The organism is Xenococcus sp. PCC 7305, assembly GCF_000332055.1.
Taxonomy (GTDB): Bacteria; Cyanobacteriota; Cyanobacteriia; order Cyanobacteriales; family Xenococcaceae; genus Xenococcus.
On record NZ_ALVZ01000212.1, the window covers coordinates 1 to 57,671 of the forward strand.

The window sequence follows — 57,671 nt, forward strand, 5'->3', positions numbered from 1 at the left end:
AAAGTTGGGGGAAGGCAGAGGGCAGAGGGCAGAGGGCAGAAGGGTTTGAGTCCATTGAGATTTTCTCATCTAAACATGTGTTTTCAAAATCGGATTTAGTATAAGTAATCAGAATCGAGAGTTTCAGAGAGAGAAAAAGGAGACTTAATCGGAAAAGTATCGATCGCTAATCCCGTTTCATCAGCAGCTTGTTCTCTGCCATCTTGATAGCATTCGTCAAAAACCTCTGCAAAATATCTTTTCAAACTAGGACTAACTTTAAAATCATCCCTTAATCGACGTCGATGTTCTCTAATACTAGCCTTGCAACTATTAGTTCTTTTTTCTGGCTGATATTTATACTTGAGTAAATGTAACAGCAAAATAACTAAATTACTTTTTATTGCTCGCTTCTCACTCCTACCCATATCTTCGATTTCTTCAATTAGATTAGCTGCGTCTAGTTCAGAAAATTTACCTTCCCTGATTAGTTGAGCAGTCTGTTGCAACCAAAGATAATAATCGCGACCATAGAGATTCTTTATTTTGATATTTGATGACAATTGAGTAGTTATATTAATGTTCTATGTCCCTTATGAGTTTAATTTTAAGCTAGACTAATTGATTTTCTTGCCGTAGATAAGCTTCAATAAAAGGATTCAAATTTCCATCCATTACATCGTTAATATCTCCTGTATCTAATTCTGTTCGTAAATCTTTCACCATTTGGTAAGGATGAAAAACATAATTGCGGATTTGATTGCCCCAAGCTGCCTCCACCATATCACCGCGAATCTCGGCAACTTGCTGCGCCCTTTGTTCCTCGACAACTACTAATAACTTAGCTTTAAGTAATGCCAAAGCTTTTTCCTTATTTTGCAGTTGAGAACGTTCTTGAGTACAACGAACTGCTAACCCAGTAGGAAGATGGACGATACGAACCGCAGTTTCTACTTTGTTAACATTTTGTCCGCCCTTGCCTCCGGCGCGAGAAGTCGTAATTTCTAAATCCTTTTCTGGAATCTCTAATTCAATAGATTCATCTCCCAAATTCGGCATAACTTCGATTCCAGCAAAACTAGTTTGCCTTTTGCCATTAGCATTGAAGGGCGAAATTCTTACCAAGCGATGGGTTCCCTTTTCCGCTTTGAGATAGCCATAGGCATAACGACCTTCAATTTCTAGGGTGGCTGATTTGATTCCTGCTTCATCCCCAGCCGATTCTTCAACTAAGCGAACTTTATAGCCTTGTTTTTCCCCCCAACGAGTATACATTCTTAACAGCATTTCAGCCCAATCTTGAGCATCTGTTCCTCCAGCTCCAGCGTTAATAGTCAAAATGGCTCCTCTAGAGTCATAGGTACCAGAAAGCAGTTGTTGAAGCTCCCAAAGATCTAACTCCTGTTTCAGTTGAATAAGGCTGGTCTGCGCTTCCTCAGCCAAAGCTTGATCTGTTTCTAATTCCAAGAGTTCTGCGATCGCTTGTGCATCGTCTAAAACATCATGCCATTGTTGGTATTGGGCCAAATTAGATTTGAGATCGTTAAGCTCCTGCAAAGTTTTTTGGGCTGTTGATTGTTGTGACCAAAATTCTGGTTGGGCAGCTACTTGTTCTAAATCGTGGATTTTAGCTTTTAAAACAGGAATGTCAAAGATATTCCTGGGTCTTACCCAGGCGCAAGGACAAGGTTTCTATTTCTCGTTTCAATTCAGTGATTTCCATACGATCCAAGTTATTGAGTAATCTAAATAGATCAACATTTTAATACTTATTACTTATTACCTATCACTTATTACTTGAGTTAACCAAGTTGTACCTCTTTCCTATAAGATGTAGATTGCCGATCTTAAAATTATTTGTATTGCGGGAAACGGTAACAACCGCCCCGTTTCCTAATGTTCGGAGTCTCTAGCGGGAAAATATCAATGGATCAAGAAATATTTGAAAAAGTCAAAGGAATTGTCGTAAATCAACTTGAAGTTGACGAGGAGAAAGTTACTGAGGAAGCTAGCTTTGCTAACGATCTTGGGGCAGATTCTTTAGATACTGTAGAGTTAGTGATGGCATTTGAAGAAGAATTTAATATTGAAATTCCTGATGAGGTCGCAGAAAAGATCGATACTGTGGGAAAAGCAGCGACTCATATAAGTTCTGCTACCTAAAAGTTACGTAGCCTTATCAATTAAAATTAAGTAGCGACATTCTGGCATTAAAGAAGATATAGAAGCAAAAATGACAAATCGGCAAATGAAACGGGTAGTCGTAACGGGTTTAGGCTCAATTACGCCTTTAGGCAATAACCTCCAAGAATATTGGGAGGGTCTTTTGCAAGGTCGTAATGGTATTGGCAAAATCACTCTGTTCGATGCTTCGAACCATGCCTGTCAAATTGCTGGGGAAGTTAAAGGATTTGATCCAGCAGACTATATGGCGAGAAAAGAAGCTAAGCGAATGGATCGTTTTTCTCAATTTGCTGTTGCTGCGAGTAAGCAAACCCTGGAAAATGCCAATTTTGTTATTGATGAGCTGAATGCGGATCGCATAGGTGTTCTGATCGGTACTGGGGTCGGAGGGATTCAAGTGATTGAGACTCAAAATGAGGTTCTGTTAACCAAAGGGCCCAGAAAAGTGAGTCCGTTCACCGTCCCCACTATGATTGCCAATATGGCTGCTGGTTTGACAGCAATTCATACGGGAGCAAAAGGCCCGAACTCCTGTACTGTGACAGCTTGTGCTGCTGGATCTCATGCAATTGGAGATGCCTTCCGTCTGATCCAAAGAGGTTATGCAGATGCCATGATTTGTGGAGGAACAGAAGCAGCTATTACGCCTTTATCCTATGCTGGTTTTTGTTCAGCCAAAGCTTTGTCTATGTCTCGTAATGATGATCCTGCCCATGCGAGTCGTCCTTTCGACAAGGATCGTGATGGTTTTGTCATGGGAGAAGGAGCAGGTATTTTATTCCTCGAAGAATTGGAACATGCCCTAGGGCGAGATGCCAGAATCTATGGTGAGATTATTGGTTATGGAATGACCTGTGATGCCTATCATATGACAGCTCCTGTGCCCGAAGGTCTAGGCGCAACTAGAGCTATTGATTTGGCTTTACAGGACGGTCAAATTACCGCTGAAGAGATAGATTACATCAATGCTCACGGGACTAGTACTCTAGCTAATGACTCTACAGAAACCAAAGCTATCAAGAAAGCTCTAGGGAAAACAGCCTACAAGGTTGCGATTAGTTCTACAAAATCGATGACGGGTCATTTGTTAGGTGGTTCAGGAGGGATTGAAGCGGTAGCTACGATGATGGCGATCGCAAATAATCAAGTTCCGCCCACGATCAACCTAGAAAATCCTGACCCAGAATGCGACCTAGATTATATAGCGAATAAGAGTCGGGAACTAGAAGTAGAAGTTGCCCTCTCAAATTCTTTTGGATTTGGTGGTCATAATGTAACTTTGGCATTTAGAAAATATCACTAAATTGGTCATGGGGATTTGGGCATTAGGAGTTAGGTTAATGTCTGATTAGAATCTTGTTTTATTGAATAAGTGACAATGTTTTCACCTAAAACCTAAAACCTAAAACCCCAAACCTAAAAATATCTTGAACCTTGCTCGTCGATCCCAACAATGGGATGATGAGGTATGAGCCTTGGGGCAACCCACAGACATCAAGTTTGAGATCGCTCAAATTATTTTTTTATCGTAGTTTTAGAATTTAGATAACGATTATGGTAGTTGCCACCCAGTCACTTGAACAACTTTGCGTCAATTCAATTCGCTTTTTAGCTATTGATGCAGTAGAAAAAGCTAATTCTGGACATCCAGGACTGCCAATGGGAGCTGCCCCAATGGCTTTTGTCCTCTGGGATCGCTTAATGCGCTACAATCCCAAAAACCCTACCTGGTTAAATCGCGATCGCTTTGTGCTTTCTGCGGGTCATGGTTGTATGCTGCAATATGCTCTGCTATATTTGGCGGGTTATGACAGCGTTAGCCTTGATGATATTAAACAGTTTCGTCAGTGGGAGTCTAAAACTCCTGGACATCCTGAAAACTTCGTTACTGCAGGGGTAGAGGTTACAACTGGACCTTTAGGGCAGGGGATTGCTAATGGTGTTGGTTTGGCAATGGCAGAAGCTCATCTCGCGGCTAAATTCAATAAGCCAGATTCAGAAATCATCGATCACTACACCTACGTAATTGTGGGCGATGGTTGTAATATGGAAGGCATTTCGGGAGAAGCAGCGTCTCTCGCCGGACATCTTGGTCTAGGAAAATTAATTGTCCTTTACGATGATAATAGTATTTCCATTGAAGGAAACACCGACATTGCCTTCACAGAAGATGTCAACAAACGCTTTGAAGCCTATAACTGGCATGTCCAGCATGTAGAACAGGGCAATGGAGAAGATAATGGCAGTCTTAACTCCATCGAGAAAGCGATCACGGCAGCGAAAGCAGTTACTGACAAACCATCTTTTATTAAAATCACGACTCTTATTGGTTATGGTTCTCCTAATAAGGTTAATACCTACGGAGTTCATGGTGCAGCATTAGGGAAAGAAGAAGTTAAACTAACTCGTGAAAACTTAGGTTGGGACTATCCTGAATTTGTCGTTCCTGACGATGCCCTCGCGCATTTTCGTAAGGCAGTAGATCGCGGTGCCGCAGCAGAAACTGAGTGGAATAAAACTTTTGCTGGCTATAAAGCTAAATACGCCGAGGACGCTGCTCTATTAGAGCGCATGGTTAGTGGTGAACTACCTGAAAATTGGGCTGATTGTTTGCCCAGCTACACCGCAGCAGATAAGGGAGATGCGACGCGTAACCATTCTGGTAAGGTTCTTAATGCGATCGCCGAAACTCTTCCTGAATTTATTGGTGGCTCTGCCGACCTCGCACCTTCTAACAAAACAGCTCTTAAATGCACTGGAGACTTCCAGAAGGGTTCCTATGGAGAACGTAATTTGCACTTTGGTGTCAGAGAACATGCCATGGGAGCAATTTGTAATGCGATCGCTCTTCACGGTAGCGGTTTAATTCCCTATGGCGCAACCTTCCTAGTCTTTACTGACTATATGCGGAATGCAATTCGCTTATCTGCTTTATCCGAAGCTAGGGTTATCTGGGTTATGACCCATGATTCGATCGCAGTGGGAGAGGATGGCCCAACTCACCAACCAGTAGAACATGTTGCTTCCTTGCGAATGATTCCCCAACTTAACGTTTTCCGTCCTGCTGATGGAAATGAAACTTCTGCTGCTTATAAAGTTGCGGTAGAAAGCAGAACTACTCCTACTTTGTTGGCCTTATCTCGTCAAGGTTTACCAAATCTAGAAGGTTCTTCGATCGAGAAAGCAGAAAAAGGTGGTTATGTTCTATCCTGCGGTTTTGCGCCCGAAGAGTTGGATCTTATTTTGATTGGAACTGGTAGTGAAGTTGAACTTTGCGTTAAAGCAGCAGACATTCTCAAAGCAGAAGGCAAAAAAGTCCGCGTAGTTTCTTTACCTTGTTGGGAACTGTTTGAGGCTCAAAGCGATGAGTACAAAGATTCTGTACTACCTAAAGTAGCGAAAAAACGTTTAGCGGTAGAAGCTGGTACTACTTTTGGTTGGCAGCGCTATACAGGCGATAACGGGGCAATTATTGGTATTGACACCTTTGGTGCTTCGGCTCCTGGTGGTGTTGCCCTAGATAAATTTGGCTTTAATGTGGACAATGTTGTTGCTGTAGGCAAAAAAGTTATTGGCTAAATAAAACAAAATTATTGAATAATTGAGTAAAAGAACCCGCCGCCTCTCAAATGGCAGACAGTGGGTTCTTTTTTCTATTTAAAAACAGAAGGTTTGCGTTCTGAACTGCTGGGGGTTGAGGGAGTATAGTTACTATTGTTATTAAGTTGAGCGCCTGTTCCACCGTCGGAGGGATCGAGGAAGGGTCGTAAATCGATGTTATCGGGGGATCGAGAATTATTCCTCTGGCCACTGATAATATTGCCGATATCATTTAATAGATCCGTACCATTACCATTTCCTGAATAGGTATAGACCCCTCTAGTTTGTGATCCGTCATCCGCAATCAGCAAATTTTCAAAGACAAGATCACGAGTTATTTGGGGATCTTGGCCAGGAGGAACTGTTAGCACAATACGACAGGCTGTAGGGTCTATTTGAGTGGTGACACAGATGGTATCATACCCGTTTTCAATGCCTGTAGTCATTTCTAGTAATCCATCTTCTCGATATGTTTCGAGACGACGACTTATTTCATCACAGCGTCTTTGAGGTGTCCAGCCTCCGCCTAATTGACTGGGTACAGCCCAAGGAAAAGAGCTATTTCTGGTTTCAGGGCGATACATCACTGTATATTCGCCGTTGATATATTCACAGGTAAATCTAGTATCAGCATTTGTTGTGGTCGTTCTTGTGGGAGTCGTTGAGCCGTTAGATCCTGGATTGGTATCAATAATAACTTCAGGAGGAGTTTGACTCAGCAAATTGCCTAGTAGCCCTAAGTTGACATTCTCCAATTCCTGAATTTGAGAAATGGTTGCTGCATTAAGACCTCCTCCACTCAATATCAGAGCAATACTGAGATATTGGCTTGTTTGCTTAATGTAAGATTGTAGCGACATAGTTATCCTCCAGGAAAATCACAAAAAATCTTGAATAGAAATAGATTCAATTACTTGGTTGTTGATTGATATTTAACGGATAATAAATATTAAAATATCCGCCATAAAGTCGAGCTAGTTTCAACCATTATGACGGAGAGTTCGGGTAAATGTTTCTCACAAATTATCAACGTGAGTGCGATGAGTACAAAATTTACTAGTTCTGAATAAGGATTTGGGGATTTAGGGATTTGGGGAAAAGCCTATTACTTCATTAGTTCAACTTGGTAAATTTAATCAATAAGAAAATTCGCTGAACTGACATAGGTCATTACCCATGACCCATTACCCATTACCCATGACAAATTCTAGTTTCCAAATATTGACCAATGGTAATTTCTTCACCTGCTCGGGAAATAATGGTTTGTCTGGTGCGATAGTTATGACCAATTAGTCTTATTTCTTCTTCAAATACTGAACCGCTATATTCGGTACGCAAACAGAGAATATCGGGATTGGTAAAAGAACAAATTGCTAATACGGGTTTAGTTGTGGCGAATCCGCGATCGCGATAAAGTTTATTGCCGAGAAATCCGAAACTGGTGGAGCCACGAGAATCTTTACGATTTTTGTTGGTATAGCTACTATTCCAAGTTACTTTAGTTCCACAGAGTAAAGCATCTTGATCTGCTAGTTGATGTAAATGGGCTAGATCTCGTAATTCTGGGGTTCCCTGTTCCAAGAAACTAATCTCCAGTAAACTTTCCACCTCTTGGGGCTCTGTTTCTTGGTTGAGCATATAATAACGGCGTTGTGATTTCCATTGACCTTGCGATCGCTTAAAAAAATCGACAACCAAAGATTCTAAAGTAGCGTTTGTCATTCCGACAGATCCCATAGAGACATAACCTCACATATTTTTTTGTTCATAGCACAAACTTTGTATCCGATCCCTAAGTGGGTTCTCTAGTCAAGTTACAATCTGCTTTTGTTACTTTTCTTAAAGTATTGTACAAATATTATAGTACTAATCCTGAAGTGCTAGCTGTGTGCCTTTGAATACAGATGAACGTAATTCAGAGATTAATTAATATTTTGCTAAGGATTTAACAATTTGGGCAATTTTTTGACTTGCGCCAGGGTTGCCCCGCACAGCAATTAGGCGATCGCGTATTTGCGCCAATTGTTGAGGATGTTCTAAATAATTAAAAATTCTTTCGGCGATTTCTTGGGGGTCTAGATTACCAACTAGTTCCGGGACAATTTCTTCCTGGGCCCAGATATTTGGCCAGGCAAATAATCTTTTTTTTCTTAAGACCAACCAATTGATCAATTTAGCAAAACTCGAACCAAGCAAAGGCAAGTTAGCCAAAATTCCGGGAAGACCATCCCACGATCGCATAGCATCCAATTGTTGGGTGGGCAGTAGTACTATCATGGGGATTGCTAAAGAGCCCAACTCTGCGGTATTTGCTCCCACTGTGGTGACACATAACTGGCATTTTAGTAAATGATTGTAAGCTGGAAATTCTGTGAGTAGCTCAATTTGTGTGCCAACTGAAGTAATTAAATAGCTAGAGCCGTCTTCTGCACGAGGAGATACTAATTTGCCGCTTGACCAGCCTAATTCCTTAATTAAAGAATTCTGGTCGGAGTCCGCATAATTTGCCAGAGTATCCAATTCTAAAGTGGGAGCCACAGGAATGATAAATTTAATTTTTGGTTGTAAATCTCTCAAATAATCTGCGATCGCTAAGCATAAAGGAACACCCTGCATCAATTTTGCCGACTTCGATCCTGGAAGCAAACCCACAGTCACATTGCCTTGCGCTTCTTTATCTTCGCTTGCACTCGCATGGGGGATTGGGGGATTGGGGGATTGGGGGATCTTTGCTTTTCCTTCCTCAATTACTTCTGCCATCAAATCACCTACCACCGTAAACTTGTGATGATATTGCTGCGGCACTTTAGCGATCGCTTCAGAGTTCATAACGGCAAAATGATCTAGCCAACGATACCAACGAGCGTCCCATTCGGCATAAACCACCGTCTGATAACCCAAACGCTCACCAACTAATAAAGTAAAAAACTGATCACCACCCAGAAAAATTACGATTCCTTGATCCTGCCAATCCCAATTATCCTGAGTCTTTCCCGAGAAGAGAAACTGATTAAAATATTTAGCATCTTGAACCCGATCCACTTCTGGATAACTTAAAGCGATCGCCGCTTCTTTTCCTGTGCTATGGGGACAGGGAGACAAGATCACAGAAATTCTCATTTGCTGGCTCTCTTCTCCTAGCTCTCGTCGCAAAGCCTTCACAACAGGACGCACCCAAGTAGTCACTTCCCCAGGGCCATTACTTAAAATAACAATATCATTTAACATTGACTATTGATAAGTTCTTCCTCATCCCTCATCCTTCATCCTTTATCCTTTTTACCCTTTATCCTTTTTTCGTTTGATAAGTAAATTTCAAGCCAGCCCAAGATTGAGTATCCAAAGCATAAACATCGCTATTGGGATCGACAATGTCTGGAGAAACAGCACTGGCATCGTTTAAATCTTCTAGAATCTTTCTGACAATTGCTAAGGGCTCGGTAATATTTAAAATATGGGGGCGAATTAATTTCGCAGTGGGTATTTGCGAAATCAAATTAAGAGTTTTGCTAAAGGGTTTCGTGGAGAAAATTACGTACATTTTGGTTATTCCTTGAGACAGAGAGATATCCCATTCCCAAGAATCTACCAGGTGAGGAATAATTGCTTGAGAGTTAGCCGCGATCGCAATGTCCTTAAGATGAACTAATTTGCCTTCCTCATCGATCTCCTTAGGAATATAAGGCGCCACCAAATGATTTTTGGTATTAACTTCTAGGATCATGCAATAAAGAGTGCGATCGCTATTGTTTTTAAGCTGTAATTTAATTTCTGATCCCGCAATAAACATCGGAATGTCCATTGCTGCTGTCACAGAAGAATTTGCCGACTTAGATACTCTAGAAGTCTGACGAAACAATTTGCTTGAGCTTTCTAATGTTACTGACAAAGGCAACAGTGAAGAAGCCTCATTTACAGTTAATTCTAGTAATTTTTCAGCTAATAAATTGGCAAATTGAGACTCTAAACGACTAACTGCTGACTTGACCGCTTCATTCTTCTCTCCTAATGTTTTAGGGATAATTGTTCCCGCAACGCTCAACAAACCATAACCCACATCAGTATCAGTTTTTTGCACCTTACTAAAAAGACAATCCACCGTTTTCCCTTCTGCTACAATTGCTGAAGTAACTGTATTCACAGCAGATAATGCACTAGTAACATCAACTCTTTCGATTCTTTCTAAATCATCCAAACCAACAATTAAACCTAAATTCTGAGGGAAAACTCGAATAACTTCTTGAACTTCTTGCCCGACCTTGATTGCTGGAGTTGAGTCTGTAGCTTGAACCAGCTGAGTTTTAGCTTTGAGTCCATTACGAGATGATATTTGTAGCAAATTTTGCCGTGTCAAATCTTGAGATTCACTATTGACATTTAGTGCAAAACAGGAATTATCCCCGTAACTATCAATGATTCCGAGCGGAATTCCTGTAAGTTGCAGTTGAACAGTTTTTCCATCAATGGCAGATACAAATCCCTCTGCACCATCTAAACTTTCTGAGACAGCATAGTAATTTAGAACAGCTTCTTGAGTTGAATTACCTTGAAAAGTTGGTTGTTGTAAATTATCGGTGATGGTCGCAACTGTTTCTCCTGCATGCTGCAAGACATTTATGATCTTCGTTCTTGGAGTGGTTTGCCACAAATGTTGCGTCAAAGCATAGGTAAATAAGCCGGCATTAAAACCGTCCCAAGCTTTTTCTACCGCGATCTGATCCTGAGTCGCAGCAGCTAATACAAGCTCAGAACTGGGTAGTGCTTTCAACCCACCTTGTAACCCCCCTGTCGCCAATCTTATTTTGAGAAATTCTTGAAAAGCTAATCCTTCTGGATTGGGATTATCTCCCATTAATTCACAAGTTCTTATTTTAAAATTTCCCTGCAAAAAGCTTTCTTGAGGACTAAAACTAGCATCTAATACTAACGTGACATTTTCTGTTGCCAGAGACCGCCCTAAATAAATTAAAGTATCTTTCAGCAGCTCATTACTAGCAGGATCTCCCTTCGTCGGCAAAATACCATCAACAGGAACTAAACTATCTACTAATTGATAGGATTCTCCTGCTGATAATGGGTTAATGGTTGCAGCTTGAGCTGTAGCCGGAATTTTAACCTGACCTCCATAACCACTAAAATGAAAAACCACTACATCACCGGGTTTTGCCTGGGCAGCCAAATGCTCCAAGAAAGCAGATTCAATATTCTCTCTGGTGGCTTGCAAATCAGTCAACTTCAGAATATCTTCTGTGTTAAATCCAAAACGATTAATTAATAGTTCCTGCTGCAATTCGATATCAGTTAAACAACCAGCTAGATTTTCACATTGTGGATATTCATTAACCCCAACCAACAGAGCTAGTTTGCGATTAGTCGGGGCAGCTAGAGTTTGCACATAGGGTTGGAGCCATGGTGCTAGTTTCTCACTGTTGCCCAATAGAGAAATTCCTGTTTCAGATACTCCTACAGAAAATAAGGCCAATCCAGCCTTTTGCAAAAAAGTTCGACGATTAAGTCCCATGTTGTGACAATGACATTGAGATGTTAGCTATCAGATTATCAGGAATAGAGTCTTGTTTGTTGATCTCAAAGAAAAAGTTATTCAATTAAAAACCCCTCCTTAAGTTAACTTAAGAAGGGATAGGACAGACTCAAGAAAAGAACTGCTGTCTTGATTAAAGTCTAGGATTCAATTTTCATCGCTTTTGCCAATTCTGCTGCAACTTTGGGACGAGAGAATTGTGCAGGAGGAATTTCACCCTTCCGCAACATAGCTCTGACTTTAGTCCCAGATAAGTGAATACGATCTTCTTTGGTTGCGGGGCTAGTTTTGGAAGTAGCCATTTGTTCAGTTACTTTACAGTAAAAAGCATGCTCGAATTTCAAAGGAATAATCCCCAATTCCCCAGGCTTAAACTCTTCAAAAATATGCTGAGCATCATAGGTTCCATAGTAATCTCCAACTCCCGCATGGTCACGGCCAACGATAAAGTGAGTACAACCGTAGTTTCTGCGAATCAAGGCGTGGAAAATAGCTTCTCTAGGCCCGGCATAGCGCATTGCTGAAGGGTTAATTGCGAGCACAACACGATCTTTAGGAAAATAATTTTCCATCATGATTTCATAACAACGCATTCTTACATCAGCAGGAATATCATCGCTTTTCGTGGCACCAACTAGAGGATGTAAGAATAAGCCATCAACAATTTCTAAAGCACATTTGATAATGTATTCATGGGCACGATGGATGGGATTACGAGTTTGAAATCCGACTACAGAGTTCCAACCTCTTTCTCTAAAGGCAGCTCTAGATGCCGCAGGATCGATTTGATAGTTAGGGAATAGAGGATGAGCAGCTCTTTCTAATAACCAAACGGGGCCAGCTAAATTAACTTCGCCTTGTTCGTAAATTACTTTTACTCCAGGATGGGCTTCTTCCTCTGTCCGATAAACATTTTTGGCTTCATGTTTTTTGTCGTAGGTATATTTTTCGGTTAGTTCTAATACCCCAACAAAGTTGCCACTAGGATCATCCAACCGCACCAACGAACCTTCTTTTAGAGGTGCTGCCACTTCCTGGCTCACAGAAAGAGTGACGGGAATTGCCCAGGCAGCACCGCTGGCCATATGCATTTCATTAACTACGCCTTGGTAGTCATTTTGACTCATGAACCCACTGATCGGGCTGAAGCCTCCAATGGCAATCATTACCAAATCAGAAGTCGCTCTTTTGTCTAGTTGAACTCTAGGTAAAGAGTCTGCTTGAGCTAAAAATTCTGCTTTTTGTTCTGGGGTCGCAATACGGTTGATCAAAGTACCACCGTGAGGTGTGATCGTATCTTTATTTTGACTCATATGTATTTATTTTAATCTTAACTTTTGAGCATCGATTCTAACAAACTACTTCAAAAAATGATGTTCTGCTGTAATTTTCAATGTAATTTTTTTCTTACAATTGAGTATTGCAAAACTAAGTGTTAACTTATGTTAAGTAAAGCATATTTATGTACTAATGAAACGTAGAACTTGCATTAAATTTCTTCTAACTATTTGTTTATCTTTGCTAACTTTTGGGAGCTTTTCCCCAACAGCTTTAGCCTTAGGTGGGCCTCAGCCTTCTTTGGATGAACTAGCCCCCGAATTCACTTTGCCGACAAATGTTGGAGATGGCATGATTTCTCTTAGTGACTATCGAGGTCAATGGGTTGTTTTATATTTTTATCCCCAGGATTTCACCTCTGGTTGCACCATCGAAGCTCGTCGTTTTCAACAAGATTTCCCCAAATATCAAGAAAAAAATATTCAGATTCTTGGGGTAAGTGTTGACGATGTAGATTCTCATAGAGAATTTTGTGATGCTGAAGGGTTGAAGTTTCCTCTATTAGCTGATACTGATGGTTCAGTGAGTAAAGCCTACGGCTCATGGCTAGGAATTTCTTCGCTGCGTCATACTTATTTGATAGATCCTGATGGTGTTTTGCGGAAGATATTTTTAGGTGTTAATCCTAATCGTCATAGTCAGGAAGTATTGACCAGTTTGGAGAAGTTGAAAATTAAAACTTGAAAATTGCTTACCTAAGCATTAGCAATGAACTGAAGAGTATTTTTATTAAACAGTAATTGACTATGACAATCTGCAAAGTGTCACAACAGATTGACAAATACAGGAGAGAATCCCTATTATATTAATTGTGTGTGAGGAGTAAGTGTAAAAGAGAAAGGTTTTGGGGTCGAAACACGGAAAGACTCCCAGAACCTTTTTCTTTTGTTTTTATCGTTGCAAACTCTGCTATTCCTCATAAACTCTAAATGCATAAATAAGCTAGTCAAGGCCAAAATCTTGCCGAACTTTGCTACCCTTAATTAGTTTCTGGTTTTTTTGGTACAATTGAACTTAGTAATTTGGAGTACCCAATTATATGAATAGTTGTGTTTTGATGGCTCAAATCGTTAGTGATCCCGAATTACGTCAGACTCAAGACGGAACTAATGTTGCTAATATGCTGGTTGAATTTGCAGGCTCACGACCAGAAGATCCTCCATCAAAGCTTCGAGTTGTCGGTTGGGGAGGTTTGGCAGAGGAAATTAGTCAGCAATATAAGACTGGCGATCGCGTCATCATTGATGGTCGTTTGTCGATGAATTTGATAGATATGCCTGAAGGATATAAGGAAAAGCGGGCTGAATTGGTGATTTCGCGAATTTTTCCCATGGATGCCAATGCTCAAAGTTTCTCCACCACGACAGCCTCGAATGTTTCGCAACAAGCTGCTTCCAATTCCCAGTCCAAGATAGTTAATCCAGAACCTGTGCGTGTTGCCCAACCTAAACCAACCAGCACTAATGTTGCCCGCCCGACTAAAGTCGCAGCAACGCCCCCTGCCGAATCTGCTCCTGGAAATTATACCGACGAGCAACTGGATGATATTCCTTTCTAAGAAGAAGGTGTTAGGTGTTAGGTTTTAGGCAAATCATCTTCTTTAGTGGCAACGTGTTTTTAACGCTTCCCTAGCTTGTTCGCGATCGTCGAAATGAATTTTTTCTGTGCCTAAAATCTGATAGTCCTCATGTCCTTTTCCCGCAATTAAAACTCCATCTCCCGAGACAGCTTGACTAATCGCTGTTGCAATAGCTGCTGCTCGATCGCCAATTACCAAAGGTTCAATGGTTTCCGGAATCCCTGCTACCACATCCTCAAGGATCTTTTGGGGATTTTCTGTTCGCGGATTATCTGAGGTGACCACCACCATATCCGCAAGTTCAGCGGCAATTTGACCCATCAAGGGGCGTTTTGTGCGATCGCGATCGCCACCGCAACCAAAGACACAAATAGTTTTTCCCGAGACAAAAGGACGAGCTGCTTTCAGTAAATTCTCCAAACTATCAGGAGTATGGGCATAATCAACAATCACACTAATATCTTGGGTGTCTTGGATTTGAACTCTTTCCATTCTGCCAGGAACCCCCGAAAATTGAGGCAGAGTTGCTGCCACCACTGATAGCTTAACTTCTAAATGGAGCACTGCACCCACCGCAGCTAACAGATTAGCCAAATTAAATTGACCTACCAAAGGAGAAGTAAAAGGAATTTCGCCAGCAGGACTATGCAAAATGCCACTAACTCCATTAGCTTGATAATTTAAATCACTAGTGTATAAATCCGCCTCAGGATTACTAATGCTATAACTCCAAACTTTTTCAGGAGCTAATTGCTCAATTAATCTTTGACCATAGGGATCGTCGAGATTGATAATTGCTTTTCCCTGTAAATATTCGGGACTAAATAACAAAGCTTTAGCTTGGAAATAATCCTCCATATTCTCGTGATAATCTAAATGATCTTGAGTCAGATTAGTAAATACAGCAATTTCAAAACCACAGTTTTTCACTCTACCTTGAGCCAAAGCATGGGAGCTGACTTCCATTGCTGCATATTGACTTCCTGCGGCTACGGCCGATGCTAATTGTGCCTGTAAATCTGCGGCAAAAGGAGTTGTATGAATTGCGGTTTCTTGATAACCTTGCCAGCGAGTATACAGAGTTCCAAGTAGGGCCGTCGGTAATTGAGACTGTACCAAGAAATATTCAATCAAATGAGAAGTAGTGGTTTTGCCGTTAGTACCCGTAACACCCACCATTTTGAGTTTTTGAGCCGGATAATCATAAAAAGCAGCCGCAATTGCAGCGCAAGTGTCTATCATATTCTCAGTGGTGAGCAGACAATCATTAGCTGTTGGCGGTTTTTTCGTTGCAGCACTGGTTGTTACTAAGGCCGCGATCGCGCCAGATGCGATCGCACTTTGCCAAAATTCTCCACCATCAACTCTAGTTCCAGGCATACCAATAAATAAATCTCCCTGCTTACAGGCATGGGAATTGGTACATAATCCAGTAACTTCTTGATCTAATGTGGAATTGTTAATAGATGGTTGAATATTGGCTACCTTGGCTAATAATTCTCGAAGTTTCATAGTAGTTACAGTTGTCAGAAGCAAGCGACTTTCGACTCTATTTTGCCTCTAGTTTTATTAGATATTAATTAAATATTTCTGTAACATTTGCTCTAATTTTTTAATGGTTGCTCGGGGCGGAAGACGGGGCAACGGTTTTTCTCCCTGAGATAATTGCTGGCAAAGCACGGGAACTTCGTATTCATAGGCAGCAAACCAATCATCACGGGTGGTAATATCACGAATTTCTAGGTCAAAATCGATATTTGTCACTTGCTCTAATTTTTCCTGTAATCCTTCGCAAAGATGGCAGCCAGGTTTGCTGTACAAAATTAAATTCATGATATTTTCCTCTGGAAGTAGACATAAAAAAAGAGGGGTTTAACCCTCATTATATTTTTAATGGCGAACTAAAAGTTCTACGCTGAGAATATCAAATTGAGCTTAAAATAAAATCCCGAATTTAATCTTCCACTGCACCCGCTAGTTCCACTTCTGGCTCTGACTCGGCAACAGTTTCCTCAGCCGTCGCTGCAATTTCAGCAGTCGCTGCAATTTCTTCGGTTACGACTTCTTCTTCTTCTTCTGTGGCAGGAGGAATCTCATCTGCGGCAGTCGGAGCACTAGCATCCATTTCCTCAAGAGTTAGACCTTGAGCTTCTGCTAATAATTTTCTGCGGTATCTCTCGGCCATTTCCTCGGCCTTCTCAAATACTAGCTCCCGATTTTTGAGCATATCTCCTGATTCGGGCTCTAATTGTTTTGTAGATAGAGAAATACGACCTCTTTCCGCATCCAAGTCGATGATCATTACTTTCAACTCATCGTTAACGTTGAATACACTATGAGGAGTGTCAATATGATCATGGGATATTTCTGAAATATGAAGTAGTCCGCTAACTCCACCAATATCGATGAAAGCACCATAAGGTTTGATTCCTCTGACAGAACCAACCACAACTTGACCCACTTCCAAGCCATTCATCTTACGCTCTACCAAAGCACGACGATGACTCAATACCAGACGATTACGCTCCTCATCTACTTCCAAAAACTTCAGAGGCAAATCTTCTCCAACCAAATCTTCTTTAGCTTCTCTAGCACTAATATGAGAGCCAGGAATAAAGCCGCGCAGACCTTCAATTCTGACGAGTGCTCCACCGCGATTGGTCGCAAAAACATTAGAGCGAACAGTTGCATCTTCCTGTTGTAGCTGTCTAACTCGTTCCCAAGCACGCATATATTCAATGCGACGAATAGAAAGAGTTAATTGACCATCTTCATTCTCATCAGTGAGAATAAAAAACTCTCTGGTTTCATTGGCTTGTAATACTTCTACTGGGTCATCAACTCGATTGATAGACATTTCCTGGATGGGGATGTAGGCTGCTGTTTTGGCACCGATGTCAATCAGAGCCCCCCTTGGTTCCATGCTAAATACTGTTCCTGCCACCACATCACCAGGACTGAAATGGTAGTCGTATTTATCGAGTAATGCGGCGAAATCTTCGTGAGTGAAACCAATATCTTTTGTACTATTTACTTGCTGATTGACCATGTGCTTTAGTTTTCCTTGTTTTTTTATATCTCCTTGGTTAACGTGCCTCCTAAATTGATGTACACTCTCAACGAAGTATTGTGTAGTCTACACCCGCATCCATTGAGCTGCGATCTCACAAAGTCAAAGGAAGCATCGTCGTATTTTAAAGCTCACACCTTGGCAGACAAATTATCTCCAAATTTAGATTGCTTTTACGACGTGTTTTCTCTGACCGAAGGCGAGGCGCTGCGCGAGCGCGCTAGCGATTCTAAATGCTATGTAAACATAATAGCTACTAGAATTACCACGCTTTTAGGGTCGTTTTGCTTTAGAGCAATAATCCATTAGAATATTGTAGCTTCTTCTGGAGGCTACATAGATTAAATTTTGCAATTTTTCTCAGTAATTCTCGGAGTTATATTTATATATAGTAACTACAAATAATCGGAAAAATAGTAAAAGTTATTGAGGGAGATAGTCTGAGATGACGGCAGAAGAACCTGAAGATTGTTTCTGTTGCCAAAGATCTAGTTCTTGGTCGCCGGAGATTTCCCAAGTTGTTTTCTGAAGATGGTCAAGAGTTTCGATAAAATCCTTGATTCCCTGAAATTTACGGTACACTGAGGCGAAACGAACATAAGCCACTTCATTCTCGTGGCGTAAATACTTGAGCACAAGTTCTCCCACTTCATCGGTAGAGAATTCCCGGGCAATACTGTTTTGTAACTGGGTTTCTATCTCGTCAACTATCGTCTCGACTCTTTGGGGGCCCACTTCTGTTTTTTCACAAGCACGCATAATTCCCCTTAATAACTTGGAACGTTCAAAAGACTCTTGACGACCATCTCTTTTGGTAATGGTAATCGGGACAAATTCAATGCGCTCATAGGTGGTAAAACGGCGTTTACATTTCAAACATTCTCTTCGGCGACGGATACTTTGCTTCCCTTCGGTGGATCTCGATTCTAAAACTCGACTTTCTTTATGCTGACAAGTAGGACATAGCATGATGATATATCAAAAACAGAATAAAATCAAATATAATAACTTTTTAAAATAAATTAAAACAATTAATTATAAAAACTACAAAACTGAGTCATTTGTTATATCCTAATCTGTTATATACAGAAAAGATCTAAAAACGACCCAGAATTGCAAAGAAACTTAAAATATTCAACTGCTATTGAGTTATCTATTCGTCAATGCGAGGGGGCTCACGAAAAGCTATGGCAAAAAAGAGTACTGCCAAAGACATAGCTAGAACCAGGATATAAGCAACGCTTTCCATAATGGTATATTCCTAATTTTTTCTTTACTAGTTACTATTTTATCAAGAAAACAATCTTGAATTCTTTAGGATTAGGGACGAAAGGGGGATGAAAAATAAAACGTCCTCATCCCTCATCCCTCATCCCTCATCCTTTAGAGTTAAATAGGTTCTTCACGACGAGTAGATTTATCACCTACTTTCGCATAGAAACCCCATTCCACTTGTTGTTCTTCTAATTCTGGGTCAACACCAGCAAATACGTCTCGATACAAAGTACGAGAACCATGCCAAATATGACCAAAGAAGAATAGAAGGGCAAAACAAGCATGACCGAAGGTAAACCAGCCTCTAGGACTAGTATGGAATACCCCGTCAGAATTTAGGGTTGCAAGGTCGAAATCGAAAGCTTCTCCAAGTTGCAAACGACGGGCATATTTTTTAACGGATATGGGATCGCTAAAGGTTTGTCCGTCTAAAGCACCACCGTAGAAACTAACGGTCACACCAGTTTGCTCGATACTATATTTGGATTCTGCACGACGGAAAGGAATATCCGCACGAACTACTCCATCAGCATCAGACAATACAACAGGGAAGTTTTCAAAGAAGTTGGGGATTCGGCGGACAAATAATTCTCTGCCTTCACTATCTGTAAACACAGCATGTCCCAACCATTCTTGAGCGATTCCGTCACCACTGTCCATAGAACCAGTACGGAATAAACCACCTTTTGCGGGGCTATTGCCGACATAGTCGTAGAAAGCTAGTTTTTCAGGAATTGCTGACCAAGCTTCCGATAAAGATTTACCGCTGGCTAGATCAGTTTCCACCCGACGCTGAATCTCCTGCTGGAAGTAGCCTTGGTCCCACTGATAACGAGTGGGCCCGAATAATTCTATTGGGGTTGTCGCGTTGCCGTACCACATAGTACCAGTGACAACGAATGCAGCAAAGAAAACCGCAGCAATACTACTAGATAGCACGGTTTCGATGTTCCCCATCCGCAGGGCTTTGTAGAGCCTTTCTGGAGGACGAACACTAAGATGGAATAAACCAGCAACAATGCCAACAACTCCAGCTGCAATATGGTGAGCGACTACACCACCAGGGTTGAAAGGATTAAATCCGGAAGGTCCCCATGATGGCGCCACAGCTTCGATATGACCTGTTAGGCCATAACCGTCAGAGACCCACATTCCAGGCCCCCAAAGACCTGTGAGGTGGAACGCTCCAAATCCAAAACAAAGAAGACCCGAAAGGAAAAGATGAATACCAAACATTTTGGGTAAGTCAAGGGCTGGCTTACCAGTACGGGGATCAACGAATAATTCTAGATCCCAGAAAACCCAATGCCATACTGCGGCGAGGAATAGCATTCCCGAAAGAATGATATGAGCGATCGCTACTCCTTCAAAAGACCAGAAGCCAGGATCTACACCAGTTTCACCGGTAACACTCCAGCCACCCCAAGAACCAGTAACTCCGAGACGTGCCATGAAAGGTAGTACATACATACCTTGACGCCACATAGGATTTAGAACTGGATCGCTGGGATCAAAAGTTGCTAGCTCAAACAGAGCCATAGAACCTGCCCAACCTGCTACTAGGGCAGTGTGCATTAAATGCACTGAAATCAGTCGTCCCGGGTCGTTTAGTACGACCGTGTGAACTCTATACCAAGGTAGTCCCATTGACTACGCTCCTCCTACTTGAGTAATTTATTTGCTTAGACCTTATTGTATTTTTTTTGTCTTATACTCTCATTGCCGAGTTGGCCAAAATTTTTTGGCGACAAGCTTGAATGAGTTAGACTTGTTTTAGGATGACTTTAATTTCCTATTTATCTAAAGAAGTGTAACTATTGTTAGAACCTATTGCAAGACTTTACGATTTTTATCTAATAATCGTTAAAAAATATTACAATATTCTAATATCAGTGAACATTTGACAGTAAACAGTTAACAGTAAGGAAAAATCTAGTTTTCTTGCTTGATTATTTGTTCGGCGTCTTTGAGAACGTCAATAACTTGTTCTGCGCTGATAAGCCTTTTGAGGACTACTTGCCCGATGTTAGACTTTTCGTTTGCCAGAGGCCTGACTTCCAGCATAATGACGGCATCTTCCACTTCATAGAGCCATAAAGTCTCCTCATTCTGTATGATGCCATAATTTAAGGGTTTAATTTCCGGCTTTCTTCGCCAAGCTGCTCGATTCCAAAGACCGCCAAATTCCCAGACTCGCCCATAAGTCCATCCTTCTGAGAGAAAAAAATACTTCACTGTATTCCTACTTATCTTGTTTACTCTTGAATGTTCGTTACCAGTTCCACATTACAGGGTTATTGTCCAGATGATCCGTAACTTGCTGAGCAATTTGCGAAATTTTGCTAATTTCTGCCGCAGAAAGTTGCACTTTTGTGGCTTGAGCGTTACTGATTGCTTGTGAAGAATTGCGCACACCGGCGATCGCATTTGTTTGAGGTTGAGCGATTAACCAAGCTAAAGATAGTTGAGCCAGATTACAATTATGGTTTTCTGCTAGGGGACGAAGTTCACTTAATGCTTTTTGGGCTCTTTGGGCATTTTCTCCATTGAAGAGTTTATTTTTACTTCGATGATCTCCTTCAGCAAATTGATGGTTCAAGCCAAATTTACCGGTCAGTAATCCTTGGGCGAGGGAAGAATAGGCCAGAATCGAAATTTGATTATCAATACAATAGGGCATGGCATCGGTTTCTACCTGTCGCCAAAATAGTGAATAGGGAGGTTGGAGACTGTCGATTCTGCCGTAACCAGAAGCTTCTGCTAGTTGCGCCCCTGAAAAATTGGAGACGCCGATCGCCCGAATCTTGCCTTGTTCTTGCAGTTTAACCAGCGCCTGCATGGTTTCTTCGATAGGGACAATTTCGCTGTTAAAAGCTCCCGAAGGCCAATGAATTTGGTAGAGGTCTATGTAATCGGTATTGAGATTGGTTAGAGATTCTTCGCAGGATTCGATGACTTGATTGTATTTGAGGCGATCGGCAAACACTTTAGTGGCATAAACTACCTTGTCCCGTACATCCGCAAGAGCTTTAGCGACGATTTGCTCCGAATGGCCTTTCCCATAAACGATCGCTGTATCAACAGTGGTAATCCCAGCCTCATAAGCATCGCGAATTGCCTTGATGGTTTCTTGATCATCAATGTCTGTCCACATTGCCTTTCCTGCCTGCCAAGTACCTGTGATGATCGGTGTGATTTGAATTTCAGATTTGCCTAATTGACGTGTTTCCATGATTAGTTCCCCCTAAGACTTATATTTCACGCTACAATCTTTCAGTATCTTGTTGACAATGTAGTTAAGTTTAAAATGTTTTTCTCCGAGTTATCGCCAATATTCCAGGAACTATTGCAACAGCCGATGGCCTTCTCTGGCGGGTTTTTCTCTGGGTTGCTCAAATTAAAACTTGATGAAGATCCTTTAGCTAGTTGGTTGGATCAGCAGAAGCACTCAGGAATTGACTATCATTAGAGGCTGCCCAAGTTATTACGCTAAGATTAATCGAGTAGAATATAAATGACCAGATAAGTTTAAAGTAATCACTAAATAGAGGTCAATATTTCATGGCTACTGTTGAGTTTGCTCTCGGCTTAACTATTGGCGCTATTTTCTATTTGTGGCAGCATTATAAATTTAGGCAACAGTTAAAGAAAATTGTGAACTCTGTTTCCCACCAATCTGATCGGGAGATTTCCTTGCCGCCTTTGTCCCTCATGCGCCGAGAACTTCATCATCTAGAGTCGCAAAGACAAAAATTGGCAGAAGAAACCAATAGTTGGCAGGAAATAGTAGAACAAGCTCCGGTTGGTTATTTACAAGTTGATCGAGAAAATCAGTTACTATGGTGTAATGAACAAGCAAGAATATTGCTTAGAATAGATCGTTGGCGGGAAGGGGAAATCCGCTTGCTCTTAGAATTAATTCGTTCCTATGAATTGGATTGTCTAGTGGAAAAAACCAGAAAATCTCAAGAATCCCAGGAACAAGAATGGACATTTTATGTCACTCGTCATGTGAGTTCTGCCTCATCTAATAGAGTCAATATTGAGACTCCTGATGCTCCTCCCCAACCTTCCCGTATCATAGAGGCGATCGCGCTTAAAGGATACAGTTTACCCTTACCTAACCAAGAAATAGGAATATTTATTGTTAATCGTCAACCGCTGGTAGAACTCTCTGCATCCCGCGATCGCTCTGTTGCCGATCTCTTCCATGAATTGAAAACGCCTCTAACTTCTATTTCCTTGGTGGCAGAAACTCTTGTCAAACGCATCGAAAATCCGGAGCGCCGTTGGGTTGAAAAAATGCTTCAAGAAACAACTCGTCTCATAAAACTCGTGGGAGAATGGTTGGATCTCACTCAACTAGAAGCAAATCCCCTCAATCATCTCAAATATGAAAAGATTGAACTACTCAATTTAATTGACTCTGTTTGGCAAACTTTAGAACCAATTGCCCAGAAAAAACAAGTTACGTTAAAACTCACAGGCAAAAACCCCTCGTTATTTTTTGCTGACAAATTTCGTTTAATCCAAGTATTTATGAATTTGTTGGAAAATGCGATTAAACATAGTCCGGAAAGAGAAACAATCGTCGTCCAAGTTAGTCAAAAACCTGTCTTCAACGACGGAAAATCATGGCAAATAATCATTGATATTATCGATTCGGGGACTGGATTTACTCCTTCTGATCTTCCTTATGTTTTCGATAGATTGTATCGAGGAGATAAATCTCGCTCTAGACAATTTAAGAGCAATTCTCCTGAAGGCAGTGGCTTAGGGCTTGCGATCGTTCAACAAATTATCCAAGCTCATCAAGGATTTATCAAAGCGAAAAATCATCCTGATCTAGGTGGCGCTTGGCTGCAAATTACGCTACCAGTAGCACAAATAACCCATAACTAAAGACTTTTGTTACAAAATACACATTTTGCTGCTCATATATATTCTCTAATTAAATCTTAATCTTCTAATATTATTTTATAGATAATTATAAATCCGCAAATTACTAAACGATAAGTTTATAAAATTAAGAAAGTGGTTGTTTCTTCTGCCTCCAATAATCCAGAAAGAACTCATTTGGAACGTTCTTTGCAAAGAGTTCAACAGGATGTTCTGAGAATGGGGACTCTGGTTGAAAAGTCTTTTCGCTTGAGTCATCAATGTCTCTTTGAAGGAGATTTACATGCTGCTAGTGAGATTATCAATTTAGATAAGCAAATTGATCGTTATTATCGTCAGATAGAATTGGATTGCGCCACTTTAATGACGTTACAAGCTCCAGTGGCCAAGGATTTACGACTGCTAAGTGCCATTATGCAATTGGTTAGAGATTTAGAGCGCATTGGCGATTATGCCCAAGATCTCACCGAAATGGCGGTCAAAATCCTCAAGTATCCTCCCCATAAATGCTTACCAGAAATTCAGGAAATGTCGGAACATGCTCAGTTGATGTTAGCGACTAGTTTAGTTGCTCTAGCTGATTTGGACGCGGCAACAGGGGCTAGTGTGAAGAGATTAGATGATGTAGTGGATGATGCCTACGACAGACTTTACAATTTATTGGCCTATCAAAAGGATGTTCCTGGTTTAATTGAACCGATTCTGCTTTTGGGCTTGATCATCCGTCACTTGGAGAGAATGGCTGATCATGCTACTAATATTGGTCAAAGAGTCTCTTATATTGTCACTGGAGAGAGAAAATAAAGGATAATTTCAATCAAACTCACAATGTTATTCTCCGCTAATTTGAATTAAAATGTTACCTCTATTTTAGGAGTGAGGTTGATAATAGAGGTTGATAATATTAACTCCCACTTCAGTTTCTAGTGAGATCAGTTGATTGAAAATTGGCATTTTTAAGTTTTATTAGGTTAAATTTATTTATAATTTTTCGTTTACTTTGGTGAGGATAAATAAACTACCATCGCCACCTCGACCGACTCTCACTGTTTCGTCAATATAAGTAATATTCAGGCTAGGAGTTCTGCCTTCGGGATTGCGAGCTTCGACAACTCTAATTGGATCAAATAGATTAGTCTGAATACCTAAAATTTGATTGATTCCTAGAAAGCGTTTTTTAAAATCAATATTAATTTTTTGATTAGGAAGTTGGTCATTTCCTTGGAGAGAAGGTTCAAAAGTGGCTGTTACCCTTACGTAACCAGATAACAAACCCGAACTATGTTGTACCCATGCCTTATTTTCAAAAGAAGCAGTATTAATATCAATTGTTTGATAAATTCTCCCAACCAGAAATCCTAAAGGTAAGCGTTTTAGAGCCCGAATTTCCCGAGCAGTTGAATATTGTAATAACCAAGAACCATCAAGTAAATTGCTAGCATATAATAGAGGTCTTGAAAAGGGGTTTAATTCTTCCAAAGCTAGGGTTAAGCTTTCGATGAGTTGAACTTTCTGAGGATTAATTTCTAAATCGGTAATGGGGTAATCAATAAGGGTGTCGAGATCGCTTTTTAGTTGTTCAATCTCAGAGAGTAAATTTTGCTTGATTTCTAAGCGATTTTGAATTTTTGGCATTTTTAGTACCTGTGATCTTCTCTTAGCTCTGATGCTAATTTTCTCATCAATGTGACCAATACAAACTCAGAAGAAGAATATTTATAATAAAACATAAAAATGACGGAGCAAAACTATTGTTTCCCCCGTCAAACGGTCAATGTTTAATAACTAATGGTCAATGGTCAATGGTCAATGGTTAATTGGCACAAGCTGCACAGCCATCAATAGATTCCTTGAAATCATCTTTCTGCACCGTGCGAATGTAATAAACCGCTTTGCAACCCTCCTGCCATGCCATTAGGAGTGTGTCCAAAATATCCTTAGCTTTGAGGGACCTTTCTGGCTCGTCAGGAAAATATACTCCCTGGTTGAGATTGAAAAGCAATTCCATGGAAATTCCTGTGTCAATCCATTTTTGAATGGTGGCAACTGCTTTGATCACGATTTTTTGATCGAGAGTTTTGTTCTCGTGATAAAACCAGAAAGCATCCTTAATAAATGGTGGCGCGATCGGCACTGTTCCTTTGGCCCATTTATCGTAAAAGAACTTGCTGTAAACTGGTAATATACTTGCGCTACAACCCTGTACTAAAGAAGAAGAAGTATTCGGCGCGATCGCTGTGATATGGGAATTTCGAATGCCATATTGCTGAATATCTTGAGACAGCTTGACCCAGCGTTCCTGATCCTGCGCATGTTCTAAAAACCATTCTACAGGCTTAGCCCCAATCAATTTGCCCTGATTCCATTCGCTACCACGAAAAGCTGCATAAGCACCTCGATCTTTGGATAGCTCCATTGATGCCTTGGTACACCAGTAACCAATTTCTTCAAATAGAAAATCAATTTCCGAGATACTTTTATAGGTCAAACTGCGTTTAGCCAACCAGTCTGCTAATCCCATCGCACCAACCCCAATAGTGCGGTATTTGTCGTTATGGGCTTTGCTCGCTTCAAAAGGAGGGCTAGTAATATCAATTGTGTTGTCAAGTATTCTGACTGCTAACTGACAGATATGGGCTATTTCCGTTTCGGCAATATTGGCTAGATTAAGGGACACTAGATTGCAAGAATGTCCTTCAACTCCTGGCTTGACATTAGAAAAGCTCTCGCAGCAAAGATTTACTCCAGGAATATAGCCTTCATGTTTGTTGGGATTGGCCCGATTGATCGTATCTTTAAAGGCTAAATAGGGCATTCCCGTTTCCACCTGCGATCGCATAATTTCTTTAAAGAGTTCGCGGGCGTTAATTTTTTTATAAAGCTTAATTTTTTTGCCTAGTTCCGCTTCAATGCGAGCATAAGCTCTTTCAAAGTCTTCCCCCCAAAGCGATGCCAACTCAATTCCCAATTGAGCCTTTACTTCATAGGGATCAACCAGCGCCCATTCTGCTTTGGCTTCTACCCGACGCATAAATTCATCAGGAATCACTAATTGGGGAAATACATCATAGGCTTTGCGTCGTTGATCCCCATTTTCAGTTTGCATCTCCAGAAATTCGGGCACGTCTAAATGCCAAACATCCACGCCAACTGTAACGGCCCCAGCTCGACGCCCACCCTGGTTTACTGCGATCGCGGTGTCATTGAGTAACTTAATCCAAGGAACAATGCCCCCAGAGGCTTTATCTTTACCCATTACCCAGCTGCCGGTGGCCCGAATCCGCGAAACATTAACGCCGACACCGCCGCCATTTTTGGAGATTCTCGCAGTATTGGTGATTTCGCTGAAAATACTTTCTAAATTGTCATCCATCGCGACAATAAAGCAACTGCTCAAAGAACCATTGGGAATTCTCAGGTTAGCGAGAATGGGAGTTGCCAGAGATATTTTTCTTTCTGCGATCGCCGTGTAAAATTGTTTAGCGACAGCTAATCTATTCTCTGGTTTTTCTAACTGAGCCAGCAACAAAGCACAAGTTAGATAGGCCTCTTGAGGCAACTCGTCGGTCAATAAATATCTTTTAGTTAATAAAACAGCACCGGCATAATCGTAATCGAGATCCCAATCCTGATTAATCCAAGAGCCAGCTACCGCTAATTCCTCAGGGGAATATTTGAGGATCGCCTTATCATAACGCTCTGCGGCAACCTGAAAGGCAACGCTTTGGGGATAATTATCATATCCAAAACCTCGACTTACCAGAGTATCTTTCCATAAACTCCAAATATGGAGTCTTCCCGCAACATAACGCCATTCTGGTTCTTGGGGACTACACATCGATAAGGCACAATCAATCAGATTATCCTGGATTTCTCTAGTGGTAACCCCATTTTTCAATCTAGTAGTCAATCCAGCTTCTAAAGTAATAGGATTAACATCTTTCTCTGCACAGGCCCATTGGACGACAGAACGAATCTTTGTAATGTTGAGATCGGTAGTGGAGCCATCTCTGCGGACTACTTGAATATTTTTTGGGGTCTTCGGTAATGAAACAGTTGGTAGGGTTTGGATTTGCTGCATATATTTGAGGACTCAAACCAGTTGATTGTCTTATGAATTAATACTATAGCTCATCTCCACAGTACATATGGTGCTTTTTTAAGAATATTAAGTTTTAAATACGCCATATGTAGTTTTGGTTTTTTTGGTGAACACTAGCAAATTACCCGTGATGCTGCTATAGTTGCCTCTAACGCACTCGAAGGGATTATAATTTGGGGATTGAAAAGTCTTTGTCCTTAACTTCTATTCTTTAAAAAATAAGACCTTCGGAGCAAAGCTCCGATATTTACCCCCACTACAATTAAATCAATCAATTTCTCAGTGGATAAGCAGAGCAACGAAACCTATCTAAATCACCCTAACTTTGGGCTTCTTTATCGAATTTGTCTGATTCAAAATAATCAGGAGTTATTTACAACTCTTTATGCTCAACGTTTATTTTTCTTGGTAACTATTAACACCGACGGGTTCAAGTTTGATCCGATCACCCGATCTGATGCACGCTTAATGGTAGAGGTTCGTCTCAGAAAATTGCGTTCTCAAAATAGTGTCGATCAATATCAGGAACTACAAAAAGCATATAAAAGAACTTTTCAATAGACGTAAAGAACCATTAAATTAATAAGAACTCGCGTAAGAATCAAGAGGTCAATTTGAACATAAAAGGAAGTTAATAGTTTGTTTATATTTCTTTTTTTAAAACTAAAGGCATCATTTCTTCCATAGAAGCAGAAGACATACTTGACTCTATTTTTGATTGAATAAAACTGGCCAGAAGCTGATTAACTGAACGGATTTCTGGTGAGGTGTCATATTTATAAACAATTTCATAAATGCGCTGTTTGATGAGTTTATTCGTCTTGCGCAGAGGAACTTGTTTTTGTTTTTTTCTGATTACAAGATCGGGTTTGCAGCTTCGATCTTTGAGATCTGGAAGGCCATATTCCCGCCAATAGCCTTTATAGATATGACTTTTGTCATTTTGATAAAGTTTAAAGCTTGGTAAACTAGGAATATATAAAGAATAGAAACCTGCTTCTTTAGCCACTTGGAAAGTCCCATAGTTCTTTTCTCGTTTATCTAGTAATTTACTAATAGTTAATGACAAGGAAGGGAATTTTTGCGCTAAATCGGCTGAACTATCTTGGGTTACCATGAACTATCTTCTTCGTTATTAACCAACCGCATTATTATATACATAACCCCGATGATTATCTAAAGTTTCTTATCGTTTCAATCTAAAAATGAATCTTAATCTTCAAACAGAACAACCAGCAAGCTTAACTATTATTGGTGCTGGTGCCTGGGGTAGTGCCTTGGTTAATCTTGCTCAAAAAGCAGGAAGCCGAGCACAATTATGGTCTCGTCGTAGTTTTCAATCGTTAAAATCAGTCACCCAAGATGCGGAAGTGATTCTCTGTGCAACTTCAATGAAAGGGGTTAACAGCACGATCGCCCAACTTCAAAAAATCTCAATTCCTGAAACTACAATCTTAGTCAGTGCAACCAAAGGTCTCGATGCGATAACTATGCAAACACCGTCTCGGTTATGGCAAACCGCCTTTCCGCAAAACCCCGTGGCGGTTCTTTCGGGCCCCAATTTATCCCCAGAAATTGTGCAGGGTTTACCTGCTACCACTGCGATCGCAAGTACCGTTCAGGCTGCTGCGGAAAAAGTACAAAAGATGTTCTCCTCAGATTTGTTCCGGGTCTATGTCAACGATGATCCCATAGGGACTGAGTTAGGCGGTACGTTGAAAAATGTTATCGCGATCGCGGTTGGAGTCTCTGATGGCCTGCAATTAGGCACCAACGCCAAATCTGCCCTGATCACCCGTTCGCTCAAGGAAATTATCGCTGTAGGCACTCATTTGGGAGGCAAAAGGGAAACTTTTTGGGGTCTTGCAGGTTTAGGCGATTTGCTTGCGACTTGTAGTAGTAGTCTCAGTCGTAATTATCGTGTCGGCTACGAACTAGCTCAAGGTAAAAGTTTGGCTACGGTTTTAGATGAGTTGCAAGGCACGGCCGAAGGCGTAAACACAGCTCATGTTTTATTGAAACTTGCCAAGACGCAAAATATTCAAGTCCCGATTTGTCAGCAAGTTTGTCTGTTGCTGAATGATGAGACAACTCCCAAAGAAGCATTAGATGCCTTGATGAATCGTGAGCTGAAATCAGAATTTATTAAGTAAAAAAGTATTCAATTGTGCAAATACTAAAGTTGGCTAATTATTATGATTTTTCAATTGTTCTTTTAAAGATGCCAACGAAGCCCAACGATTATCAACTTGGGTTGTTTCCTCGCCAGCAGCAACTTGAGTTGCACCAACACAAGATTCCCCACAAACTTGACGGATCGGCATAGCTAAAGACAATTGTTCATAAATCCAGGTCTGGGGTTCAAAATATCCAGTGGGAGATAAGTTTTCGGACAACTCTTCCAAGAGAACTTCCCTTTCTAAGGGCAAATTTTCCAAGTCTGGATTGCCAGCTTCGAGCCAAATCAATTCTGAGGTTGCAATTTTTAAGCGATGATTGTAATTTTGCACACAGCGATCGCAGATTAAGGTAACAATAGTTTCTGCCTCTACTGACACATCCAGAAAATTGCCTCCATGTCGCACAATTAATGTTCCTTTCACCGGAGTCAAAGTATCCAAGCCAGAAATAGAGTTATTAATGGAAATCTCAGTGGTCTGGTCTGGGGCTTTAAGTAACTTAGGGATATAAATCGCTTCCATGACTAAAAAACGAGGGTGAAAGTGACCCTCGTAATAAAAAACTATCGTAATTTGACAATTAATTTTCGATGGGGTTCTTGGCCTCGACTTTCTGTGGCCAAATCTTCGGAATTTTGCAAAAAGGAGTGAATTTGTCTTCTCTCTGCGGAGGACAAATCGCTAATCTCAACTTCCTGACCAGTTTCTCTTACTTGGGTTGTGGCTTGATCTAATAATGCAGTCAACTCCTGATACCGTTTAACACGATAACCATCCAACTCAATAGTATAAGAACCTTGAGCATTTTGTTCTCGATTGATGTTCAACAGAGTATTCGCTAGATACTGAAGAGCATCGATATTGTGACCCTTTTCGCCAATTAACAATTGAGATTGTTCGGGGGATAAATTTGCCGCTTCGATGTTTAGCCAACAAGAATCGAGATCTTCGGGAATGGTCTCAAAACCCTCTGAGATCGCAGTTGCTGGCATCCCCATTAAGGCCAATACTTTCTCCAGCCAAGATTTACCTCTTTCTACTTGATTTTCCATAATTTATTTAACCAGAAGTTTTTTGCTGCTTCTTCTTAGAGCGCTTGCGCTCAAAGGGTATTTCCTCTCGGCCTTTTTGTTCCTTTTCCTGTTCGTCTAAGATTTTTTGCAAATTATCTGGCAAGGGTTCACGAGTTAAAAACCAGGTTTGACCCATTTGGAAGATATTCGCCACCACAATATACATTAATACCCCAGCAGGTAGAGGGAAAAAGAGGAACATCCCACTAAATAACAAAGGAGTGATCTTGGTCATCGCTTGCTGCTGTTGTTCGTTTTCTGAGGCAACTGAGCCCTGGCCAGCAGTTGTGAGTTGCTGGTTGAAATAAATGCTAATCCCAAAGAACAAAACCATACCCAAAATATCGAAGTTGATGTTGCCATCCTCATCCATAACTCCGACTTGACCTAAAGCTTTGATGAATAAAAATCCTGTGTTAGCTGCAATTCCTGGTAATTTTACTTCGATGGTGGCATCCCCAGGAGCTAAAGGTATGATTCTGCCATCAGAGGTGATTTCAACTCTTTCAGAACCTTTCGTAATATTCCATTGGGGCGTAATGTCACTAACTGAGTACTCATTCAGTAAACTAGATAAACTCTTGCCTTCTAAAGTCTGAAATTCTATTCTAGTTGGTTCTCCCACTGCCAATGTACTACCCCCAGGCAATAAGGCTGCAAGTTTATAATGAACACCATCGTTAATATAGATATTTTGTGCTTTCGTTACGAAAGGTTGGGGAATAATTCTCTCGACCTGTGCTTTGGGGAGAATTTGGACATCAACAGTGTAGGGAGTGTCGGTGAACGGCGAACCACGCAAAGTAGCAAATAAAGCAAACAGAATGGGCATTTGGAGTAGTAAGGGCAAACAACCGGCCAAGGGGTTGCCAAACTCTTTCATTAATTTTCCCATTTCTTCCTGCTGTTTTGCAGGATCATTTTGATAACGTTGCTTGATCTCCTCTTGTCTTGATTTCATCAAGGGCTGAACGATTTTCATTTTTCGCATGTTGCGAATTTGTCCTGCACTAAGAGGATATACAGCAAAGCGAATTACCAAGGTGAGGGCAATGATCGCTAGACCATAACTAGGCACAATCCCGTAAAAGAAGTCCAGGATTGGCAACATAATGTTGTTAGAAATAAAGCCGATACCAAAATCCATTATTTAATCCGTCCACCCTTTGCGCGGTAATTTTCCACAGTCTAGTTTATCCCATCACCGATGAATCGAGATGGGTTTATTTGTTATACCAATTTAACTATACATCCAAAAATGTGAGTCTATTTCGCGATCGCCTCTGCTGATTGACCTGTTTTAATAGCTGCTCTTTCAGAAATATACTCATAAATCTCACGAAATTGAGGTAAAGCCCTTAATTCCAAACGACTTTTGTCTTTTAGTGTTATTACCAAATCTCCCCATAGGCCAACTCCTCTAGGAACCTTGACAACTTTAACAACCTGATTATAGATGATATCAGTTTGATCTCTGCCCATCCAACCACCAATGACAGAAACACGGCGGCTAGTAATGCGGTAGCGCAGCCATAGAGCTCGGACAATGGCTCCTACAGTTAGGGGAATACAAATTACCGTAAATGCCAGCAAGATATTGAATATCAGATCGCCCACATGGGGGCCACCCTCATAAAACACGTCTTCTTTAATACCCATTGATTATTTTCGTTTTTTTTAATAACTCTTCCAATTCTCGCAAAATATGGTCATATTTGCATTCAACTGCTGTCGGTTTGACCACAACCACAATTTTCCAACTATCCAAGATGCGAGGTCGTAATTCTAAGAAAGCCCCATTAATTTGGCGTTTAATGCGATTTCTAACTACAGCTTTTTTACTAACTTTTTTTCCTATGGAAACCCCAATACGGCTGGGACTTACTGGAGCTTCTTGCTCGCCGCTAAACTTTGCAGACAAGGCCCTTAAAATTAAATGCTTGCTATGACGAGATATTCCTTGCTTGTAAACAACACGAAAATCCCGCCAACTTTTCAGGCGATGAATTTGAGGCAATCCCACATTAATCCAGATACCTCTAATTTAAACAGACAAACGATGACGACCTTTTTTCCGACGAGCTTGAATTACTTTTCTGCCGTTTTTGGTTCGCATCCGAGCCCGAAATCCCGATTTTCTTTTTTGTTTGCGGCTAGTTCCGCCTAAAGTACGCTTAGTCACTTATTTACTCCTCCCTAGATAAATATATTTTTTAGATATAAAAAGTCACAATCCCTAATTATACAATAAGTGCTAGGGATCTATGCTGAGAATCCAGGTTCCTAGATGTTGCCTAATGGGGAGATCATCGGCTGGTAAGACTTGACAGTGGAAATAATAGGTTCCAATTTCAGGATTCTTGACATTCGAAAAAACAATTTCGACTTTTTTACTTTCTTTGAGAGGCTCTTCAAGATCGATTTCAATGATATAACTCTCTTTGTCCCAAATTACTTCTCGTAAAGCTAAAGATTCTTGCTTTTTACCCTTTTTAATGCGGACTTCTATTTTATCGACGTCAAATTTGCCGTCATAATAATCGGGATAGGCGATAAAAAATTTCGAGGCACCACCGATGAGCTTTTTCCCTGGCACTCTCAAGCGATAGCGATCGCGAGCATTGGCCTTCCCACCAAAATCAAGGTAGTAATCTAAAATATTTTCTCGACCGACACCACTGAAAATAGTTAAACCAGAATTTCCTTGAGCAAAGGATATCGTCGCAACCCCACCTAGCAGGCAACTAGAGAGAGCGAGACTAGAGAAAAGACGCTTGAAATTAAGTTTGTTCTTTAGCATAAAATTTGGGTTGAACAGAAAATTATCATCACTTTTTTAATTAAACTTTACCATTTTTCGACTTTAGCAAAGTTTCCTTAACTTTAGTGACGCTTGCCTAGTAAAAAAGTGCCAAGTTGCAAACTGAATCGCTCAATCATAATTGGCTATTTGCTCAAAGATTAAAATCCAGGGGGAATTAATACTTCATTGATTGGAATAATCACACCGTTGTCAGCCCGAATGGGATCGCCAGCGATCGATTGGTTGATTTTAACTCCTACTTTATTGCCGGCTAGGGGAATGCCAGTAATTTGAACAGAACTTTTGTCAAGTAGAGTAGCCACTGCCTGTCGTTTAATATCTTGTTCGTCAATAATCCCCGCAACCAGATGATATTGCAATAGTTTAGTAAGATTCTCCGGTTGAGACAATTTACTTTTGATGCTTGGGTCTAGAGCTGCAAAGGCTTCATTAGTGGGGACTAAGATTGTTATAGAATCCTGAGTCATGCTTTCTAACAGGCCCGAAGCTTCGAGTTGAGCATAAAAGCTTTCGTATTGGGGCGAAGTTTCCAGCACTTGCTCAACACTGGGCTCATCTTCACTTTGGTAAAACGCCGCAGCTGGACTAAAAAAACTAGCAGAGGGAAAGAAAAAAGAAGATTGTGCTAGAGAAGCGGTAGAAAAGGCGATTGCACTGCTTGCCAGACCTAGTCCTAACAACAATTTTTTAAACTTTTGTCGAGGTTTCATAATTTTTAGCTTCCTAATAATAAATTTGAAAACAGCAGATCAATATACATTTATTATATCTCTAGGTTATAGTGGGGAATCTTATGTAGGAAACTCAGGTTATTATCAGAAAATACTGCTAGGATCGGAACCTATAAGATATCCAGCTCGCAAGGGTTAGACTATATATAGGAGTCCATATCTTAGCCCGAAGAATAATAAACCTTAAGATCGGTAAATTAACTGTCTTTAGAGAAGAGTAGAATGTCCCAGATAGAAGATAGTCAAAGCAATTGGGAAAATTCGGTTAGAATTCCCAATGAATCTATCGAATCTAACATAAAAATTATTGGTCAGCGCTATCAAATTGTTCAGGAGTTAGATAGAGTGGGAGACCATAGGATCTATTTAGCAGAAGACAAGGATATTATGAGTAGTCCTCTTTGTCTGATCAAGGAGATTGCCTATGGGGAATCAGAGCAGGGAATAATAGCAAACAACCATACTAATTGGCAGGAAATAGTTTCACTACAAAATCAATTAGCACTTCACCCTCGAATCCCTCAAGTTCTCAATTCCTTTGCCGAAGAGTCCTATTTTTATTTGGTTTTGGAATACTTGGAAGGAGAAAGCTTATCGCAACAGGTAACAAATCAGTGTCTCAATGAAAACCAAGCAATTATTCTGTTGCAGGATATCTTGGAAATTTTGTATTTTGTTCATGATAACTATATTGTTCAGGGTAATATTCAACCTTCAAATATTATTAAAACTGCCATTGATCAAAGATTTGTGATTAAAGATTTCAGTAATATTCTTTTAATCCAGGTCGGAGATATTGAAACTCAAAACCTCAATGCTGATAGCCGGACTTATAATCAATCAAGTTTTCTCGCCCCTGAATATATTGTTGGTAATCCTATTTTTAGTAGTGATCTTTATGGTTTGGGAAAAACTGCTATCTACGCTTTAACTGGTAGTCAATCGACTAGGGCTCAAGATCTGACTACTGATGTCGAAGGCAAAAAAATTCATCCTCAACTAAAAAAAATCTTGGCTCGCATGAGTGATGCCAATGTCGCAAAAAGATACAATTCTGTGCTGGAGGTTATTAAGGATCTTAATAAAATATCGACGGCAAATAATCTTCAGGAGTTGACTATTAGCGACTTGGATCCAACTAATATTGGTCAGACTTTAAAAGATACAAAAGGCAATAGTTCGGCTCCTCCTGGTAATACTAATATACTGAGCAAGCTTTCTCCTATTTTTAAGCCACTCCTGGGTTTAGTTACTGTAATTGTTTTACTGGAGTTTTTTTCTCCATTTCTAAGGCCCAACTATTATATTTTGCGGGGCAAACAGCTATTAGACACAGAACCAGGAGCTGCTTTAAAGCGTTTTCAATCGGCAATTGAGCTGCACTCTAAATCTGCTTCTGCTTGGAAAGGAAGAGGTACTGCACTTTATAGCTTAGAACGTTATCCAGCTGCTCTGATCGCTTATGACAGGGCCATTCAGCTTAATCCTAAAAGTGAACAAGCCTGGAAAGGACGAGGGGATACTCTTTTCCGTTTAGAACGTTTTGAGGCGGCCTTAACTTCCTATAATAAGTCTTTGCAGATACAGCCTAATAATGCAGATAGTTTAAATCGCAAAGGACGAGCTTTATATAAATTAGAACGTTATCAAGAAGCTCTATCAGCGCAGAATGCCGCTTTGAAGGCCAAGCCTAATTATGCTAGAGCTCTAAGCGATCGCGGAATTGTTTTAATCGGTTTGGGGCAATATCAAGAAGCGGTGGAAAGTTTTGATCAGGCTCAGGGTATAGAGCCTCTTAACCCCGAATTTTGGCAAAATAAAGCTCTGGCTTGGCAATATCTTGGCAAAAATCAAGAGGCGTTCCGTCTTTATCAAGAAGCCCTACAAGCCTATGACACTTTGCTTCAGGATGATCCCCGGAATGTGACAGCCTTAATTGATAAGGGCAATGTGTTGACGAAACTGCAACAGCATGAGAAGGCTCTAATCGCTTACGAATTGGCGATCGCGAATAATCCTGACTCCCATTTGGCTTGGTTAAATAAGGGTAATGTCTTATTTGCCCTCCAGCAATATCAAAGGGCCCTTGAAGCTTTTGACCGCGCCCTGAAGTTGAATCCTGAATCCTATATCACTCAGCATAACCGAGGCTCGCTACTTCGAGATGGTTTAAAAGATTATCCTGAAGCGATCGCATCCTATGACAAATCGATCGACTTAAATCCTATTTTCTATCATGCTTGGCGCGATCGCGGATTTGCCCTCAGTCAAAGTGGGCAACAATATCTGGCCTTAGAATCTTTTAAAACTGCTTTGGAAATCAAACCCAATGATTATAAATCGTGGATCGGCAGAGGTATTGCTTTATCTTCTCTGAACGAAATGAATCAGGCGATCGCAGCCTTTGATAAAGCAGAATCTATTCAACCGAAAGACCCCTTTGTCTTAATAAATAAAGCTTCCGCATTAGAAAAAACTGGTCAGCGCCAAAAAGCCTGTGTCACCTATAAAAAAGTGACCACACTCAATCCCAGTTTCACCCCTGCAATCTCAGCCTTAGAAAGATTGGGCTGTGAGCAATAGAAAGTCAATGGTTAATGTTGATTTTACCTGGTTTTCAGCAGCTCAATAATTTGATAATTGGCTTCAGGAAAATTAAACTGGTCGAGTTCTTCGATATTTACCCAGCGAGTTTCCTGACATTCGATCGCCTGGGGCTCTCCTGCCAAATGCTGACAGTCATGAACAAACAAAGTCACTTTAAACTTTGAATAATCATGTTCAATTTCCATAATGCGATCTCCCACATTCACTGCGATCGCTAACTCTTCTTGAATCTCTCTTCTAATGCATTCTTCGACAGTTTCTGCCCCTTCTATTTTTCCTCCGGGAAACTCCCAAAACCCAGCCATCTCACCCTTTGGCAGTCGGCGATCTATAAGTATTTTACCTAGATTATTACGGATCACACCGACCCCAATCAGTTTATGGGGAACAGAAGACAAGTTACTGGACATGAAGCAATTAAGAATGAAAAACCAAAAATGGATAACTGTTAATTATCCATTGTCATTTATTCTTGGTCCAACAAACCACTATTCAGTGTTTGTAATGACTTATCAAAAGCCATTCTCTGTTCAGCATTTCTGATGAAATAGCCACTCATCATTGCAGAAGCCAGCAATCGGCCTAAATGTTCTCGATTAGTATTAATGGAAATCTCAAATTGTTCTGAGGGAAGGCTGCCCAACAAACCAACGATGTTTTGCTCCATCACCTGGAATACTTCCTTCGATTCGGGCTGCGAGAGTTGGGCAATAGTATCAGAATTTAGAGACTGAACATATTGCCAAAGTTGGTTAATGTCACCTTCACTGCTAAATACATTTTGGGTCCGATTTTCTCGATCCACCTGTTACCTCCTGAAGATTGTACTAACGGAGTCGTGTCAGTTAGTGATGCTAGCTTATACTGACCAATGTAACAATTGTATGACTACTTCGCATCAGGTAAAACCGAACCATTACTAGTAGAGTTTTCACTGCCCTTTGGCCTAAAACACTCACTTAACTAGCTAAATACTCTCTAATCACAGTTTTACGTTGACGAAGTTTGGTCAGAGCTTCTCGTTCAATTTGTCTAACTCTTTCCCGACTAATGCTCAAAAAAGTCCCTATTTTAGCTAGAGTTAAAGGTTTACCATCTCTCAAGCCGAATCTCAGGGAAATCACCTCTTGTTGTTGGGGAGTTAGCTCGGACATTAAGCGGCTGAGATCTTTTCTGAGTGAGGAAGAGGTTGCATAATCTTCGGGAGATTGACCCATATCGACCAACATATCCCCCAATTCAGTGTCATTATTGTCGCCAACTTTGACATCTAGGGAAATGGGCTGTCGAGATTTTTCCAGATAATCCCTAACCTGTTTAGGCGTTAGCTCAAGCTCTTCTGCTAACTCAGCAATAGTTGCCATTCTGCCTTTTTGCTGCGCTAATTTTCTTTGCGCTTTTTTGATTTTATTGAGTTTTTCTGTAATGTGAATTGGCAAACGAATTGTCCGTCCTTTCTCCGCGATCGCCCTGGTGATTGCCTGGCGAATCCACCAGTAGGCATAGGTCGAAAAGCGATATCCTTTAGTCGGGTCAAATTTTTCAACTCCCCTTTGCATCCCGATTGTCCCTTCTTGAATCAAGTCCAATAGGTCGAGATTACGCTTGAGATATTTTTTGGCGACGGAAACGACCAATCTAAGATTCGCTTCCACCATTTTTCGCTTAGCGGCTTCCCCAGCTTCGAGAGTTGTTTTCAACTCTTTAACGGAAAGCTTAGCTTCTTTTGCCCATTGAGAATAGGTCGGCTCTTGCCCTAATTTCTCCTGTAGAGAATCTTTGATTTTCACTAAGGCAATTTCTCTTTGTACTCTTTTTGCATAGTGAATTTCTTCTTCATGAGTTAGAAGATCTACCCGTCCAATTTCTTTTAAATAGCTTCTGACAAGATCGTTGGATTTACTTGCTGCTTTCATAATTTATTCCTTATTTTTTTCCTTGTGCTTGGATGATGGAGATTATTAAAGATCAATGAGCCTAAATTACATGAGCTGATTTTATCTGAGAATTTAAGGATTTTCACGCAAATAGGCGTTAAAATTAGACTTTAAATTGACCAGTATAAGTAGTAAATGAACTTTGGACGATCTAGTTGAAAACACTTGGCTATTTTCCGAATACAGTTCAAATCCGACTAGTATATAGTTGTTGTTGATAGAATTTATTTGTTTAATTGTTAAATATTGTAACAAAAATTAGAGATAAATACAATTTTGATCATAATCACATGGGTTAAGTACTATGGACTTTTCTATTTTCATTAGGAAATTACAAAGGATTATGCTGGATGAGCGTGCTAATCCGTAATTCTTTTATAGTTTTTTTACATGGTGAGTATTTGAGCAGACTGTAAATTTAACTTGGATGACAAGCAGACAAATCCATAGTTTTGCAGTTGCGCCTTAAGATTCAAGAAGGTAAGGAGCCCCGCATCATAACGATCAGGATACATGTAATAAAAAACGAGAACTGCATCCTAGAATACCGACTTAGTACTTTTTAACTTCTTTGTCAGTGGGAGTTTATCAGAAAAATTTCCTTATGACTGAGAGGTTTTTATGACTGGTAAGCTTACCAGAGGAGCCGTGAAGGTGACCGTCGAACCCAAACCTTCCCCCATGCTATAGAAAGAAATAGTGCCGCCCATCGCTTCGACTAATTTTTGAGAAATTGCTAAACCTAAACCAGTGCCCCCATAGGACTTAGTGCGAGAGCCATCCACCTGAAAGAAATTTTCAAATAATTTATTCTGCTTTTCGAGGGAAACTCCAATACCCGTATCAGCGACACTTATTTTGACCATTCCAGGAAATTGTTGAGCATCCCAGGTAACCTTCTTGTTACTAATTTCTGCGCTGACATAAACTCCCCCTTCATGGGTGAATTTGATTGCATTGCCCACTAGATTAAGCATCACCTGAAGTAAGCGCTGATAATTGCCATAGATAATAACAGGAGTTAAGGTGGCAGGGGTTTTAATCTGAAAACTAAGCTTATTTTGCTCTGCTTGGGTACGAATCAAATTATCAACGTCTTGAAAGAGATCAGCGAGTTCGATATCAGTTAATTCTAAATCTATTTTTCCCGCCTCAATTTTAGCGATATCTAGGATATCGTTAATTAAATTTAGAAGATGAAGGGAAGATTTGTAAGCTTCTTGCAGAAATTCTCGCTGTTCTTCCGGATTATCCGCCATGCCTTCCAAAAGCAGCTTGATAAAACCGATAATGCCGTTGAGCGGGGTACGCAATTCGTGGGATGTATTGGCTAAAAAATCACTCTTAAGACGATTAGCTTCCTCTGCTTGAAAACTAGCTAATTCCAGCTCCTGATATAACTTGGCATGAGCGATCGCTGTGCCCACCTGTTCTGCCAATTCTCGAAGTAATTCAATTTCTGCTGGTTTCCAGTCACGGTAGTGATCCCATTGTTGTAACAAGATTAAGGCATTACTCTCGTTATTATAGGGGGCAGAAGTCACCAGAACTGACTTACAATTTTGCTGGTTAGTCTCTAAGTTATCTGCCGCGATCGGGCTTGAAGAATTAAGAGCTTGTTTGAGATATAGTGCCTGGTCGATTTTTATTGTCGAACCCAGTGCCGAATTAACTCCCTGCTGGCGGTATTCTGCGACGACTTTAAGTTCGGTTTGAACATAATTTTGCGATAAAATCAGACACCGACTGACAGAAAACACTTCCCCTAAGCTATTTACTGTTTGCTGCCAAATTGTTTCTAAATTGAGACTTCGATGAATTCGTCCTGCAATCTGAGTTAGGAGTTTTTGATAGCTGTAAATGGGAACAGGAGGACTAGAATTATTTAAGGGAAAGATTTCCGATTCTTTTAGCAAATGTCCCATCACCAAGACAGTTGTCGGATCTCCCTGACTAGGTAATATGGGACTAACAATCAATTCTAAGGGAAAAGACTGTTCTTGATATTGAACCCAACAGTAAAACTGCTCTGGTAGGCGACGATCTACAACTCGATTAATTTTACTTAAATATTGCTGGCGATCTGAAGGGGTAAAAATTTCTTCGCAGGAAGAGCCGATAATTGCTGTTTTGTCTAGCCCAAACTCTTCTGCTCTGAGCCACCAGAATGATAGATAGATGCCAGCGCGATTTTGAGTGAAAATCATCTCCGCGCCCAAATTCCCCCAGTCAACAGAGTCAACGGAGTTAGCAATAGCGTCATCTGGAACTAAATCTGAATTAAATTCAGCGAACATCAGCAAATATCTTCGGTTGGGCTAGAGAAAAAGGTAATCGCAACCTCTTCCCTGAAACTATAACCTATAGATATGTAAAATCGCGACACTTAATCTGAAATACTTCAGCTCATCAATCACTATTTTTTGCTTTAACCTCGCTAAGCTCTGAAGGTTTTAGGGGTTAGGTTTTAGGTTTTAGGTTAAATTATTTGTAAAGATCAAATAAGGCTTGCAACCCGCTTTTGTAACCAGAGCCTAACGCATTCATGCGCCATTCTCCATCTTTACGATAGAGTTCGGCCATTACTAAGGCTGTTTCAATAGAATAATCTTCTGTTAAATCGTAGCGAATTATTTCTTCTTGATTTTCTACATTAACAATGCGCACAAAGGCGTTTGCCACCTGCCCAAAATTCTGTTTACGTTCTGCTGCTTGATGAATGGTTACCGCGATCGCAATCTTGACAACCTCATTCGGAACTTTCGTCAAATCCACTTCGATAACTTCATCATCCCCTTCCCCTGATCCTGTGCGATTATCCCCTTTAACTCTCACTGCTTTATCTGGATCGGGACTCTGGAGATTGTTGTAAAAAACGAAATGAGCCTCTGATACTAATTTGTCATTGCTTCCGAGTAAAAATGCTGAGCCATCGAGATCAAAGTCAGAGCCTGTATCTGTTGTTTTGAGATCCCATCCTAAGCCAATAAAAATATTTTTTAATCCCGGCGAAACTTTTTCGAGAGATACCCGTTGACCTTTAGCTAAAGAAATACCCATGATTTTATTGTTAAATTTCTAAATTTTTTTCTCGCCCTCAACGGTAGTCTTTTATTTGCAAATAATGCTTTTGTATTTAATAAATCTTTTCATTCCCAATAATCGAGAAACGAACCTTGACTGATTCCCGTCAAACGACGATATTTAAGCACGGCTTCTGCTTCACTAAGACTAGCGACAATATCTACTGCCATGCGAACTTTTTCTTGGTGAATATCTGCCCCTTGCTGTTCGCGATCGCCTAGTGCAATATATTCTCTGACGAATCTGACAGGAATAAAACTGAGATCCCCTTCTTCTATGGCCTCAAGATACATGGTGAATAGAGTGCGGACAATTCTTTTTTGTCCAAATCGTTGAGTAGCCAAACGGGGATTCGAAATTACGTAATACCAAACAATCCTTTGCAAAAATTTTAATTCTTGTTCTTTTTGCGAATCCTGTTGTAAATGACCGCGGCCTTGATATTCTGCACTTAATTTAACTGACTTGATATAGCTCTGAATTAACTGAGAACTAATTCGTTTAATTTGTGCTTTTTGTTCAAAAGTCCCCTGTCGATATTGCCCGCCCATATTATAGGTGGCATCAAGAAAATTTTGAAATCTATTGGGCTCGCTCTTAACTATTTGAGCTGTTGTATTTTGAGGGAATTCCCGTAACCATTCGGTGATAAAGTGATTGAGTTCATCTCTGTCCGTGGCTAATAACTCTAAGGGAATTAACCCAGCTAAATAAAAATCCTCCAAATCATGGACACTATAGGTAATATCGTCAGCATAGTCCATGATGCTCGCCTCAATAGTTTGGGTTTCATCTTTAGGGTTTCTAACGAAATTAAAGGCTTTTTGGTCGAGATTGTAAACTGAGTATTTACGCCATTTTGGCGAACTTTGATTGCTGCTCCGTAACCAAGGATATTTTAAGACGGCATTGAGAGTTGCTCTGGTCAGGTTCAAGCCATAGTAATCTATGCGATGGATTGCCAGTTTGGTTAGGACTCGAAAAGATTGGGCGTTTCCTTCAAAGCCATCTTGTAACCCATGTTTGACGGCGCATTTATCTAGTTCTCCTTCTGCAGTGTGACCAAAGGGAGGATGTCCTAAATCGTGAGCTAATGCTGCTGCTTCGACTACATCAGGATCAATTCCTCCAATTTTATTGGCGATTTCCGGTTGAGATTCAATTAATCTTTCAGCAAGTCTTCTCGCAACCTGACCTACTTTTAGAGAATGAGTTAAGCGATTGTGAAAAACATGACCTTCTTGGGCGGTCACCACTTGGGTTACTTGGGCTAAGCGACGAAAAGCCGAAGAATAGAGAATGCGATCGCGATCTATTTGAAAAGATTTTCTGCGATCGCCTGGTTTATTTCCTTGACCATCAAAAGGCTGGTACTGTCTCTCTTCTCTTCTCGACATAAATCAATGAGCTACGAGCATTTGAGATCACTATAGCGAAGTCGGAACTAACATTTGAGTTCTAAGTCCCAACTAGAGGTAAACTGAGCTTTGCCTTCTTCGACTAGTTTCCAAGCTGCTTCTTTTACTGTGCGATGAGACAAAATCAGCTCTTCCGTGAGATTTGCTTCTAATTCCTGAAGACTCATGGGAGCTTGCTTCGCCTTAAGATGATCTAGGAGCAGACATCTAGTTTTTTCCGTTTTTTCAGCAGCCGGCACGTTCATAGTAAAAATCGCTTTAACCTGAGATTAAGAAAATTGTTTACACTATCCATAGAGTTTTATACCACATATTTTCGAATCCTGGCTCTGCATATAGTGTAACTGCCAAGGGATGTGGTTAAAGTCAAAGAAAATTTAATTAATCTAAAAAAATAATTAATCAGGGGAAAAGCTACTGTTTCCTAGGAACAGCAATAAATACTAGCTTAACTTATGGTTCTAATTGAGATAATGGCGGGAGGCGGATTTGAACCACCGACCTTCGGGTTATGAGCCCGACGAGCTACCAGACTGCTCTATCCCGCGGCAGCTTACGCAGTATAACAACAAACCTCAGCGAAAAGCAAATTTATTTTTTAGCCATCAATATTCAATGTTTAATATTCAATGTTTAATGTTTAATGGTGAATAACTAAAAGAGTTGCCAATCAGGAGAGTTCAACCTTTTCAAGGTTTCTAGGCGTTTGCTAAAGTACCGGTAATCTAACCTTGACCAGCAATGAATCACAGAAGCATTAATATTAATTGCCCAAGCCCAAATATGTGCTGTTTGAGTTAGAGCTTGCAAACAATCCTCCTCTTCAGAAGTTAACTTTTGTACTGTTTGATAACCCTCAAAAAAGGCATCCCTAATTTTTCGATTCATGCCTGCTCTGAGAGATACCTGTAGGAACTTGGCGATATCAAAGGCACGCCAGCCATAACCGCATTGGTCGAAGTCAAATAAAGTAATCTGATTATCTTCTGTGAAGTGAATATTGCCGCTATGGGGGTCTCCCCAACAAGCAGTCCATAAAGGTGATTGTCGAGGCAATATTTTTAATTCTGCTTTAATCTGAGTGATATTATCACGTAAATATTTTAAATCTTCTGGTCTTTCTTCTAAAAACGGTGCGATCGTGGTTAGAGAATGATCTAAAAGATATTCCAGAGACAAAGTCTTATTAGTTAGTTTCTCTAAAATTAGACTATGGTGTGATGGTCGAAATTTGGTTCCTATTTGATGTAACTTAGCCAAAGAGCGGCCAAAGATTTCACTTTGGGCGATCGTGAGGTCTCCCAGGGGAACTGTTCCTTTGGCGTAGGGAAATAAGGCCGCATAGCGATCGCCTTCCAAGGCTTCCACTGTTACAAAAAGGTCATCTGCTCTAGTTCTCAACGGATAAGCTACAGGGAGCGAATTTTGATATAAAAAATCCAGCAATTCCAACTCGAATTCAATATCTAGCCGAGAGCGCCAGTGATGATGAGACACTCTAAGAACGTAATATTCCTGTTCTGTTTCTACTAGATAAACATCACTCAAACCGCGATTCCACAGCAGACAATTAGTGATCGGTTCAATTGAATAATTGCTCAGCACTTGTTCTACTAATGCTTGGGGTGACAAAGTAGAATAGACGACAGGAAATGCGGGCTTTGACCTGGCATGACGCGGATTTCGGGAGGTGCTAATAATCACATCTATCACGGGTGTACTTGCATATGGTCAATTATTCACACTACTCTTCTTCTGCTGTGCATAAGGTATTCATATATACCATTGACCAGCAAAAGAACAATCAAAATATCAGAGTTTCATCACATAAAAATCCCAGCTACACAATTAGGTGTTAGGTTTTGGGTTTTAGGGGTTAGGTGTTAGAGAAAGCCCGAGAAATCAGAAAGCTATTATTATATCGAGGTAGACTCCTATGGATAATTAAAGATTCAGTAAGCAATTAATTATCCATGTGTCAATCAGTCTAAATCTTGGAATAAAGGAGTACTCAGATAACGTTCGCCAAAGCTAGGTTGAATCACTACAATTAACTTGCCTTTATTTTCTGCTCTTGCCGCTACTTTAACCGCCGCAGCGATCGCAGCTCCCGAAGAAATTCCCGATAATAGACCTTCTTCTCTGGCTAGACGACGACCATAATCAAAAGCCTCATCATTGCTAACTGTCACAATTTCGTCTATCAAATCCACAGCTAACACTTTGGGAATAAACCCCGCGCCAATTCCCTGAATTTTATGTCCCCCAGGATTTCCTCCTGATAGCACAGGACTGCCAATGGGTTCGACTGCGATCGCCTTAAATCCTGGTTTGCGCTTTTTAAGAACCTCGGCAATCCCTGTAATCGTACCTCCTGTACCCACACCAGAAATTATCATATCTACTTTGCCATCCGTATCTTGCCAAATCTCTTCTGCGGTCGTTAAACGATGAATTTCGGGGTTAGAAGGATTTTCAAACTGTTGCAACATGTACGCATTAGGAATCGACTCTTCGAGATCTTCCGCCTGTTGGATTGCTCCCTTCATGCCTTGATCCGCCGGAGTTAGTTTCAATTCTGCCCCAAAAGCCTTTAACATCGCTCTTCTTTCGAGACTCATACTTTCAGGCATCGTTAAGATCAGCTTATAACCTTTAGCTGCTGCTGCCATTGCCAAAGCAATTCCCGTATTCCCTGAAGTTGGTTCGATCAGGGTAGTTGTGTTAGGAGAAATTAACCCTGCTTTTTCCGCAGCAAGGATCATATTAACTCCAATGCGGTCTTTAACCGAAGAAGTGGGATTCATACTTTCTAGTTTCACAGCAATCTCGGCTACACAACCTTCAGCAGCTGCAATGGAGTTTAAACGTACTAAAGGAGTATTTCCGATTAATTCCGTAATATTATTGGCAATACGCATAGTTATTGTAGAGCTCCTTGACTTAATCTCAAATGGACAATTTTACGTGTAATTTTCATTGAACAATGATTTGCCATTATTGACACAGAAACTAAGTCTTTCTTAAGCCCATAGTTTTGTTGATGATTTTGCTGTCAGTCAAAAACTTTGCCCATACGTTCTTGAATATTTTTGGCTGCGAGGTAAGGGTCTGCTGCTTCTCGGATTGGTCTGCCAATCACAATATAATCAGCTCCATTAGTAAAAGCCTCTTCCACATCAACAGTGCGTTTTTGATCGTCAGTAACCTTATTGTCTACTGGTCGAATTCCTGGGGTAACAATCAAAAAATTTTCTGCTAGATTGCCCCGTAAATCCTTCGCTTCTAAGCCTGAAGAAATGACCCCATCGCAGCCAAGTTGAAATGCTCTTTGAGCTCTAGATAAGACTAATTGTTTGACATCACATTGAAATCCCAAATCATCAAGATCTCCGCGATCGAGACTGGTGAGCACTGTAACGGCTAAAATCTTTAAGGTTTCTCCCTTTTCAGCCACCGCAGCTTGGAGGATGCTGTCATTACCATGGACTGTAGCGAAGGTGGCACCTTTATTTCTTAGTTGCCTGACTGCTGAGGCTACTGTTTGGGGAACATCGAAAAATTTTAGATCAACAAAGATCTTTTTATCCTTTGCTAGTAACCATTCCAACATTGGATAATAGCTACCAGACATGAAAAATTCCAAGCCTAATTTGTAAAAGTTGACAGTATCATCTAGCTGGTTTACTAATTCTTTGGCCTTTTGTTGATTGTCAACATCAAGGGCAAAAATTAGTCTTTCAGCAGTAGGAATATTTTTATTTGAAATCAAAGAACTGTTTCCCCTAATCGACAAGTAGCAAGGATTTATTTTAAGGGGAAGTAGTCTCTCGAACAAGAGAAACTAACTAAGTATTAATTTTCTGGTTCGGGAGTTGGGGTTGCTGCCTCAGTACTTTTGTTTGCCAATTCTTCTTGGATTTGTGTCCGCAGCGCAACTAAATTGGGGTCTTCAGGATAGATTGCCACTAATTTATCTAGCGGCGCGATCGCTCCTTGCAAATCTCCTGTTTGTAAGCGTATTTGGACCAATGCCGATAGAGCATTTAGATTATTAGGTTCTCTAGCCAAAACCTTTTCATAGCCTTCGGCTTGCGCTTGCAATTGCGCCAAAGGATCAGCCGTTTCCGCCACAGGATTATTGGCAACAGCAGGATCTCTGCGCAATAAACTCCCAATAATCACTGCCCCGGTAGAGCCAACAAATGCCAAGCCAAAGACTACAACAAGAATACGTTGTAAATTTTTTTTATTCATAATTTTTCATTGAACATTGAACATTAATCATTGAGCATCTGCCCTCTGCCCTCTGACCTCTGCCCTCATTTTAAACTCGTTGTATTTTCGCCCCAAGTTTGACTAATTTGCTTTCAATGTTCTCATATCCGCGATCGAGATGGTGCAAACCGCTAACAATTGTTTTTCCTTGAGCCGCTAATCCTGCCAAGACCAATGCCGCAGAAGCTCTTAAATCTGTTGCCATAACTGGTGCTCCAGAAAGAAAGGCAACCCCATTAATCATGGCATGATGCCCTTTGATTCTAATATCAGCTCCCATCCGCTGCAATTCGGCAACATGACGCAGGCGATTTTCAAATACTGTTTCACTGATTACGCTATAGCCATCACTGACACTTAAAAGTGCCATAAACTGAGCTTGCATATCGGTGGGGAACCCAGGATAGGGGAGAGTTTCAATATCAGTAGCTTTTAACTCACCAGGAATTAAGCGCAAACAATCGCTGTCTTCTTGAACTACTTGACAACCAATTGCCTTTAATTTGGCAATTACCGGGACTAAATGCTCGGGGATAACCGAAGAAACAGTAATTTCTGATTGGGTAATCGCTCCTGCAACCAAAAATGTTCCAGCTTCAATGCGATCGGGGATAACTTGGTAATCAACAGAATGCAAGCGCTCGACACCGGAAATAATAATTTTGTTAGTACCAGCCCCAGTAATTTTTGCTCCCATGGCAATGCAGAAATTAGCCAAATCAACAATTTCTGGCTCTTGTGCTGCATTTTCAATAATCGTTTCTCCATTTGCTAAGGTAGCAGCCATTAAAAGAGTCTCGGTTGCTCCTACACTGGGATAATCGAGGTAAATATTGGCCCCCTGCAATCTGCGATCGCGCCCTGTAACATGGGCATGGACAATGCCTGATTCGATAAGAACCTGCGCGCCCATAGCTTGTAAGCCTCTAACATGAAGATCTACAGGTCTTGCTCCAATCGCACAACCTCCTGGTAAAGGGATGCGAACATTGCCAAATCTTGCCAGCAATGCGCCAATGGCAAAGAAACTCGCTCGGAGTTGGGAAACTAGATCATAGGGAGCTTGGGTTGGATTAATATCTCTGGCATCAATATCAAGGGTATTGCCGTTTTTGATCAGTTTCACCCCCAAAGCTGTGAGAATCTGACTCATTTTCTTGATATCTGCAAGCTCGGGGACATTGCGCAACCGACAATCCTCGGGACATAATAGAGAACCTGCCATTAAGACTAAAGCAGAATTTTTTGCTCCACTAATAGTGACATCGCCTTGCAGGGAGTGACCACCCCAAATTTCTAAAACAGGTTGTACTGAATCTTGGACCATTGTTGGTTGTGCCAATTTAGAGATAGAGTTAATGGTTTTGTCCTCCGGATTATTATTAACTTTTGTATATAAAAATGAAATTATTTGTAGTGATCTTTACAACAATCACTGATTAAATCAAGTTTTGCTATAGAGACATTATTCCTAGTAAGTTACCCAGATTATGGTTTTCGATTCACAATAATCTTAAAAATCTCTTGGCGATTAGATATAAAGTATTGGATATAAGCTGTGAGCCGGGCTAGACTCAGGTTTTAATGTCTTTAGTCCGAAATTCGGTTTTAAGTGCCAAATCTCAAGTACCAAGTCCCAAATCTCCCATTGCTCATTCAGCAACCAAAGTATTGCTTTATGATCGGCAATTCGTCAACTAAATTAAGAAAAATGAGTTAGGAACCATATAATTGGTTGGACAAGGAAAGTTTTCTTAAGAATAAGAGTTAAATGATAAATTATGAGAAATCCAGAAAGAATCTAGGTTATTTCTATCTTCCCAATCTTTCCGTAGATGACTAAAACAATTCTTACTAGTCTTAAAAATCCTCTAATCAAGGAGATTCGTAAACTCCGACGAAGTAAGGAAAGACGTAAACAAAATTTGCTTGTACTCGAAGGAACCAACGCAATCGCGACGGCAGAAAGATTAGATTATCCCCTACATATTGTTCTTTATACTGAGAAATGGCAAGAAAGTCATCGGCAATTGTGGCAGAAAATTTCTGTTAAAGCCCCAAAATTAGAGTTAGTTAGTCCCGATTTGCTATCTGCGATCGCAACAACGGTAAGTCCTGATGGAGTGGTAGCCACAGCAGTTCGTCAACCAGCGAAAACACCTCAGGTTTCGAACACAAAATTAGCTTTGGCCGTCGAAAGATTACAAGATCCAGGCAACCTCGGCACTATAATTCGGACAGCAGTGGCCACAGGGGTTGATGGGTTGTGGTTGAGCCAAGATAGTGTGGATTTTGATAACCCCAAAGTGATTCGAGCTTCTGTGGGTGAATGGTTTCGTTTACCGATTGCCGTCACTAATGATTTAGCTCACATAGTCCGAGAACATCAACAACACCAAATTCAAGTGATCGCCACAGTTCCCACGGCAACTAAAACCTATTGGGAATTAGATTTCCAGCGTCCCAGTTTGATTTTATTGGGCAACGAAGGGGCGGGCTTATCCCCAGAATTAATTGCTTTAGCCGATGAACAAGTCACGATTCCTGTTGCTAATGAAGTAGAATCTCTAAATGTTGCGATCGCGAATTCTCTGTTATTATACGAAGCCAAAAGGCAATCATTGACCATTTAAGATTTAGCAGTAATTTTCCTCATCCCTCATCCCTCATCCCTCATCCCTTAAACATGGTTGGTTATTTAGTTTTCTTGACAATTTCGGCTGGTTTCTTTGGCATTTTTGCCCTGGGCTTGAATTTGCAATGGGGTTTTACTGGCCTAATTAATTTTGGCCATGTGGCATTTATGACCGTAGGCGCTTACACAACTGTCTTGTTGAGTTCTCAGGGTGTGCCTCTATTCCTGGCGGTAATAATTGGGGCAGCGATCGCCTCTTTATTGGGTCTCCTGATCGGGATCTCTACTTTGAGGTTGCGGGAAGATTATCTCGCAATTGTCACTATTGGGGTTTCGGAGTTAATTCGCTTGATTGCCTTAAATGAAGAATGGCTAACCAAAGGTGCTTTTGGCGTGCAGCGTTTTCCTTTGCCTCTAGCAAGATTTGAACCTGGTCTTATTGGCACTATATTTCTGGTGGGATTGTTAACTGCTTTGGCAATCTTTGCTGTCTGGCAATTATATTTCGGACTGCGATCGCAATGGCGTGAAGGAACTAAAATTCAAGGTAAAAGTTATCAACCAACAAATCGGATTAGTTTACTTATTTACGGTGCGATCGGTTTTGCACTAATTTTGACAGTCTATATCAATGGCTGTATCGCCCTATCGGACTATAACTACAAAGCGGGGTTGATGTTGCTGGTGTTATTGACTTTAGCCCTCATTTACTGGGGTTTGGAGCTACTAGTAAAATCTCCTTGGGGCAGAGTCCTCAAGGCAATTCGCGAAGATGAAGAAATTCCCCGCGCCTTGGGCAAAAACGTGTTTTGGTATAAATTACAGTCTTTTATGTTGGGCGGTGCGATCGCAGGGATTGCCGGAGCTTTTTACGCTTGGCAACTAACGAATGTCTATCCCAGCAATTTTCAACCTCTTGTAACTTTTAATGTTTGGACGATGGTCGTCTTAGGAGGCGCAGGGAGTAACCCCGGGACCCTTTTGGGGGTGATTATTTTTTGGGCTTATGATGCTTTGACTCGGTTTTATTTACCCCAATTAGGTTGGTTCGATAATGCCCAATTAGGTGCGTTTCGGATTATGATGATTGGTCTAATTTTGATGATTTTAATGATCTGGCGACCTCAAGGTATTTTAGGCAAAAAAGAGGAGCTTACTTTGGGAAAATAGGAAAATAGCAAAAATTATCATATATACAATTATGAGCATCAAAGTCTACGGGATACCCAATTGTGGGACTTGTAAAAAAGCGTTTCAATGGTTAAAAGATAACTCTGTTGAATATGAGTTTATCAATACTAAAGACAATCCTCCCAATCAGAAAATAATCGCAGATTGGGTTGCTAGTTTGGGCTCTAAACCAATGCGCAATACCTCAGGAAAGTCTTATCGTGCTTTTGGGGAAGAGAAAAAAACTTGGGATGATACTCGTTGGATAGAAGAATTTAGCAAAGATGCGATGCTGCTCAAACGCCCTCTATTTGTGAAGGATGGACAGGCTGTGTTAGTCGGTTTTAAGGCAAAAGAATCAGAACTAAGAGCTAAATTGGGTCTTGATGGCGATGTTTAGATAGTCAATATAGAATTATTGGTGAAATTTTGTAACGTAATCTGAAAAAGATTAAATTCGTAATGTAACAGATTCTAACGAAACTAATTTTCTCTCAGGGGCTAACGATAATATCTATGTTACGAGAAGAAACATAAAGTTTTTCAGATAACTGAGATACCTCTGGTCGTTCCGTTGCTGTCTGTTTTCTGTTAATCACAGTAGAGCATTGTGTAACTTACCAGTCATGGGGTTTGCCGTCTCAGAGAATCAAGCAGCTGTTTGATGGATAGTCTTTTTTAGGAGCAATTTACGTCCATGCTACGTCGAAAATTTTCGCAATTAATTTCCTTGGGTCAAATATTAATTCTAGGTGTCGGGGCAACATTAACTCTAAGTAGTAGGGCTAATGCGACGGAATTGATCACGCTTCAATACAAGGAAAGGTCAGCTTTGGTGACAATTGATGACCTGAGTCGGTTTGCTCGCAGTGGTGTTGTCCCTCTATCCATTCAAGAACTATTCGATACTACAGATAAGGTTCCTAGTGACATCAGTGTGATTCTCAGTAAAGAGCTAAAAATCAGCCCCCAATTTATTGAGCGCTTTCTTGAAAGTTCCATCGGGGAGTTTATTCTTGGAAGATTAGAAGAAGTAATTAATGACTCCCCCAGTAGCGGAGATCTTAATGATGTTCGTTCTACCTTAGTGTCTGCCTATGAAGACGATAATCGGGTTTCTTTAATTGAATTAATAGAAAGATATCCCAAAAAAGAAATTCGAGTAAATGTTACGAGTTTAGAAGGAACCTACGATAAAGTTGTAGCTATTGTTGAGGATGTATTGCCTGCATTAGAAGTTGCTAAAGCTTATGTCCAGGATTTAGTTTGTGAATGTGAAGAACAAGTCACTCAACTATCGGAAGATGGCGAAACGATTTTAGTAGCGAATAACAATGCTGATTGTCGGAACTATAATTCTATAGTCCAAAAGGCCCCGAGAACTCAGGATGAAGTTATGGCAGACATCACGGCCAGAAATTCGAACATCTTAAGAGTAAGTGAATAATCATCTTCAGATTTTTCCATAATATTTTATTGCACATTTCAAGTTAATAATTATGAGTCTGACTTTACCTTTCTTGCATCGTAAATTACCCAGATTGCTGCAAGCGGGCTTCTTAGTCCTAGCAATTGGTACAGGATTTTCCCTTAAGCCCAATGAAGTTGTAGCTGCAGAAGAAATTGTCCTCACTTACAGTTTTTTGGACCAGCCAATTTTGGTCAAAGATTTAGAAACCTTTGTCGAAACAGGAGAAATGTCTGCTGCGATTAGTTTTTTAGTGGGTATTGCTAAACAAAATCCGGAAGATGTTCGTAAGGCTTTGACTAAAGAAGTAGGTTTGAGTAGTCGATTTGTCTATAAAGTCCTCAATAGCCTGCCCGGAGAATATGCTCTGTTTCAGGCTGGACAAATAATTCATCCTAGATATAAACCAAATAGGGCTATTATTCCTGCCTTACGAGGGACTTTAATTCTTTCTGCAAGTGATGATGAAAAAATTACTTTGTTGGAATTTTTTCAAAAATATCCCACTCAAAAAATGTATGTTGATGGGAGGTTAATTGCGAAAACAGCTAAAAGCGTATTTGGTTTTCTCAATCGCGCAGAAGAGGCTCTGGAAGTACCGATCGCGATCGCCAAGGATTTCTTAGAAGATATGGTCTGTGATTGTGAAGTAACGACCACTTCCACAGAGTCTGGCTTAGTTCAGATAGACGCCAATTATCCCCAGGAATAATGTTGCGGAACCGTATATTTTATTTTCTCAATTAAGTTTAAGTTTTAAGAGTTGTACTATGTTTTTCTCTCTCAAAAATCAGAAGATTGGTTTTTATCGTGTAGTTACTTTTTCCCAGGCACTCTTACTCGGAAGTGTTGCCAGTTTGTTGTTCAGCAGTAATGCTAATGCGACCAAGATAATTGATGTCAAATATAAAGAAACGGAATTTTCGATTAAAACTAAGGAGTTAAAGAAATTTGCCAAAACTGGAGAAATTCCCCCTGATCTTCAGCAGTTTTTTAATGATACAGAACAAGTGCCCGAGTTCTTAAGTAATTTATTAAACAAGGAAATTTATATTAGTCGTAGCTTAGTTGAAGATGTTCTTGAAAGTACGACGGGGGAATTTCTGCTACTGAAACTCAATCAAGCTATTGACTCTTCCTCTAGCACAGAAGATCTCGACGCAGTCAAGGAAGCAGTTGTCAATTCCTATGAAAATGATCGAAAACTTTCAATGATGGAATTATTAAGTGAATACCCCAAGAAGCGTATAGAAGTAGATCTAACTGGTTTGGAAGGTACTTACAACGATGCCAATCAACTTGTCGAAAAAATATTGCCTATTTGGGAAATTGCTAAATCTCTTTTAGAAGATGTCGTTTGTGACTGCGAACAATGATTTTTTAAATCAGCATAGCTCTTCTTTAATCCCTGAGATACAGAAGGCTTTGTGTTAGGGAACAGGGAACAGGGAACTGTATCTTATGAATCTGAGAAATGCTATAACAACTAAACAAGATCTAAGTAAATAGATGCAATATATCTATCTTCATGGATTTGCTTCGAGTCCTCAATCTCATAAAGCTCAATATTTACTGCACCGCTTTCGAGAGCAAGGCATCAACCTTCAAGTCTTAGATCTCAACCAAAATGATTTCACCAGTCTTACTTTAACAAGACAAATAAATCAAACAGTTGCCGGCTTTGCCGATGACTCTACTCCTATCACCTTAATTGGCTCAAGTTTTGGGGGTTTAACTTCTGTGTGGCTTGCCGAAAAATATCCTCAGGTACAGCGTTTAGTGTTACTTGCTCCCGCATTCAATTTTGTTGCTTACTGGCGTCAGAAATTGGGAGCAGAGCAAATACAACAATGGCAAGAGTCTGGTTTTTTAGCGGTTTGTCACTATCGAGAAGCTGAGCTAGTCCCACTCAGCTACTGTTTTTACGAAGATATTATTCAATACGAAGAATCGCTACTTCAAAGAAATATTCCGACTTTAATTCTTCACGGAGAACATGATGAAATTATTCCTCTTCAAGCTAGTGTTGACTATGCCAAGCAGCATCCTGACACCAAGTTAATAAGCCTTAATAGTGATCATAGTCTGAGGGATCAAATGGCAATAATTTGGCAGGAAACCAAAATTTTTTGCTCTATAAAGTAAATTACCAAATCCAAGGTATCAAACGACTACTTTTTTGCTGATAAGCCACAAATTCAGGATATTTGGCTGCCATAGTCTGCTCCTTCTCATTTATTCTCTGTAAGTAAAGCAATATAATGATTCCCGGTAGTGCAAAAGCCCACAAATTACCAGCAATAACGCTGAAGCTTGTATAACGCATTAAGTCTCCTAGATAGTTTACATGGCGTACTGAACGCCAGATTCCATCTTTGACCAAACTATTTTCCTTACTTTTAGCAGTCATTTTCTGCACATCTGCTCCCGTGTTTATAAGACTGCCAAATATGTATAGGGGCAAAGCAATGGCGACACTCCAGTAAGAAATCGGGTTTGAATTGGTAAATGCAAGATAGCCGGGCAAGCAATAGAATATCCCAACAAATAAAATAACCAATATAAAAACTGGCATGCCTATTTTCTCTGTGAAGAGCTGTTGACGGCGTTGGGGAAATAACCATTGTTCCAGCAGCCACCACAGACAATAGCCAATATGTAGACAAAGATAGATGACTTGTCGATAATCATTTATTCCATAAATTAAGGCCAAGGCAATCAGGCATAAAATTGTTACGGTTTTAGCCACATTGATTGCGGTAAGTTGGGTAACCTGAAAGCCAGAAGAGTTGCTTGCTGTTTCCATATTTTTTCCTTTAACTATTCAGATCTCGGCTCAACACAATTCTCAGTAAAATTAGCAAGTGAATGACCCAGAATCTATTCTCCCATAATTATTAAATTCATGATAACTAGTAATAATCCTGCTTGGTCAAAAGTCCTAGCAAAACCGGCAAGGGAATTTCCGCTAACTCCTTTGCCCTTAATTTCAGGTGAGATTCCCCCTCAGTTAACTGGGACATTGTATCGTAATGGGCCAGCAAGATTAAGTAGAGGAAGCCAAAAGGTTGGGCATTGGTTTGATGGTGATGGGGCGATTTTGGCTGTTAATTTTGCCGAAGGACAAGCAACCGCAACCTATCGTTACGCCCAAACTACAGGATATCAAGCAGAAACAAAAGCAGAACGTTATTTGTATGCTAACTATGGCATGAGCGCCCCAGGTGGATTTTGGAATAATTGGCTCAAAGGAACCAAGAATTCGGCTAATACTTCTGTTCTCCCTTTGAGCGATCGCCTTCTAGCTCTTTGGGAAGGGGGAAAACCCTATGCTTTGGATTTGGATAGCTTAGAAACCAAAGGAATTGACAATTTAGGTGACACTTTAGAAACTTCTTTTTCTGCCCATCCGAAAGTAGATCCTGATACTGGCGAGATTTATAATTTCGGTGTCACACCAGGAAAACCCACCAAGCTTTATTTATATAGATGCGCTCCTACAGGCAGAATTATTCGGCAAAACTCTATCGATTTATCAGGATGTCCTTTGATTCACGATTTTGTGTTGACCCAAAAATATTTGGTCTTTTTGATTTCTCCCGTCAGAATCAATCTCGTTCCTGTAATTTTGGGAATCAAATGTTTTAGTGACGCGATGCAATGGCAACCTCAATTGGGTACTCAAGTACTAATATGCGATCGCGAGAATCTATCTGTAGTGAGTCAGGAAATAACTGAGCCCTGGTATCAATGGCATTTTAGCAATGGCTATGAAGATCAAGATGGCGAAATTGCGATCGAATTTGTTCGCTACGACGACTTTGCGACAAATCAATACCTCAAAGAAGTTGCTAGCTCTCAGACCAAAACCTTGGCTAAGGGTCGATTATGGTACGTGAAAATAAATCCTCAAACAGGTCGAGTTACTAAAAATGCTCAATTATTAGATCTTCATTGTGAATTCCCTATTGTGGCTTCCCATCAAGTATCCAAACTCTGGCGTTATAGCTATTTTCTGACTCATGGTTCGGGGGTGATGTCAGAACAAGAATTTTTTAACGCGATCGCCTGTTTTGATAGAGAAACTGGCAATGTAACCATTGCTGACATGGGAATGCATATCTACCCCAGTGAAGCGATCTACGTCTCTCAACCTGGAAATTTAGAAACAGGCTGGTTACTAAGCGTTGTTTACGATGGCAATAGCGATCATAGTGAAGTCAGAATTTACCAGGGTGATCGCTTAGAGGCAAACCCGCTATGTCGTCTTGCTTTGCCCAGTACGATTCCCCACAGTTTTCACGGCATATGGCAGGAAAATTTTGAAAGTCGCAAATAAGGGCATAGAAAAGTTACTGCTCCTTGACATTAAAATCTAAAAATGTAACAATGGATACAGAAAGTAAATCAATCGTTCATCCTTCAATAACCTTTTCGAGGGACGGAAGTAGGGAAACTCCCGAAGGAACGCGCCTCAACCTTAAAATGCCATAATTATTGGAGGCGAAAAGATGAAACTTGTTTATCGCGGTGTAAGTTACGACTATGATCCCCCACAAGTCGCAGTCACAGAAAGCAAAATTACAGGTAAGTTTCGTGGACTGGATTGGCGATTTCATAACCTCAAAAAGCCCCTTGTCTTGCAGCCACCTGTGAATTTAACTTATCGCGGTGTTGCTTATAGTAACCGACCGACAA

59 protein-coding genes, 1 tRNA gene and 1 riboswitch (1 of these 61 running past the window's edge) are annotated in these 57,671 nt (G+C 40.5%); of the genes, 20 read left to right on the forward strand and 40 right to left on the reverse strand.

What is annotated here, in order from left to right; translation table 11 throughout:
- Positions 1-95 precede the first annotated feature (95 nt).
- Positions 96-554 carry a DUF29 domain-containing protein gene (locus XEN7305_RS17795; RefSeq protein WP_040898478.1) on the reverse strand — a complete coding sequence of 153 codons (459 nt, stop codon included), beginning with the start codon at positions 552-554 and terminating at the stop codon, positions 96-98.
- Between the two features lie 37 nt (positions 555-591).
- Positions 592-1,702 (reverse strand): peptide chain release factor 2 gene (gene prfB, locus XEN7305_RS17800; RefSeq protein ID WP_144053314.1). Its coding sequence is split into 2 segments (ribosomal slippage): positions 592-1,629 and positions 1,631-1,702, totalling 1,110 coding nucleotides; the frame shifts between segments, so codons are not numbered across the junction.
- A gap of 203 nt (positions 1,703-1,905) precedes the next feature.
- On the opposite strand from prfB, the gene XEN7305_RS17805 reads away from it, so the two are divergent.
- The 3 genes from XEN7305_RS17805 (at position 1,906) to tkt (ending at position 5,742) form a co-directional block, all read left to right on the forward strand.
- A complete protein-coding gene (locus XEN7305_RS17805; RefSeq protein ID WP_040898482.1) occupies positions 1,906-2,142 on the forward strand; it encodes an acyl carrier protein in 237 nt (78 codons plus the stop codon).
- A gap of 70 nt (positions 2,143-2,212) precedes the next feature.
- A complete protein-coding gene (gene fabF / locus XEN7305_RS17810) occupies positions 2,213-3,466 on the forward strand; it encodes a beta-ketoacyl-ACP synthase II (protein ID WP_040898484.1) in 1,254 nt (417 codons plus the stop codon).
- A 251-nt stretch (positions 3,467-3,717) separates the two neighbouring features.
- On the forward strand, positions 3,718-5,742 hold the full coding sequence (tkt, locus tag XEN7305_RS17815) for a transketolase (RefSeq protein ID WP_006510883.1): 2,025 nt from the start codon (positions 3,718-3,720) through the stop codon (positions 5,740-5,742).
- A gap of 74 nt (positions 5,743-5,816) precedes the next feature.
- Here tkt and XEN7305_RS17820 read toward each other — a convergent pair whose 3' ends face one another.
- The 5 genes from XEN7305_RS17820 to sat form a co-directional block, all read right to left on the reverse strand.
- Positions 5,817-6,623, reverse strand: coding sequence for a COP23 domain-containing protein (locus XEN7305_RS17820; protein WP_006510884.1), 807 nt, complete (start codon positions 6,621-6,623; stop codon positions 5,817-5,819).
- Between the two features lie 331 nt (positions 6,624-6,954).
- A complete protein-coding gene (locus XEN7305_RS17825) occupies positions 6,955-7,500 on the reverse strand; it encodes a phycobiliprotein lyase (RefSeq protein ID WP_006510885.1) in 546 nt (181 codons plus the stop codon).
- 189 nt (positions 7,501-7,689) lie between these two features.
- Positions 7,690-8,991, reverse strand: coding sequence for a hypothetical protein (locus tag XEN7305_RS17830; RefSeq protein ID WP_006510886.1), 1,302 nt, complete (start codon positions 8,989-8,991; stop codon positions 7,690-7,692).
- A gap of 58 nt (positions 8,992-9,049) precedes the next feature.
- A complete protein-coding gene (locus XEN7305_RS17835; RefSeq protein WP_006510887.1) occupies positions 9,050-11,284 on the reverse strand; it encodes a caspase family protein in 2,235 nt (744 codons plus the stop codon).
- Positions 11,285-11,445: 161 nt separating this feature from the next.
- Positions 11,446-12,618: a sulfate adenylyltransferase gene (sat, locus tag XEN7305_RS17840; protein WP_006510888.1), complete on the reverse strand. Its 1,173-nt coding sequence runs from the start codon at positions 12,616-12,618 to the stop codon at positions 11,446-11,448.
- A gap of 157 nt (positions 12,619-12,775) precedes the next feature.
- On the opposite strand from sat, the gene XEN7305_RS17845 reads away from it, so the two are divergent.
- Both XEN7305_RS17845 and XEN7305_RS17850 read left to right on the forward strand, forming a co-directional pair.
- Positions 12,776-13,327, forward strand: coding sequence for a peroxiredoxin (locus tag XEN7305_RS17845; protein ID WP_006510889.1), 552 nt, complete (start codon positions 12,776-12,778; stop codon positions 13,325-13,327).
- A 355-nt stretch (positions 13,328-13,682) separates the two neighbouring features.
- Entirely contained in the window at positions 13,683-14,201 is a 519-nt protein-coding gene (locus XEN7305_RS17850) for a single-stranded DNA-binding protein (RefSeq protein ID WP_006510890.1), read from the forward strand.
- Positions 14,202-14,243: 42 nt separating this feature from the next.
- Here XEN7305_RS17850 and XEN7305_RS17855 read toward each other — a convergent pair whose 3' ends face one another.
- The 8 genes from XEN7305_RS17855 to XEN7305_RS17890 all read right to left on the reverse strand — a co-directional run bounded on the left by XEN7305_RS17855 (position 14,244) and on the right by XEN7305_RS17890 (position 21,799).
- A complete protein-coding gene (locus XEN7305_RS17855; RefSeq protein ID WP_006510891.1) occupies positions 14,244-15,734 on the reverse strand; it encodes a UDP-N-acetylmuramoyl-L-alanyl-D-glutamate--2,6-diaminopimelate ligase in 1,491 nt (496 codons plus the stop codon).
- Positions 15,735-15,791: 57 nt separating this feature from the next.
- Positions 15,792-16,055 (reverse strand): glutaredoxin family protein, encoded by a 264-nt coding sequence (locus XEN7305_RS17860; RefSeq protein ID WP_006510892.1) that lies wholly within the window; start codon positions 16,053-16,055, stop codon positions 15,792-15,794.
- A gap of 121 nt (positions 16,056-16,176) precedes the next feature.
- Positions 16,177-17,271, reverse strand: coding sequence for a 30S ribosomal protein S1 (locus tag XEN7305_RS17865; protein ID WP_006510893.1), 1,095 nt, complete (start codon positions 17,269-17,271; stop codon positions 16,177-16,179).
- A gap of 444 nt (positions 17,272-17,715) precedes the next feature.
- On the reverse strand, positions 17,716-18,261 hold the full coding sequence (nrdR, locus tag XEN7305_RS17870) for a transcriptional regulator NrdR (RefSeq protein WP_006510894.1): 546 nt from the start codon (positions 18,259-18,261) through the stop codon (positions 17,716-17,718).
- Between the two features lie 184 nt (positions 18,262-18,445).
- Positions 18,446-18,541 carry a photosystem II reaction center protein T gene (locus tag XEN7305_RS17875; RefSeq protein ID WP_006510895.1) on the reverse strand — a complete coding sequence of 32 codons (96 nt, stop codon included), beginning with the start codon at positions 18,539-18,541 and terminating at the stop codon, positions 18,446-18,448.
- Between the two features lie 140 nt (positions 18,542-18,681).
- Positions 18,682-20,214, reverse strand: a complete 1,533-nt coding sequence (psbB, locus tag XEN7305_RS17880) for a photosystem II chlorophyll-binding protein CP47 (RefSeq protein ID WP_006510896.1) — start codon at positions 20,212-20,214, stop codon at positions 18,682-18,684.
- A 285-nt stretch (positions 20,215-20,499) separates the two neighbouring features.
- Positions 20,500-20,802, reverse strand: coding sequence for a hypothetical protein (locus XEN7305_RS17885; protein ID WP_006510897.1), 303 nt, complete (start codon positions 20,800-20,802; stop codon positions 20,500-20,502).
- Positions 20,803-20,839: 37 nt separating this feature from the next.
- Complete coding sequence (locus XEN7305_RS17890; RefSeq protein WP_006510898.1) at positions 20,840-21,799, reverse strand: aldo/keto reductase; 960 nt, start codon at positions 21,797-21,799, stop codon at positions 20,840-20,842.
- A 75-nt stretch (positions 21,800-21,874) separates the two neighbouring features.
- On the opposite strand from XEN7305_RS17890, the gene XEN7305_RS29125 reads away from it, so the two are divergent.
- From XEN7305_RS29125 to phoU, 3 genes are all read left to right on the forward strand, one after another.
- Positions 21,875-22,036 (forward strand): hypothetical protein, encoded by a 162-nt coding sequence (locus XEN7305_RS29125; protein ID WP_158500420.1) that lies wholly within the window; start codon positions 21,875-21,877, stop codon positions 22,034-22,036.
- Positions 22,037-22,128: 92 nt separating this feature from the next.
- The gene (locus XEN7305_RS17895; protein WP_006510899.1) at positions 22,129-23,469 is read left to right on the forward strand and encodes a PAS domain-containing sensor histidine kinase; all 1,341 of its coding nucleotides are present in this window, start codon (positions 22,129-22,131) and stop codon (positions 23,467-23,469) included.
- Between the two features lie 132 nt (positions 23,470-23,601).
- Positions 23,602-24,270: a phosphate signaling complex protein PhoU gene (gene phoU, locus XEN7305_RS17900; protein WP_006510900.1), complete on the forward strand. Its 669-nt coding sequence runs from the start codon at positions 23,602-23,604 to the stop codon at positions 24,268-24,270.
- A gap of 177 nt (positions 24,271-24,447) precedes the next feature.
- On the opposite strand, the gene XEN7305_RS17905 is transcribed toward phoU, so the two are convergent.
- Both XEN7305_RS17905 and XEN7305_RS17910 read right to left on the reverse strand, forming a co-directional pair.
- On the reverse strand, positions 24,448-25,101 hold the full coding sequence (locus tag XEN7305_RS17905; protein ID WP_006510901.1) for a PAP/fibrillin family protein: 654 nt from the start codon (positions 25,099-25,101) through the stop codon (positions 24,448-24,450).
- A gap of 178 nt (positions 25,102-25,279) precedes the next feature.
- A complete protein-coding gene (locus tag XEN7305_RS17910) occupies positions 25,280-27,547 on the reverse strand; it encodes a ribonucleoside-diphosphate reductase subunit alpha (protein ID WP_006510902.1) in 2,268 nt (755 codons plus the stop codon).
- A 303-nt stretch (positions 27,548-27,850) separates the two neighbouring features.
- Here XEN7305_RS17910 and pipX point away from each other — a divergent pair, with 303 nt between their 5' ends.
- The gene (gene pipX, locus XEN7305_RS17915; protein WP_006510903.1) at positions 27,851-28,129 is read left to right on the forward strand and encodes a transcriptional coactivator PipX; all 279 of its coding nucleotides are present in this window, start codon (positions 27,851-27,853) and stop codon (positions 28,127-28,129) included.
- An 82-nt stretch (positions 28,130-28,211) separates the two neighbouring features.
- On the opposite strand, the gene XEN7305_RS17920 is transcribed toward pipX, so the two are convergent.
- Positions 28,212-28,685, reverse strand: a complete 474-nt coding sequence (locus XEN7305_RS17920) for a hypothetical protein (protein WP_006510904.1) — start codon at positions 28,683-28,685, stop codon at positions 28,212-28,214.
- A gap of 88 nt (positions 28,686-28,773) precedes the next feature.
- Between XEN7305_RS17920 and XEN7305_RS17925 the strand changes: the two genes are divergently transcribed.
- The gene (locus XEN7305_RS17925; RefSeq protein WP_006510905.1) at positions 28,774-29,721 is read left to right on the forward strand and encodes an NAD(P)H-dependent glycerol-3-phosphate dehydrogenase; all 948 of its coding nucleotides are present in this window, start codon (positions 28,774-28,776) and stop codon (positions 29,719-29,721) included.
- A 33-nt stretch (positions 29,722-29,754) separates the two neighbouring features.
- Here the strand turns inward: XEN7305_RS17925 and XEN7305_RS17930 are convergent, their stop codons facing one another.
- The 8 genes from XEN7305_RS17930 to XEN7305_RS17960 all read right to left on the reverse strand — a co-directional run bounded on the left by XEN7305_RS17930 (position 29,755) and on the right by XEN7305_RS17960 (position 34,355).
- Entirely contained in the window at positions 29,755-30,270 is a 516-nt protein-coding gene (locus tag XEN7305_RS17930; protein WP_006510906.1) for a DUF177 domain-containing protein, read from the reverse strand.
- 41 nt (positions 30,271-30,311) lie between these two features.
- On the reverse strand, positions 30,312-30,800 hold the full coding sequence (locus XEN7305_RS17935; RefSeq protein WP_006510907.1) for a R3H domain-containing nucleic acid-binding protein: 489 nt from the start codon (positions 30,798-30,800) through the stop codon (positions 30,312-30,314).
- Positions 30,801-30,807: 7 nt separating this feature from the next.
- Positions 30,808-31,968: a membrane protein insertase YidC gene (yidC, locus tag XEN7305_RS17940; protein WP_006510908.1), complete on the reverse strand. Its 1,161-nt coding sequence runs from the start codon at positions 31,966-31,968 to the stop codon at positions 30,808-30,810.
- Positions 31,969-32,087: 119 nt separating this feature from the next.
- Positions 32,088-32,480 (reverse strand): PH domain-containing protein, encoded by a 393-nt coding sequence (locus tag XEN7305_RS17945; protein WP_006510909.1) that lies wholly within the window; start codon positions 32,478-32,480, stop codon positions 32,088-32,090.
- Positions 32,470-32,844 (reverse strand): ribonuclease P protein component, encoded by a 375-nt coding sequence (gene rnpA, locus XEN7305_RS17950; protein WP_006510910.1) that lies wholly within the window; start codon positions 32,842-32,844, stop codon positions 32,470-32,472. The genes XEN7305_RS17945 and rnpA overlap by 11 nt, the downstream gene beginning before the upstream one ends.
- Positions 32,845-32,865: 21 nt before the next feature.
- A complete protein-coding gene (gene rpmH, locus XEN7305_RS27810) occupies positions 32,866-33,003 on the reverse strand; it encodes a 50S ribosomal protein L34 (RefSeq protein ID WP_006510911.1) in 138 nt (45 codons plus the stop codon).
- Between the two features lie 72 nt (positions 33,004-33,075).
- The gene (locus XEN7305_RS17955) at positions 33,076-33,621 is read right to left on the reverse strand and encodes a DUF2808 domain-containing protein (RefSeq protein WP_006510912.1); all 546 of its coding nucleotides are present in this window, start codon (positions 33,619-33,621) and stop codon (positions 33,076-33,078) included.
- A 161-nt stretch (positions 33,622-33,782) separates the two neighbouring features.
- Positions 33,783-34,355, reverse strand: coding sequence for a fasciclin domain-containing protein (locus XEN7305_RS17960; RefSeq protein WP_006510913.1), 573 nt, complete (start codon positions 34,353-34,355; stop codon positions 33,783-33,785).
- 243 nt (positions 34,356-34,598) lie between these two features.
- Here XEN7305_RS17960 and XEN7305_RS17965 point away from each other — a divergent pair, with 243 nt between their 5' ends.
- Positions 34,599-36,959, forward strand: coding sequence for a tetratricopeptide repeat protein (locus XEN7305_RS17965; protein ID WP_006510914.1), 2,361 nt, complete (start codon positions 34,599-34,601; stop codon positions 36,957-36,959).
- A 23-nt stretch (positions 36,960-36,982) separates the two neighbouring features.
- On the opposite strand, the gene mutT is transcribed toward XEN7305_RS17965, so the two are convergent.
- The 13 genes from mutT to murA form a co-directional block, all read right to left on the reverse strand.
- Positions 36,983-37,393 carry an 8-oxo-dGTP diphosphatase MutT gene (gene mutT / locus XEN7305_RS17970; RefSeq protein WP_006510915.1) on the reverse strand — a complete coding sequence of 137 codons (411 nt, stop codon included), beginning with the start codon at positions 37,391-37,393 and terminating at the stop codon, positions 36,983-36,985.
- A gap of 56 nt (positions 37,394-37,449) precedes the next feature.
- Positions 37,450-37,788, reverse strand: coding sequence for a DUF760 domain-containing protein (locus tag XEN7305_RS17975; RefSeq protein WP_006510916.1), 339 nt, complete (start codon positions 37,786-37,788; stop codon positions 37,450-37,452).
- Positions 37,789-37,942: 154 nt separating this feature from the next.
- The gene (locus XEN7305_RS17980; RefSeq protein WP_006510917.1) at positions 37,943-38,899 is read right to left on the reverse strand and encodes an RNA polymerase sigma factor, RpoD/SigA family; all 957 of its coding nucleotides are present in this window, start codon (positions 38,897-38,899) and stop codon (positions 37,943-37,945) included.
- 623 nt (positions 38,900-39,522) lie between these two features.
- On the reverse strand, positions 39,523-41,217 hold the full coding sequence (locus XEN7305_RS17985) for an ATP-binding protein (RefSeq protein ID WP_006510918.1): 1,695 nt from the start codon (positions 41,215-41,217) through the stop codon (positions 39,523-39,525).
- A gap of 187 nt (positions 41,218-41,404) precedes the next feature.
- Complete coding sequence (locus XEN7305_RS17990) at positions 41,405-41,980, reverse strand: TerD family protein (RefSeq protein ID WP_006510919.1); 576 nt, start codon at positions 41,978-41,980, stop codon at positions 41,405-41,407.
- 89 nt (positions 41,981-42,069) lie between these two features.
- A complete protein-coding gene (locus tag XEN7305_RS17995) occupies positions 42,070-43,401 on the reverse strand; it encodes a deoxyguanosinetriphosphate triphosphohydrolase family protein (protein ID WP_006510920.1) in 1,332 nt (443 codons plus the stop codon).
- Between the two features lie 47 nt (positions 43,402-43,448).
- Positions 43,449-43,667 carry a hypothetical protein gene (locus XEN7305_RS18000; RefSeq protein WP_006510921.1) on the reverse strand — a complete coding sequence of 73 codons (219 nt, stop codon included), beginning with the start codon at positions 43,665-43,667 and terminating at the stop codon, positions 43,449-43,451.
- A gap of 229 nt (positions 43,668-43,896) precedes the next feature.
- Positions 43,897-43,970 (reverse strand) — tRNA-Met (locus XEN7305_RS18005).
- A gap of 106 nt (positions 43,971-44,076) precedes the next feature.
- Positions 44,077-45,135, reverse strand: coding sequence for a phosphotransferase (locus tag XEN7305_RS18010; protein ID WP_006510922.1), 1,059 nt, complete (start codon positions 45,133-45,135; stop codon positions 44,077-44,079).
- A 269-nt stretch (positions 45,136-45,404) separates the two neighbouring features.
- Entirely contained in the window at positions 45,405-46,343 is a 939-nt protein-coding gene (cysK, locus tag XEN7305_RS18015; protein ID WP_006510923.1) for a cysteine synthase A, read from the reverse strand.
- A gap of 134 nt (positions 46,344-46,477) precedes the next feature.
- Positions 46,478-47,194 (reverse strand): orotidine-5'-phosphate decarboxylase, encoded by a 717-nt coding sequence (pyrF, locus tag XEN7305_RS18020; protein WP_006510924.1) that lies wholly within the window; start codon positions 47,192-47,194, stop codon positions 46,478-46,480.
- An 83-nt stretch (positions 47,195-47,277) separates the two neighbouring features.
- Positions 47,278-47,679 carry a tetratricopeptide repeat protein gene (locus XEN7305_RS18025; RefSeq protein ID WP_006510925.1) on the reverse strand — a complete coding sequence of 134 codons (402 nt, stop codon included), beginning with the start codon at positions 47,677-47,679 and terminating at the stop codon, positions 47,278-47,280.
- Between the two features lie 70 nt (positions 47,680-47,749).
- Positions 47,750-49,027, reverse strand: a complete 1,278-nt coding sequence (gene murA, locus XEN7305_RS18030; protein ID WP_006510926.1) for a UDP-N-acetylglucosamine 1-carboxyvinyltransferase — start codon at positions 49,025-49,027, stop codon at positions 47,750-47,752.
- A gap of 508 nt (positions 49,028-49,535) precedes the next feature.
- Here murA and XEN7305_RS18035 point away from each other — a divergent pair.
- The 7 genes from XEN7305_RS18035 to XEN7305_RS18065 all read left to right on the forward strand — a co-directional run bounded on the left by XEN7305_RS18035 (position 49,536) and on the right by XEN7305_RS18065 (position 55,118).
- Entirely contained in the window at positions 49,536-50,333 is a 798-nt protein-coding gene (locus XEN7305_RS18035; RefSeq protein WP_006510927.1) for an RNA methyltransferase, read from the forward strand.
- A 53-nt stretch (positions 50,334-50,386) separates the two neighbouring features.
- Positions 50,387-51,505 (forward strand): branched-chain amino acid ABC transporter permease, encoded by a 1,119-nt coding sequence (locus tag XEN7305_RS18040; RefSeq protein ID WP_006510928.1) that lies wholly within the window; start codon positions 50,387-50,389, stop codon positions 51,503-51,505.
- A 31-nt stretch (positions 51,506-51,536) separates the two neighbouring features.
- Entirely contained in the window at positions 51,537-51,905 is a 369-nt protein-coding gene (locus tag XEN7305_RS18045) for a Spx/MgsR family RNA polymerase-binding regulatory protein (protein WP_006510929.1), read from the forward strand.
- A gap of 297 nt (positions 51,906-52,202) precedes the next feature.
- Entirely contained in the window at positions 52,203-52,952 is a 750-nt protein-coding gene (locus XEN7305_RS18050) for an alpha/beta hydrolase (protein ID WP_006510930.1), read from the forward strand.
- Between the two features lie 52 nt (positions 52,953-53,004).
- A complete protein-coding gene (locus XEN7305_RS18055; RefSeq protein ID WP_006510931.1) occupies positions 53,005-53,685 on the forward strand; it encodes an alpha/beta hydrolase in 681 nt (226 codons plus the stop codon).
- Positions 53,686-53,743: 58 nt separating this feature from the next.
- The gene (locus tag XEN7305_RS18060) at positions 53,744-54,349 is read left to right on the forward strand and encodes an alpha/beta hydrolase (RefSeq protein ID WP_006510932.1); all 606 of its coding nucleotides are present in this window, start codon (positions 53,744-53,746) and stop codon (positions 54,347-54,349) included.
- 133 nt (positions 54,350-54,482) lie between these two features.
- Positions 54,483-55,118 (forward strand): YqiA/YcfP family alpha/beta fold hydrolase, encoded by a 636-nt coding sequence (locus XEN7305_RS18065; RefSeq protein WP_006510933.1) that lies wholly within the window; start codon positions 54,483-54,485, stop codon positions 55,116-55,118.
- 1 nt (position 55,119) lies between these two features.
- Here XEN7305_RS18065 and XEN7305_RS18070 read toward each other — a convergent pair whose 3' ends face one another.
- Entirely contained in the window at positions 55,120-55,779 is a 660-nt protein-coding gene (locus XEN7305_RS18070; RefSeq protein WP_006510934.1) for an isoprenylcysteine carboxylmethyltransferase family protein, read from the reverse strand.
- A 99-nt stretch (positions 55,780-55,878) separates the two neighbouring features.
- Here XEN7305_RS18070 and XEN7305_RS18075 point away from each other — a divergent pair, with 99 nt between their 5' ends.
- Positions 55,879-57,312, forward strand: a complete 1,434-nt coding sequence (locus XEN7305_RS18075) for a carotenoid oxygenase family protein (protein ID WP_006510935.1) — start codon at positions 55,879-55,881, stop codon at positions 57,310-57,312.
- Between the two features lie 71 nt (positions 57,313-57,383).
- Positions 57,384-57,447, forward strand: a riboswitch (Glutamine riboswitch).
- A gap of 37 nt (positions 57,448-57,484) precedes the next feature.
- Positions 57,485-57,671, forward strand: the 5' portion of a protein-coding gene (locus XEN7305_RS18080; protein WP_006510936.1) for a DUF4278 domain-containing protein. It continues 137 nt past the right edge of the window; the window shows 187 of its 324 coding nt (coding positions 1-187); its start codon is at positions 57,485-57,487; its stop codon lies off the right edge, out of view.

Excerpts from the sequence above, each read along its gene's own strand:
- XEN7305_RS17805 (WP_040898482.1), top strand. The coding sequence starts at position 1,906 with ATGGATCAAGAAATATTTGAAAAAGTCAAAGGAATTGTCGTAAATCAA.
- fabF (WP_040898484.1), top strand. The coding sequence starts at position 2,213 with ATGACAAATCGGCAAATGAAACGGGTAGTCGTAACGGGTTTAGGCTCA.
- tkt (WP_006510883.1), top strand. The coding sequence starts at position 3,718 with ATGGTAGTTGCCACCCAGTCACTTGAACAACTTTGCGTCAATTCAATT.
- XEN7305_RS17820 (WP_006510884.1), bottom strand. The coding sequence starts at position 6,623 with ATGTCGCTACAATCTTACATTAAGCAAACAAGCCAATATCTCAGTATT.
- XEN7305_RS17825 (WP_006510885.1), bottom strand. The coding sequence starts at position 7,500 with ATGGGATCTGTCGGAATGACAAACGCTACTTTAGAATCTTTGGTTGTC.
- XEN7305_RS17830 (WP_006510886.1), bottom strand. The coding sequence starts at position 8,991 with ATGTTAAATGATATTGTTATTTTAAGTAATGGCCCTGGGGAAGTGACT.
- XEN7305_RS17835 (WP_006510887.1), bottom strand. The coding sequence starts at position 11,284 with ATGGGACTTAATCGTCGAACTTTTTTGCAAAAGGCTGGATTGGCCTTA.
- sat (WP_006510888.1), bottom strand. The coding sequence starts at position 12,618 with ATGAGTCAAAATAAAGATACGATCACACCTCACGGTGGTACTTTGATC.
- XEN7305_RS17845 (WP_006510889.1), top strand. The coding sequence starts at position 12,776 with ATGAAACGTAGAACTTGCATTAAATTTCTTCTAACTATTTGTTTATCT.
- XEN7305_RS17850 (WP_006510890.1), top strand. The coding sequence starts at position 13,683 with ATGAATAGTTGTGTTTTGATGGCTCAAATCGTTAGTGATCCCGAATTA.
- XEN7305_RS17855 (WP_006510891.1), bottom strand. The coding sequence starts at position 15,734 with ATGAAACTTCGAGAATTATTAGCCAAGGTAGCCAATATTCAACCATCT.
- XEN7305_RS17860 (WP_006510892.1), bottom strand. The coding sequence starts at position 16,055 with ATGAATTTAATTTTGTACAGCAAACCTGGCTGCCATCTTTGCGAAGGA.
- XEN7305_RS17865 (WP_006510893.1), bottom strand. The coding sequence starts at position 17,271 with ATGGTCAATCAGCAAGTAAATAGTACAAAAGATATTGGTTTCACTCAC.
- nrdR (WP_006510894.1), bottom strand. The coding sequence starts at position 18,261 with ATGCTATGTCCTACTTGTCAGCATAAAGAAAGTCGAGTTTTAGAATCG.
- XEN7305_RS17875 (WP_006510895.1), bottom strand. The coding sequence starts at position 18,541 with ATGGAAAGCGTTGCTTATATCCTGGTTCTAGCTATGTCTTTGGCAGTA.
- psbB (WP_006510896.1), bottom strand. The coding sequence starts at position 20,214 with ATGGGACTACCTTGGTATAGAGTTCACACGGTCGTACTAAACGACCCG.
- XEN7305_RS17890 (WP_006510898.1), bottom strand. The coding sequence starts at position 21,799 with ATGGAAACACGTCAATTAGGCAAATCTGAAATTCAAATCACACCGATC.
- XEN7305_RS29125 (WP_158500420.1), top strand. The coding sequence starts at position 21,875 with ATGTTTTTCTCCGAGTTATCGCCAATATTCCAGGAACTATTGCAACAG.
- XEN7305_RS17895 (WP_006510899.1), top strand. The coding sequence starts at position 22,129 with ATGGCTACTGTTGAGTTTGCTCTCGGCTTAACTATTGGCGCTATTTTC.
- XEN7305_RS17905 (WP_006510901.1), bottom strand. The coding sequence starts at position 25,101 with ATGCCAAAAATTCAAAATCGCTTAGAAATCAAGCAAAATTTACTCTCT.
- XEN7305_RS17910 (WP_006510902.1), bottom strand. The coding sequence starts at position 27,547 with ATGCAGCAAATCCAAACCCTACCAACTGTTTCATTACCGAAGACCCCA.
- XEN7305_RS17920 (WP_006510904.1), bottom strand. The coding sequence starts at position 28,685 with ATGGTAACCCAAGATAGTTCAGCCGATTTAGCGCAAAAATTCCCTTCC.
- XEN7305_RS17925 (WP_006510905.1), top strand. The coding sequence starts at position 28,774 with ATGAATCTTAATCTTCAAACAGAACAACCAGCAAGCTTAACTATTATT.
- XEN7305_RS17930 (WP_006510906.1), bottom strand. The coding sequence starts at position 30,270 with ATGGAAGCGATTTATATCCCTAAGTTACTTAAAGCCCCAGACCAGACC.
- XEN7305_RS17935 (WP_006510907.1), bottom strand. The coding sequence starts at position 30,800 with ATGGAAAATCAAGTAGAAAGAGGTAAATCTTGGCTGGAGAAAGTATTG.
- yidC (WP_006510908.1), bottom strand. The coding sequence starts at position 31,968 with ATGGATTTTGGTATCGGCTTTATTTCTAACAACATTATGTTGCCAATC.
- XEN7305_RS17945 (WP_006510909.1), bottom strand. The coding sequence starts at position 32,480 with ATGGGTATTAAAGAAGACGTGTTTTATGAGGGTGGCCCCCATGTGGGC.
- XEN7305_RS17955 (WP_006510912.1), bottom strand. The coding sequence starts at position 33,621 with ATGCTAAAGAACAAACTTAATTTCAAGCGTCTTTTCTCTAGTCTCGCT.
- XEN7305_RS17960 (WP_006510913.1), bottom strand. The coding sequence starts at position 34,355 with ATGAAACCTCGACAAAAGTTTAAAAAATTGTTGTTAGGACTAGGTCTG.
- XEN7305_RS17965 (WP_006510914.1), top strand. The coding sequence starts at position 34,599 with ATGTCCCAGATAGAAGATAGTCAAAGCAATTGGGAAAATTCGGTTAGA.
- mutT (WP_006510915.1), bottom strand. The coding sequence starts at position 37,393 with ATGTCCAGTAACTTGTCTTCTGTTCCCCATAAACTGATTGGGGTCGGT.
- XEN7305_RS17980 (WP_006510917.1), bottom strand. The coding sequence starts at position 38,899 with ATGAAAGCAGCAAGTAAATCCAACGATCTTGTCAGAAGCTATTTAAAA.
- XEN7305_RS17985 (WP_006510918.1), bottom strand. The coding sequence starts at position 41,217 with ATGTTCGCTGAATTTAATTCAGATTTAGTTCCAGATGACGCTATTGCT.
- XEN7305_RS17990 (WP_006510919.1), bottom strand. The coding sequence starts at position 41,980 with ATGGGTATTTCTTTAGCTAAAGGTCAACGGGTATCTCTCGAAAAAGTT.
- XEN7305_RS17995 (WP_006510920.1), bottom strand. The coding sequence starts at position 43,401 with ATGTCGAGAAGAGAAGAGAGACAGTACCAGCCTTTTGATGGTCAAGGA.
- XEN7305_RS18000 (WP_006510921.1), bottom strand. The coding sequence starts at position 43,667 with ATGAACGTGCCGGCTGCTGAAAAAACGGAAAAAACTAGATGTCTGCTC.
- cysK (WP_006510923.1), bottom strand. The coding sequence starts at position 46,343 with ATGCGTATTGCCAATAATATTACGGAATTAATCGGAAATACTCCTTTA.
- XEN7305_RS18025 (WP_006510925.1), bottom strand. The coding sequence starts at position 47,679 with ATGAATAAAAAAAATTTACAACGTATTCTTGTTGTAGTCTTTGGCTTG.
- murA (WP_006510926.1), bottom strand. The coding sequence starts at position 49,027 with ATGGTCCAAGATTCAGTACAACCTGTTTTAGAAATTTGGGGTGGTCAC.
- XEN7305_RS18035 (WP_006510927.1), top strand. The coding sequence starts at position 49,536 with ATGACTAAAACAATTCTTACTAGTCTTAAAAATCCTCTAATCAAGGAG.
- XEN7305_RS18040 (WP_006510928.1), top strand. The coding sequence starts at position 50,387 with ATGGTTGGTTATTTAGTTTTCTTGACAATTTCGGCTGGTTTCTTTGGC.
- XEN7305_RS18045 (WP_006510929.1), top strand. The coding sequence starts at position 51,537 with ATGAGCATCAAAGTCTACGGGATACCCAATTGTGGGACTTGTAAAAAA.
- XEN7305_RS18050 (WP_006510930.1), top strand. The coding sequence starts at position 52,203 with ATGCTACGTCGAAAATTTTCGCAATTAATTTCCTTGGGTCAAATATTA.
- XEN7305_RS18055 (WP_006510931.1), top strand. The coding sequence starts at position 53,005 with ATGAGTCTGACTTTACCTTTCTTGCATCGTAAATTACCCAGATTGCTG.
- XEN7305_RS18060 (WP_006510932.1), top strand. The coding sequence starts at position 53,744 with ATGTTTTTCTCTCTCAAAAATCAGAAGATTGGTTTTTATCGTGTAGTT.
- XEN7305_RS18065 (WP_006510933.1), top strand. The coding sequence starts at position 54,483 with ATGCAATATATCTATCTTCATGGATTTGCTTCGAGTCCTCAATCTCAT.
- XEN7305_RS18070 (WP_006510934.1), bottom strand. The coding sequence starts at position 55,779 with ATGGAAACAGCAAGCAACTCTTCTGGCTTTCAGGTTACCCAACTTACC.
- XEN7305_RS18075 (WP_006510935.1), top strand. The coding sequence starts at position 55,879 with ATGATAACTAGTAATAATCCTGCTTGGTCAAAAGTCCTAGCAAAACCG.